Below are 57,671 nucleotides of genomic sequence, written 5' to 3'. Positions count from 1 at the left end.
CCATGCATCGCCTTGGGTATGCACCGGCCACGGTAGGCGTGGTGGAGTTCCGGCGGTTGCCGGACCTCGACCTGTGCTGGCGTCCGCTCGTGAAGGCTCTCGCAGCGCTCCGGCCCAGCCTTCCGGTGATCTGGAACGCAGGCTCCTTCGATGTGCCTACGTGGGTACGGAACTCGCACGGCATCGAGATTGAGGGGAAGCAAACCCCAGCGAGCGACGTGCTTACGTTCGGCTGCGGCGGACCTCGGCACGAAGTCATTGAGGCACTCCGCTGGGCGCGGAAGACACTGGCAGCGGGCACTGTCGGGCCGCACCGGGTCGGTATCGCAGCCGCTTCGACCACGCCGTACGACGACATGATGGCCGCCCTGGCCGAAGAGTCCGGTCTCGATGTTCACTTCGCGCACGGTCGCCCGGCCCTGCTTACGCCAGATGGTCAGGCCGCCGCCGCCCTAGCAGACATTTTGCTCAGGGGCCTGACGCAGGAGCGCGTCCGCCGCCTCTTAGCTCGCCTGAAGGACAATCGGCGTCCTCGGAAGGACCTGCCGCAGGACTGGCACCGTGCGCTGGAGCCTGATGCCACGCTATCCACGCCGGAACGGTGGGAGCTGGCCCTCTCCGGGGAGGAGCGGAAGCCGATCCGAGACGTCATGGTGCCGCTCGTTACAATGCTGGCGGAAGGTCCTGACGCGGCCCAGGAGGCAGGGAAGCTTCTCGACGGCCCCGCAGCGGAGCTCTGGAAGCGCGCCTTGACGCGTGCAGACCCAGCGGCCCTTGATCGCGAACTGGCTTCCCTCCGCGTGACCGACGACAACGACCCGGGAAAAAGCATCCTGTGGTCGCCTGCCTCCACGCTGGCAGCGATTCCGCGCCCTCATGGCTGGCTTATGGGCCTGAATGCGCGGTCCTGGCCTCGCGGTTCCTACGAGGATCCGCTGCTGCCGGACCACATCCTCGGTGACCTGCGCCCCCAGGAGACGTCGATCACCCAGGCGGACCGCGCAAGCTTCGACGCAATTGGGGGATCCGGTGCCGCCGTCGTAGCAAGGTCCTTCAGTAGGCGGGGCCCGGACGGCCGCAAGCTTGGGCGGAGCCCGCTCATTTCCAGCGTGACCGTGCAGCACCTACGCCGGACTCGCATCCCTGATCACGCCATGAGTTCGCCGGACCGCATGCTCGCCCGCCCTGACGACTTCAGGGCAACTCCCGAGGCGCAAGCTGCCCAGGGTTGCTGGGACGACTGGCGGAACGAGAATGCAATCACAGCGCATGACGGACGCCTCTCCGTCGCAGACCACCCCGCCGTCGTCAGGGCGCTAGGCCGGGTGCAGTCCGCCACCTCCCTGACCACCCTGATCCGCAATCCTATCGGGTTCACCTGGCGGTATGCCCTCGGTATGCGTGCCCCGCAGCCTGACGAAGAGCCGCTCGGGCTCGACGCACGCGCCTTCGGCGACCTCGTCCATGGCGTGCTCGAGGAGGCCGTCCTCAGGCTCGAACAGGGATCGGGGCTCGGTTCGGCCACCGAGGCAGAGATCCTGACGGCCATCTCGGCATCGGCCGACGATGTCGCGAAGCGCTGGCAAACTGCGCATCCGGTTCCGCCATCGAGGGTCTGGGGGCACCAGCTGGAGCAGGCCCGTGAGACGGCAAGCGCGGCGCTCCTTTTCCAGCTGCCCGCACTTCCTGGCCAGCGGGTCTTCGTTGAAGTGCCCTTCGGTAGTGGACAGGACCCGGACCGCCCTGCGCCGCGAGGGAGGACGCTCGCAGTGTCTCGCCCTCTGCCGTGGGCACCCAACGCGAGCGTGCCGGTGCCTGGGACAACGCTACTGGTCGGTGGCCGCATCGATCGCCTGGACCTCTCCGGCACCGGCGACCAGGCACGGGTCATCGACTACAAGACGGGCAGGCGGAGGCCTGATGTACAGCTGAACGGTGGGCGCGAGCTGCAGCGCTGTCTTTATGCCTACGCCGTGGGGGCACTCGTAAGCGGCCCGCCAACGGTGGAGTCGGGACTGCTGCACAGCAGAGGCGACGCTGGCTTCGACACGCTCGCAGCACCAGACGAAGCGCTGCCGAAGCTTGCAGGCGTCCTGGCCGCCGCGGTGTCTGGCATGCGAGCAGGCTTGTGCCTGCCGGGTGTAGCGGCCGGGACGTCGGGGACGGCCGCAGAGAAATACGAGCGCGATGACCTCGCCTTCGCGCACCCCGCGGCCCCTGGCACAACGCTGATGCGGAAGAAGGTCGCAGCGACTGCCGAGCTCGATCATGCGATCGTCACCTTCTGGGCAGAGCCGTGATGACCGTCGTCAACGCCCCGTCGTTCGCCGCGCCCGACGCACAAGCGCGTCACATCGCATTGACCGACTTGGCCCGATGCCTGCTCCTCCAGGCGGGGGCTGGGTCGGGTAAGACCTCCGTCCTCGCGGGCCGCGTCGTACGCATGCTCGCCTCGGGCGAGGCACCGTCCAGCATAGCAGCCATCTCGTTCACCGAGCTCTCTGCCGCAGAGCTCCGCGAGCGGATCTCTGAATACGCGAGTCAAGTGCTGGCCGGAAACATCCCTCGCCCGATCGAGCAAGCGTTCCCAACCGGGTTGTCGCCGGAGGAGCGGGCGAACCTGCAGCGCGCCTGTGAGCAGCTCGACGAGCTGGCTTGCACGACTATCCACGGGTTCTGCCGACTCCTGCTAACGCCCTACCCGGTAGAGGCAGGGATCGATCCCGGTGCCGAGATGCTCGATCAAGCACAGGCAGACCTGCTCTTCGATGGCGTCCGAGATCGATGGCTGCGGGACCGCCTATCTGGTCCGCCCGATCCCTCAGATATCTTCGTGGACGTCTGGCTCAGGCGCCCGGACGAGGTGGCCACTCTTCTCGACGAGCTGGTGAAGCTCATGCTGCGCCACCGCGGCTCGACGGTGGCCTCATGTCCGACGCCATTCGGCGCCTCTCAGGTGGATATCCTGCGGAGCGCGCTTACCAGCCTGCAGTCCTTTCGAGCCACAGTTCTCCCCGTCTGGGCGCCTGGTGAACTGCAGAGCGCCATCTGCGCGCTTATCGCCGAACTGGCCGCGTTGCCATCCTCCAACGCAACGGAGGCGGAGCTGCTGGCATGGGGACTCGATCTTTTTCCGCCCGAGCTCTGCGCCACCAGGACCGGGTTCAAGGCTGACTCGACCCTCAAGAATAGCAGGGCGGCCTGGGAGGCTGCACGCAAGGCGGCTGGAGAGACAAAGGCGGAGGGAGAGCGGATGGTGGGGCTCGTCTCGGCTGCGCTGAGTCCAGTTCGAGCTGCATATGAGACGATTCCGCTGTCGGCAGCGGAGCGAATGCTTCACCTGCTTGCCGGTGACGCGACCGCCCTGGTGGAGAGATACTCCGCTGAGAAGCGCAGCTCGGCCGCGCTAGACTTCGGCGACCTGCTGCAGAAGGCGCGAGAGCTTCTGACGAACCACGACGATGTGCGCGGGGCCGTAGGCAGGCGATACAGCCGCGTGCTTGTTGACGAGTTCCAGGACACCGATTTCGAGCAGGTGGAGGTGTTCTGGCGGCTCTGCGGTGACCCGCCCTCCGGGAATCAGTCCGCTCCGTGGCAGGACTGGGCCCTGCGTCCGGGCGCGCTGTTCGTTGTTGGCGATCCACAGCAGGCCATCTACCGGTTCCGGGGCGCCGATCTGGACGTGTTCAAGCAGGTTCGCGAAATCATCCGGGCTGCAGACCCACAGGCTGTGGTTTCCATCACCTGGAACTTCCGATCCCGTCCAGACATCCTCGCCTGGGTAAACGGGCGGTTCGAGGCGCCGTTAGGCGCGCCTGACCAGTGCGGATTTCAGGCGCTTGACCCGGCGCAGACGTCGTCGCTTTCCACGCCCGGCGTGGCGGCTATCGACTTCTCAGACGGCGAAGGTGCGAGCGGCGCTCGCGATGGAGAGGCCGCCGCGGTTGCGGACTTCGTCGCAAACGCAATCGGGTCGCTGGATATCGGCGGCAATGACGGACAGCCGACGCGAAAGTGCCGTGCTGGCGATATTGCCCTGCTTGTGCCGACGGGCACAGACATCTGGCGATACGAGCGGGCGCTTGAGGGAGCAGGCATTCCAGTCGCGGCGCAGGCGGGGAAGGGCTTCTTTAGGCGGCAGGAGGTACAGGATCTCATCGCGCTGACCAGGACCATTGCCGACGATCGCGACCGGCTTGCACTCGGGGCTTTGCTGCGCGGTCCCCTGGTGGGCCTGACGGACGAGCAATTGCTCGACGCCGTGGCAAGCCTTCCGCCAGGGCCGGACGGCCAATCTCCGATGCTATCGCTTCGCATGGAACTGCCAGCCACAGCTGACCCAGTACTCCGGGGGCGACTGCAGATCCTCGTCGATCTCGCCAAGAGAAAGAGCAAGATGACGCCGCATCTGCTGCTCTGCCAAGCCGTCGAGGAGATGGGGGTTCGTGCAGTTCTGCGTCAGCGCGGTGGACGCGTGGCAGAACGGGCTCTCGCGAACGTCGACCTCTATCTCGAGATGAGCCGAGCCTACGAGGTCCGTGGCATCAAGGCCTTCTCTGACGCCATGCGCCAGGCCTGGGAGGATGGTGAGAAGGAGCTCGACGGCCGTCCCGATGCGGACGAGAACGCTGTGACGCTCATCACCATGCACTCGGCGAAGGGCCTCGAGTGGCCAGTCGTGATCCCGGTCAACGGGGGCACGCTGCTCAAGACCGACATCTCAATGGCTTACGACGGACAGACGCGCACTATCCATGCCTCGGTATTTTCCTTGAAGACCCCGGCATGCCAAGCCGCCTTCGATAGTGAAAAGGAGCAAGTTCGGTTCGAACGCCAGCGCCTTTGGTATGTGGCGACGACCCGGGCGCGTGACCTCCTGCTGATGCCCCGGACGTCCGGCGCAGGATCCACCAGGGACTGGTGGTCCCTCATCGACTTCCAGCTTGGCTCGCTGCCCGAGCTAACGGGCGTTGGACCGGGCGTGCTGCCTACGTCCCCGGAGCCCCCAAACGGCCAGGACCTCGCGACATGGCGCGACGAAGCCGCCCGTATCAGGGCAAGCATCCCGCGCTTCGAGCGGACAACACCGCACTTGCCCTCCGAGGACGGCGAGGCTTTGCCGCAGCCCGTGGTCGTACTGGATCCAGACTTCCCGACAGCAGCGACCGAGGTGCGGGGCGGCCTGCGACGCGGCCTCGTGATGCACAAGCTCATGGAGGAGGTGCTTACCGGGGAGACGGCCGACAACGAGTCAGCCCTGGCGGCCCGTTGTATCGAACTGAATTCCCAGTTGCCGGAAAGCCTGGGGCCGTCGGCGGATCCCGACGATACGGCCCGCCTTATTGTGGCGACGCTGAACCTGCCGGAGATCCAAGGCGTGCGATCTCGCCTTGTCCCTGAATGGCCCGTTGCCTCAGTTGCCCCGATCGACGGCTACGAGAACATCATCATGGGTGTCGCGGATGCCGTCGTTCCAGAGGAAGAGGGACCTCCTTCCCTGGTAGTGGACTGGAAGAGCGACCTCGATCCCAGCGAAGACGTCGTCGCAGGCTATGTCGGTCAACTGCGTACGTATCTGCGCTCCACCGGCGCCCATGCCGGGCTGTTGGTCTTCATGTCCAAGGGAGCGGTCGTCCCTGTCGAAGGCGTGCCTCCATCGAAGACGGTAGCAGCGGCGTAAGACAAGAAGGCGTTCAGACGTGAGCCGAAGCTAATTCGTTCCGGGCATTCGAGAGCGCGTTCAGGTCAAGGTCCTTAGTGGCGTTAACTGTCGCGCTTGTTCATCTGCGGCCGCGGGAGCGGGAGTTCGTGTTGGGCGTCGTGGCTGCGTGTCGCGTTGCCGAATGCAGCCCATCCTTGCTCGGGGCACCAAAGATTTGGCGCTCGTGTTCCCCAGGCGGCTGCCCGCAGTAGCGGCAGCGCGAAAGTTTCGACAACGGCGAGGAGATCGCTGAGGCTCGGAGGCGTGAAAACCGGGCGGCTCAACGAGAGCCAACCGCGCCATGCTCTCTCATTAGCCGGGGTAGCGAGGCCCGGGCCTATCCCTTCGCGCCATCGCGACTCAGGCTTATCCAGGACATGCCCAGCATCGCGGGTCGCAAACGTTCTCTCAACGGCCTCCAGGAGCGCCCGGCCATCAAGCCTCCGGCGAGATACGAGCACCCAAACGTCGTAGAAATCTTTCAAGCGCGTGTTGTCTCGACCAAACTCGAGCATCGGCGCCAGCTTCTCCGCGAGCACCGTTTCGACGGGGTAGGAAAGCACCGGGAAGCTCTGATGGGAGTGGAGAATGGGGTGCATCCACCTCCGCTCGGGTCCGGGCGTCACCGGGTGTCCGTAGACCAAGTCGGCTACCGCCATCTGGCGGCTGCTGCCAACCGAGGCCGGGACTTTCAATCTCCGCTCCACCGTGCCCACGCCGTGTAGCGGCACGCAGGTAGCGGCGCCCCAGTCGAAGACCACTCCATCGTCCCTGAGCTCTGAGGCCTGATCTGCCCCGATTGCCGCATCGAGGACGCGATCAGCGTCGTCAGAAGACAGCAGAAGCAGGTCGAGATCCTTCGATGCTCGAATAAGGTCTCCCTCGATCAGGCGGAAAATGTGGGCGCCCTTGAGCACGAGCCGGTCCGCCAGGTCTGAAGCGGCGAAGCGCGCCAGGAGGCGCTCGGACAGGAGGCGGCTGATAAGTAGCTCTGTTGGCAGTCGACGCTGTCGGGCGAGGTCACGCAGTTGGTTCAGCGCTGTCTCGCCGCGGTCGGTCATGACTGCCTGCCGAGTACTGCTAGGGCCCGCGCAATGGGCGTTACAGTGCGTCTTGCCCCAAGTGCCTCTGCCATGTCGGCGACTTCACGCATCGGAGTGCCGGAGCGCAGCAGGTCTCCCAGGGCGCTTAGCCCGGCCTCCTCCCCCACGGCTTCCGGCATCCTGAGCATGTCGACCACGGTGCGAAGAGGCCCGGTAAGGCGCACGGTGACACCGCTGATCACCCGCTCCTCGACCCCTAGGGTCAAGGCCTTGGGGTCACGCCACCGAACGTAACGAACAGGCGGCCACTCGAGAGGCGGCCCCCAACGCCCGCGGTCAATGGCAAGCCAGAGAGACGACGGGACTGCTGTGCCAAGGCGATGGACACCTGCCGCTGTAGCAAGACAGACGACTGCATGGGGCACCCTGACGATTGCCTCGGCCAGCTCGTGCCCCTCGGGTAGCGGCGCTCCTGCCAAGCGGTACGTGCCGCGGGATACAGCCTCGACGCAGCCAGCCGCGACGGCGCGGCGCACCGCCGCCGCCGTGATGCCCTCCCTCGCAAGCGCAGTCATGCGCCACACGGAGCCATCCCCCAACATCTCCACCAGGCGCGCCCGCTGTGAGCGCCCCTGACGGTCAGGAGCTTGCGACAAAAGCATCACCATGTCGAGTCTTGGTTATGGTCTTGTATCACCAACCGGCGGACCGTGCCAAGGAATTCCTCGGCCGAAAATTCGATCGCAGGTACAAGGAAAAGCAATTTCTTCTGCGACGCGAAAACCTCACCGCCAAAGGGATTTCATGAGGGTACATCTCCTTCGCGCCGACTGGTCGGCCTGGGACGAGAGATGCCAAGGGCAAGAGGTGGAGCGTGCCTCAGAGCGCGGTCGCCGGGTGACCAGGCGGGGCTAGCCGCGTTCCGCTAGGCGTATCTGACCCCGGGCGACATAGCCGGGATGGCGGGTATCAGCAGCGGCCGCTGGGCCGCTGATCGGCTGGGCGTCCTGGCGTGCATTCGTCGGCGGCGCCGGTTTGCTACCCGGGGATTGCCCGCACGCTGCTCCGCGCGCGCCGACATCACACCGGAGCTGCTGGAGCAGCAGCGCAGTCCTGCCCAGCGAGTCGAGCGCGAGGTGGCCTTGGACATGGCGGAGTGCATCGGCAAGCAGGCGGGTCGCCTGCTGGATCGGACGCTGCGTCGCGACTGGAACGGCCTTTCCGCTCTCTGGCGAACTGCGTCTGCCGCCTCAACCCGCCTATGATGCAGCGGCTGGACGCGGCCCGGGATGCCTGGCTGGCGCTTTCGGGCCAGTCGTATTTCCTCCTGGTGCCGCGGCGGGTCGCCGGGGATCGGATCGCTTCGCACCGCAACGGTCGGGGCGCCCTGTATGCGCCGCTCGACGGCGACGGGCGGCCGGGCGACTTCGAGCGCTCGGCCATGCCACCCGACGGCGCGCCCGGTGCCCTGACCGCTGCCCGGGCGACCTGCCATGGACCTCGGCGAGGGTGAACGGGTCGGGGCGCTTCGTCATCCTCCGGGACGCCGACGGGCGACTGCACGAGGTGTCCGGCTCGGTGGTGTGGGCGATCTGCCAGGAGGACGGGGCGTCAACGATGCTGCTTCCGAGCGGCCGGATGATTAGGATGGAGAGGGAAATGCGGACAGTGCTGGGGTGGTTGGGGTGGGGCAGGCTTTTTTAATAAGAAAGCCAGCGGCTTGCAGCGTTCGCACGCTCGCCAAAGGCGCTTGCCTGTCGATCACGGCTACCGAGGGCGAGGGCGGTTCTCCCGGCGCGGTGAGTCTAAATGACCTTGTCAAGCGCCAGCATGTGTGCATATATATGCACAGCTAATGCGGAGCTACCATTGCCAACCCCGGAAACCAATCGCTCTGCAATCGTTCGGAGGCTCGAGTCGGAAGGCTGGGTGAACGAAGGCGGCAAGAACTATGACAAGTACACCAAGCCGGGAATGACAGATCCCATTCTATTGCCGCGGCATCGGACGTTGAGCATCGGAGTGGCGCGAAGCGTGGCCAAGGCGGCGGGATGGAAGTGAAGCAGTCCAACTTATCACCAGGAGTTCCAGACATGCGTTACATCGCTTTGGTTGACGGCTCCGAGGGTGCTTACGGCGTTGTGTTTCCCGACCTCCCCGGCTGTGTCGCCATGGGCGGGACTCTCGATGAGGCCATGGTTGTCGCCTCCGAGGCTCTTGGAGATTGGATCAACACTGTCGAAGCGAACGGAGGTAGCGTTCCCGCAGCTCGTACGGGCGAACAGATCCGCGCCGACGCTGAGGTGATGGAGGCTCTAATGGAGGGTGCCTTTTTTATAGCAGTGTCGGCAGTTCGCACGACTGGAAAGCCTGTCCGTGCGAACCTCTCCTTGGACGGTGGTGTGGTGACCGCGATTGATGCGGCAGCCCAGCGCAGAGGCGTTACCCGGTCTGCGATGGTGGAGATTCTAGCACGGCAGCAGCTGCCGGAACTCGCTTGAAGCGTGCGCCGCCTCACGCCGGTGCGTCTATCTCGGCGGCGTTTGAGAAGTGCCGTGAGCATAGAAGCCTTATGCCGCTGCGCGGCCGTGGGACCGCTCGACCGCGATACGTTCGTTGAACCACCCCGTTGACGCCGACGGGGGCCTGCATGCCGTCTCGGCATCGGCAGTGTCGGCGATCTGCGAGGAGGACGGAGCGTTCGTGCTGCTGCGGCCGGAAGGCCAGATGATCAGGGTGGAGAAGGATCTGGGGCCGGTGCTGGCGTGGTTGGGGTGTCTCCCAGGTTAGATCCATCGGCGGCAATGGCAGGCACGCCGCGCTCGGCCGTCTGCGACGGGATCGCGTGCTGCGATGGCTCGCCTTCGACCCCGTCTCCGAGGCTTGCCCTCAACGGATCCCCGGGGTTCGCCACTTCCGGTGCCGATTGGTCAAGCCAGAGAAGGCAATGGACCACCTCTTGCTCGATCACCTCCGCAACTATGGAGGGCGGAATGGGAGGCATCTTCACTCCGGCCAGGCTGGTCGTTCGGAGAAGCCATGTCCGACGGGCTTGGCCGAAACGCTGGCGGGCTAGCCTGTTTCTGAGGTTCACCATCCAGTCGCTGAACAGAGGAAGTGGATTGGGATGGCGGGCCACGAAGGCCGCGAGCAGCTGCGACAGGACCGTGCGGAAGCGGTAGTCTCCGCCGGTTTCCAGCCACGCCGTTTCAAGGAACTCCGCGACGACCCCGGTCTGCGAGGTACGGTCGTTGTTCGGAGCGGCGAGTAGCGCAAGATAGCGAGAGACGCGCCCGATCGGCATCCATGACTGGCGGCGCAACTCGTGCAGCAATTCCATCGGGCCGATGCTGGTGAACAGGTGGCCCGCGTCGACCAGCCTGCCGACCGCGGCCGAGTATCTTTCCGGGCTGATCCGGCCTGTCAGAAGCCCCCAGCGGAGAAGCGCTTGAACCCAGACGCCCTTCACCTCCGATGCGATCTCGCCAAGACGGCGAAGGGGCATGTCCTCGCAGAGTAGGACGCCCTCAGAGCCGATGGCGGCCAGCACGCTGTCGAGCGCGGCCCTTGGCAGCGCTGTGTAGATGCCGGAGGCATCCGGGCGCACCGTGGTGTGGCTTTCGGCGGGCACGATTTCGCATGTCCGGGCGAACGCGAGTGCCTGCTGCGCCCAGGACGCGCGCATCCGAAGAGCGTCGGGCCCCACCTCCACCATGGTCGGGTGGTCGCCTTCCCAGCCGAGGGAGCCGCGGTGTCCCGTCTCGGCCTCGCGCTCGCGTTCGAGGGCCACCTCCAGCAGGTAGTCGAGCGTGGTCTGGGTGACCGAAAGGCGCTGTCCCTGGAAGCAGTCCCGAAGCGTCTCGGCGATGCCCAGCGTGGTCGCCGCGTAAATCGACAGGGGATCGAGAACGCAGGTTTTCGCCACGATCAGGCGCCGCATAGCCTCGGCCCGCTCCGGCTCCGACCCCACGGCGGCCAGGACGGTAGGATCCTTGCGCCAGCGATAGTCGTCCCAGACGTCGAGGGCGGAGCACCCGCATGCGAGAGCGAGGTGTGCCATTGATATCCGGCCAGCCTTGTAGGCCGCCTCGATCTCGCGAAGTCGTTCGGCCCGCTCGCGGGCCATTCGGAACACCGCGTCGAACCTGTTCTGGTCCGTGTCGTCGCCGATCTCCACCGTGCCAAAGCCCGCAGCCTCGGGGAAACGCTCCCGGAAATGCTCAAGCACATCGAAGTGGGCGTGCAGGTACTTGCTCCGGATGGACTCGATCCGATAGCGGACATCGCCGTGCGGGTAGCTTGCGATGGTGACCTCGTCCCCGACGCGCAGACCGGTAAGTCTTGACGCCAAGGCATCGGACGGCGGCACCTCGTTGCGCTCGATCCGCGGGCCCAGTTCCGTCTCGATGACCCGGACGATGCGGGCAGGACCGTCGCACTCGGCCAGCACCACCGCAGTGTCCGGACCCGCCGTTTCTGGCTCGAGTTTGGCTGTCTTTGTGGCCCGCCCCATGAGGAACAGCCCGAATGCGTACGAGAGATGGATCTGCGGGTCATCGAAGCCCTGCCGCAGGGCGCGATATCCCAGGGTCAGGCACTTCAGATCAGCAAGGTGGCGGTCAATCAGCCTCGCCAAGACAATCAGGTCATCGGCGTCACCCGTGATTGCGCTGGGCACGGATCGCAGCCAATCCAGCGCCTTGCTCATGGCCGCGGTGCGCTCGCAGAGTCCGAACCAGACAATGCGCGCACGGAGGTCGTCGGGAGTCTTCTCCAGATATGCCTGAAGCAGTCGGCGGGCCTTCGTCAAAAGGCCGACCATGTCATAGATCTTGACCCCGAAATCCACGTACCGACGCAGGTTGTGCAGTGACGGGGACAGGCTCTCGAAGAGCTCACGAGCCTCCCGCCGACTGTCTGCCTCTATGAGGCATTCGAGCCTAGTCCTCAGGGCGTGGGTGTCGCGATCTGGAACCGTGAACGGTGCCAGGATTTCAGCCGCTCGTGCGGGCTGCCCGGTCGCGCGGAAGACCTCCGCAGCAGCGAAGATGTCCCTTGCACTGGTCGCTCGCGTCAGCCCCCGCTCGGCGTCGAGCCGAAGGCGCTCTGCCAAGTCTGCTGGCAAATCACGGAAGCGAAGCGCGGCCGATCTGACCGGCATTGCGTCGGGGAAGGCATCGAGCGCAGCAACCACGGTCTCGCTGCCTGCTCCAAGTGCGATTTCCGCCTCGAGAGCGACACCCGCAGCGGCGTCTCGATCTTCGCCCGGCGGGAGCTCGGACGCGAGCCTCGATGCCGCTTCCCGAGCCTCGACATACCGCCGCATCCCGAGCAGGAGGTGAAGGCGAATGACGTCGAAGCTTTCCTCGCGCTTGTCTTCGGGGACACTTTCGAGGTGGCTCAGTGCGTCAGCCAACTTCCCTCTGCCGGAAAGGATCATGCTGAGGCGGTTATGAATCTCGGCATTGTCCGGGGTCAGGCGCAGCGCCTCGTGGAGCACGTCCCGGGCAGCATCCTCGTCGCCCTGGACCATCAGGGCTCCCGAGAGGTTCAGCGCCAGTTCCGGCATCCGCGCGCCGTAGTCGTTCGTCGCCACCGTGTTCCAGGCTTGCCGGGCAAGGTCCAGGCCCCGCCGGAAGCGCCCGGCGAGGTCGTGAGGGACCGCCTTGGTCACAGCGATCTCTCGGATGGCGAGAACCGGACGAAGCAATTCCGACGCGAGCGAACCCTGACTGCGCCAGTCGTCCGGATCGCGTGCGTAGGCGTTCTCGGCGAGCCGGAGTGCCTCGTCCCAGTCATTCCTGTCGCGGGCTGCATCAACAAGCGCGAGCAGCACCTGCGGCTTTTCTCGGAGAGCCTCCGGTATGGTCGAGAGCAGGTCTGGCAGGGGAAGGTCATCCGGCGCCGCATGGACGAGGGTCACTGCCGCGTTTTCAAGTGTTGGATCGGCGCTCAGCGCGTCCTTGGCATGTGCGAAGGCCGCTTCGTTCGAATCCTCCAGCATCTCCGCGAAGGCGAAAGCCGCAATCGACCAGGGCCTCCCGGGATCAGCGGCGCTGGCTTCCCGCAGATGTTGGACAGCCAGTGGTCTGGAGCCCAAAGCAAGATGGACAAACCCGAGCGCGTTGAGGATCCGATGCCGTGATCTTGGTGACGCCGTCCCCCACTCGGCTTGCCGTATCGAGTTCAGCAGGACGAGGGCCGCACGTGCATTGCCCTCATTCCCGAGTTCGGCGGCGTCCTTGATCCTGGTCCGGAGTGATTCCTCGGCTGGGTCTCCACCCTGATCAGTTCCCGGTCGGGGGAGGGCAGCGACAGCGATGCTCTGCACCTTCTGGATGGCAAGCATCATCTCGGCGTGGCGTTCCTCGTGGCGTTCCTCGCCGCGTGCGTCCGAGACATCGATCCTGTTGAGGATCTTCGCAGTGCTTACTTGCCCGAGTTGCCTTTCGGCCACTTCGGGGTGCTTCTGCAGGAGGAGTTGGAGTGTGTCCCACGCGATTACGTGGACACGGAATATGCCGATGGTCTTGTGCGCGTCGTCTATGTCGCGGGCGACCTGCTGAATCTTGATGTCCGGCGGGGCTGAGGTGGCGAGGATGAACACGTCCAGCAGCGGCCTGAACGTCTTCGCCTTCTCGACCTCGTCCCTGAGTTCCTTTTCGGTCAGTTCTGCCCCAAGCCCACCGTCCTTCCCCTTGCACTGGACGCCGGTGAAGCGCCCCTTCTTGTCGTGACCGTAGATGTCCACACCTGCCTGCGGCTGCCCGGTGCGGCCGTGCCGCACGGCCTGCGGGTCGCCCCAGATCTCCTGGTAGAGGTCGTGGCAGAGCTTCTCGAAGTCCTGCCAGTTCGCTGGCGGTGCCAACTGCTGGTTCTGGATAGACATTCCAACACACCCAGTTCCGCGGCCGCCGGGCGATCCAATGGCCTCGACGCCTTCTGCTCTACGCCGCGATGCTTACCGGTCCGACTTATGGGGCTTGGAATGCCGCCATCCTGACCAATCGGCATGATGCGGCCCCACATTGCTCGTAGCCAAGCGAATCGAAGCTGGTCCAGCAGTTAGAAGAGCCGCGCCCAACAGAGCCAGTTGGGTAGGCGCAACTTCCCGGCGCGGAACCCTGCTTCGTTGGACTCGCGACCCCGGGACGCGAGATGATTGCCGAGCACCTGTCCCCGATCCTGGAACCACAGCGGGCGAAGCTCCAAAGTCCGTCCTGTCGGCGATCTGGATGTCATCGTGAAGGCGTCATTTGCGTGGCCTTCAATTGGCCCGGGATGGTTCCACCCGCTGCGGCAATCCGCAGGCCGCTTCACAAAAGTCCGCGATAAGCGCCATATGAACGGCCTTGTGTGAAAACTAATCCCTGCCGCGACAATGTTTGGCGCGGCCACACGGAACGAGATCGATGGCTGATAAGCGACGCACAGATCAGCAGAGCGCTGCCGAGAGGGAACGCAACCCGCATGCGAAGCGGGTCACGCCGGGTGAGTTCGAACGCCTTGTGCGTGAGCACTACGGCACCAAAACGCTGGTGTTTGATAAGCCATTTGCCGAGAAGGTCCTCGAGTTCAACACGGCCAATCGCAAGATCAATCGGCGGAAGCTTGAAACGCTCGCTCGGCAAATGCGCTCGGGTGATTTCGAGAATACCGGCGAACCCATAATCATCTCGGCTGAGGGCATCCTCAACAACGGCCAGCATCGGCTCTTCGCCGTGGTTGAGTCTGACGCCGTCGTCGATATGGATGTCCGCTTCGGCATTCCGCGGCGGGTGTTCAGTAAGACGGACACCGGTGCGAGCCGCACTGCCGGCGATGTCCTCACCATCAAGGGGGCGTCCTACGGGAGCCAGGTCGCATCAGCGGTCCGGCTGCTGATCCTTTACAAGCGTGGCCTGCCTGATTCGATCCGCGAATTCGTGTCCAACGACGAAGTGGCAAGGGCCTTCGATCGCCTGAAGGACATCGGCGACGCCATCGCCATGGTCCAAGGCTATAGCTTCCCGAAATCCGTCCGCAGCACCCCCCTGTACGCGACTGCGTATCTCGCCTCCCGCTCGCCGGGGCGCGCGCGCCTGCAGGAGTGGCTCTATACGCTCGCAACAGGCCTGGAGGCGTCGCGCGACAACCCCGCCTACCAACTCAGGGAGCGGCTGATGCGCGGTGTGGAGGCCCCAATCGGGACCCGTGAAGGCCTCCTGGAGCGGTTCGCCCTGATGATCAAGTCGTGGAACCTTTGGCAGGCTGAAGAGACCGTCTCCATGCGCGACTTCCGATGGCACGCTACCGGCAAGAGCGCCGAGCCGTTTCCGAAACTCGAAGGTGCTCGCCTACCTGACCTCGCTTGAATTGCGAAAGCGGGCCGAAGGTGGCGCGGCCGACCCAAGTTCCGGCATTGCATTTTCCTTCCGAATCCGGCATAGAAGTTCACATGCGCCCGATTGGAACCCTCCGCCTGATATGACGACGTGCCGAAAGGTACGCGTGGCGTCGAGGGTCGGCCGCATGACCCCACCAACCTGAAATAAGAGTACGCTCCGAGGTATCCAGGTCGCCTCGGGACGATAGCGCGCGCCTTCGGCTCTTTTGGCCGGAGGCGCGCGACGTCGCAACGCGTCCGCCAACCTGCCCAGGGGTCTGTTGGTGGCTCAGATGACGATGTGGGAATCGATGGCCGCAATTCGCACCACCTCGCTCCTTGCTCGCCAGCTGCAGAAAATGCGGAAGGCAAGGGGGCTATCTCTCGTGGCTCTCGCCGAACTCGGCGGCTGCAGCGGCAACGCCGCTCGCCAGGCCGAGGCAGGCAGAGGCTCCAGTTCAGCATACATCCGGCTTGCAGAGGCGGTGGCGATAAAGCTGGACGCTCGCTCACTCCCGCCAGGTGGCGATATCGGCTCGCGTATTGGCGCTCAGCGCCAACGGCGGGGGATGTCCGTGGACGAACTGGCGCGCATTGCCAAGGTGAATGTCGACACCGTTCGCAAGGTCGAGAGAGGTAACCTCGGCCAGCTGAACGAGCTCGAAGCGGTCGGCCGTGCTCTCCACGCGCGACTGACGCTTTTGCCAGTTGACGCGCGCCCGACCTTTTACGGCTCGGCAGCGACGTCGTCGGCGAAGGATGATTGGCCGACGCCGCCCGAGTTTCTGGACCGGCTGACGCTAGCTCTGGGACGTTCGTTCGACCTAGACCCGTGCTCGCCAGGCGCAGAGTACTCTCGCGTGCCTGCCTCGCGCCATTACACCAAGGTGGATGACGGTCTGGCTCAGCCTTGGACGGGAAGCGCCTTTATGAACCCGCCTTACGGCTCGAGCATGGACCTCTGGGTGCGGAAGGCTCGCGAAGAAGTCGCATCTAGCAACGCGCTGGTCGTCGTTGGTCTCATCCCTGCGCGCGTCGACACGCGTTGGTGGCACGATGACGTGGCCGGGCATGCCGACACCTGGTTCTTGCGTGGCCGCCTGCGCTTCGGGGACGGCGACGGAACGGCGCCCTTTCCGAGCGCCATCGCTGTCTGGGGCGCCAGCGAAGAGGAAGTGTTGGCAATCTCGGAGGAGTGGCCCGACGCGTTCTGCGTATTGGCCACCCATCGCGTCGCCCGCACGAGGCTGGCCCGTCTGCTCGGACCCAGCCTAGCACATCGGAGCGCAAGCGCCGCCTGAGTGAAGTTCGCTTGCGATGCGCGATGCGCCGGTGCGCCGATACGCAGGAGTCGGCGCACCGGCGCACCAAGGCCCCTGCGGATTCACCATTAAAAACAGCAGGTTATCAGATTTATTCGTTGACTCTCCGCGCCGAACTGCTGTCATGTTGCCGTATGTTGCGGTCCTCGATGAACATCGCGTTCTCGACGCCTCGGTGGGAGATCCCTCGGGGACGAGCGCCGCAGCTGTGCTCTGCCACCACGCGGCGAATAGGCACCTTCGCCGACGAGGTCTGATCGGCGCGTAGGCGCTGCCTGCTCCGATCATGCCGTCGGCGAGCCGTCCAGAACGGCGATCCGCGCATATCCAGGCAGAGAGCAACCACATGACGATCCCGTTCGGCCGCAAGGGCCGTAACCTTGAGCATGCCAGCGAGACGGTCCGGCAGTTACGAAGGCTCGCCGACGACCTAGTGCGCATTCAGTCGGGGGAGGGGCCCAGTGCGGCCGAACTCGCCGATGCTCCGCTTCTGGTGAACTGGGCGATTGCCCGCCGCGACATGCTGTGTCTCAGCGGTGACGTCCTTGGGCACCCGCTTATGTCGGGGCCGGGCGTTACGACCTCTCGGCTCTGGCTGATCCGACCCTCGGAAGGGTGGGCGCGCACCGAGAGCCGGTACTACCGACTTGGTGCTCATGTAAACCGAGGCGTGGTCTCGCCCCTCCGGCGGCTGCATTGCGGGGCAGCGTCATGAGGCAAGCCAAGACCCCCCACGGGAAGCCGCGGGCGCAAGTCCGCGGTGCCGAAGACCTGATGGCTGTCTCCGACCGCTATCTTCTGAAGCGCGCGAAGCTGGGCAGAGTGGCACCATGCCCGCTACCGTTCGTCGCCCGGGCGATGGTCTCCCAGGCGCTGGCGAAACAGCCGGACCTCGCGCGGGCGGCGACGAGGCCGTCAGCGGCGATCGTCGTCGAAGTTCCCCATGAGGAGTGGGTGAACGAGGTTGCCGAAGCGTGGCGCGAGCTCGTCCTCGCTACGGAAGAGGTGCCGAACGACGGCGATGACGAAAGCCTGTCGACTGCGCGGTGGGTCGAGTTTCGGTGTCTGGAGAGCTCAACAGCGTATCCCTCGCGCGTCCGGGGTCCAGACGGTCGGAACAGGGTTGCCGCAGCGCTCGCTCGAGGCCAGGCGGTGTACGGCTTCAGCCCTGACCCTTCGCGACTTCCCCAGGACCTGTGCCGTGTCGCGGATCGAACAGTGTGGATCTCGCCGTTGAGTGGGGAACGTCTGCGCCAGGCTGTTTCGGCATACTGCAAGAAGGAGGCGAAGTTCCAGCCCACCGACGAGCAGGCGGGCCTCGTAATGCCAGGCGATCTGCTGCTATCCGTCCGTCCGGAGCCGGATCCGGATGAGATGCTGCGCAGAACCGTCGACCTGGCCAGCGCGCGCAGGGGCAAGCCGGTCGACGCGCCTCGTCTTGGCGATTTGCATGGCATGGACGCAGCCGTCGAGTGGGGGCACTCCCTCGCTCGCGACCTGAGCGACTACCGATCCGGCCAGCTTTCGTGGTCGGCAATCGACCGCGGCGCGCTGATCTGCGGGCCGACGGGCACGGGGAAGACAACGTTCGCACGTGCGCTTGCCCAGGAGTGCTCAGTCCCATTGGTCGTCGGGTCGGTCGCAGCGTGGCAGGCAAGCGGAACTGGCCACCTCGGAGATATGCTGCGGGCGATGCGGGACACCTTCTCGGAGGCCAGGAAGCTAGCACCCTGCATCTTGTTTGTTGACGAGATGGACAGCCTGGGTAACCGGACACGCTACGAAGATCGGAACCGCGACTACGGCGTCCAGGTCATCAACTCCTTCCTTGAATTGGTAGACGGCATTGAGAACCGGGAAGGTGTCGTCCTGATCGGGGCAACCAATCACCCAGAAGCGCTTGATAAAGCCATTCTGCGGCCCGGGAGGCTCGACCGGAGCATCACGATTGACTTGCCGGACGCGAAGGCCCTCGAGGGCATCATGCGGCACCATCTAGCTGCGGATCTACGCGATGCAGATCTGTCGGACCTGGCTAGGCGGGCGACCGGGCACTCCGGCGCCCATGTGGAGCAGTGGATCCGATCGGCGCGCCGAACTGCAAGGCACCAGGGCAGGCCGCTCGAGCATCGGGACTTGGACAAAGAAGTTCCAAACCGCGCGGTAGCGACTACGCCGGAAACGCTATGGCGCGTTGCGATTCACGAAGCTGGCCACGCTCTCGCCATCTCCGTCCTGCGTCCGGGCGCCCTGCGATCGGTGACAATCACCCCGAATGCGCCGAACGGGTCCTTCGGAAGCGTTGAGTGGATCAGTTACGGTCCGGGCGACGTCGACCGCAACATGACGCGTGAGACCCTCGTAACCCGGCTTGCCGAAAGGCTAGCCGGGCGAGCGGCGGAGGCTGTCGTCCTGGGGCAGGCGTCGTCCGGCGCAGGTGGGACGGTCGCCAGCGATCTCGCGCAAGCAACCTGGCTCGCAGTGATGGGCGTGTCTGCTTTCAGTCTGGACGCAGACGGGCAGGCCGCGCCATCGCTTTGGATGGGTCCCATCCCGCCGGAGGACGTGCCATCTCTCCTGGCCGCCCAACCTGAGCTGGCGGCCCGCGCCAATGCACTCCTGGCTGAGGGTCACCAGGTGGCTGTGGACGTTGTGAACCGTGGTCAAGGGCAAATTGAACGGATTGCCGCGCTCTTGCTGGAACGGAGCTCGGTCTCGGGACAGGACGTCGAAGCGCTACTCGGTGAGAGGGGCGCCGCGAGATCAAGGACTAGCCGGAAGCGGCCGCCATCTGCCCGCCGACCGACGAACCAGAGCGTGACTAGGCGTCTGCTCGCGGCCTACCGACGCTAGGCGTGGTCGGGCCCACGCAAGGTCGACCGCGGCCGAGCGGCAGGGACGACACGAGCGATGTGTTTGGCCCAGCACGACCACCACCGATCCGTTGCGATCTTGAACTCTTATCGCGGTTGAGGTATGGAAGTAGGCATGCAGATGCTTGGATCCTGGCGCCTCATATGACCTCTGCGCCGTAAGGCGAGGTAGAGGCGCCGAGGCATGAGCATCGGCAAACCCTCCAAGTAGCAGAGTATGCGCCGCGGCATCCGCCGCGGCGCCTTCTGCTCGTGTGTTCCGCGTCGCGGGCGGCGGCGTATTGCCACAAGGTGCGTCCATGGCTCTCCCAACCAGTGCAGATATCACCCACGGAGCTGATAGCGGCATGGAAGCAGGCCCCGATTCCCCTTCTGTCCCGCATTCCGTTCCGCAGCGCGCGGGCTGCACTCGCGCGGCCCCGCACGTTCGCGGGCACCGCGTCGCGTGACGGCGCACAAGATGAAGCTCACCCAGCGCATATCCCAGAAGCGCCTGCCGGTGACGGCAGGCCGCCGCGGTCGTTGTGCAACACGAGGCACTGCCCGCCCGAGGCGGCGTGCCAGGACTGGGATGAACGTGACATGCAATGGTTCGACGTGGACCGTAATGGGCTGACCCGCCTGCTTGAGCGCAAGGGCAAGGAGTTCGTTCTTCACGAGCTGATTCAGAATGCCTGGGACCAGGACGTCACACGAGTGGACGTGACGCTGACAAAGAAACCCGGCGCCCGGGTTGCCGAGCTTGTTGTCGAGGATGACGATGCGAAAGGCTTCGCCAACCTGGCACATTCTTGGACCCTGTTTGCCGAAAGCACGAAGAAGGGTGCGGCCGAAAAGCGAGGGCGCTTCAACTTAGGCGAAAAGCTGGTCCTGGCGCTCTGCGAAGAAGCGGAGATCGTGACAACGACCGGAGGAGTCCGCTTCGACGCGGCAGGCCGTCACGCCGTTCGTAAGCGCCGGGAGCGCGGCTCGCGCTTCACGGGTCGCCTACGCCTTACGAATGCTGAGCTCGATGCCTGCTGTGAGGCCATGGGTCGTCTACTCCCGCCACTCGGCGTGGTGACTACCTTCAACGGTATGCCGTTGCAGGAGCGCGAGGCTGCAGCCACCTTCGAAGCTTCGCTGCGTACAGAGGTCGCCGACGCCGAAGGCAACCTCCGTGGGACGAGCCGAACCACGACGGTCCGGGTCATCAGGCCATTCCCGGGTGAAACTGGATGCCTGTACGAATTGGGCATCCCGGTGGTCGAAACCAGCGACTCCTTCCACGTCGACGTCCAGCAGAAAGTCCCGCTCGGCTTCGACCGCGAGCACGTGCCGCCAGCATACCTTCGACACCTTCGAGGCCTGGTACTGAACGCCACACACGGCTTGCTCGAGGCCGAAGAAGCGCGCGGCACCTGGGTGCGCGAAGCGATGGGAACGAAAGTGGTGGCGCCGGAGGCCGTTAGGACGGTGGTCGGCCACCGCTTCGGCCCGAACGCCGTCGTCTACGACCCGTCAGATGCCGAGGCGAACAAGCTGGCGGTCGTGAAGGGCTATCGCGTCGTCCACGGCGGCCAACTCTCATTGGAAGAATGGGAGAACGTCCGCGCAGCCGGGGCACTTCTTCCCGCTGGACAGGTAACGCCCAGCCCAAAGCCCTTTCACGCGGACGGGTCGCCTTTAATCCTGCTGAACCCCTCGGAGTGGAGCGGCGCAATCCGAGCTACGGTGGCGTTGTACAAACGCCTTGCGAAGGTGCTGGTCGGCCACCCCATTAGGGTCGAAATCGCGAATGAGCCGCGCATCTTCTGGGCCGCTTGCTACGGTCCAGAAGGCACACTGTTCCTGAACAAAGGGCGGCTCGGCGCGGCATTCTTTGCCAAGGGGCCGTCGGAGCCCGTGCTGGACCTGCTCATCCATGAGCTCGGCCACGAGTACTGCGGTGACCACCTGAGCGACAGGTACTACCGGGCTCTGACCAGGCTGGGTGCCCGCCTTGCCGTCGCCGTGGCTGCGGACCCGGAGCTCCTGGCGTACGATGCGAACGCCCCTTCGCAGTACTGAGGTTCATTGGTGAGAGGGGGGGGACCCCGCCGACAAGGAATATGCCGGGCGGGTTTGCAGGAGACACCGCGGCTGATGGCGAACTCTCGCTTCAGGTTGGCGCGGTCCCTGCGCGGCGCGGCGACATTGGGGCATCTTGTCGAGTGTCGGTGTAGAGCGGCCGAAGCGCGTTAGTGAGCGATAACACTTGTCGCCACGAGCTTCGGCCGCTCATCGTCTCTAGACGCCCATGGCGGGGCCTGACACACGCCAGTTCAGAGATCCAATGGTAGTTCAGGCAACTCCGAGCACTCTATGGTGGCACCGACGCGCCTAGCTCGTTACGATATCCGTCATGTCGGGCGGCATCATCTTCTATGGCGATCCCCATGGTGAATGGCGCCCTTTGCTCCGGGCCTGCCGGGAAGAGCGACCCGAAGCCGTTGTCATCCTCGGTGACTGTGATCTGGACCGGCCACTCAGCCAGGAAGTCGCGCCCATCGCCGAAGCGGGCATTCCGGTTCGCTGGATCCACGGAAACCATGACATCGATCGGCCGGAGTGGCACGACAACCTCTGGGGCGATCGGCCGGGCTGGAACCTGCATGCCACCGCGGCAACATTTGGTGGCCGCGTCGTGGTTGGACTGGGTGGTGTGTTCAACAAGATGGTGTGGGACGTCAGAGCCCAAGATGCTCAACTGAGCTTCCTTACCCGTAGGGATATGCTGAAGGCGACGCCGCCATCACAGCGATGGCGCGGTGGGCTGCCTCTTCGCGCGCGGGATGCGATCTTTCTGGAAGACATCGAGAAACTCCAGCAGTTCCATGCAGATATCCTTGTGACCCACGAAGCTCCCTCTTCGCACCGGCATGGCTATTCCGACATCGACGAGGCAGCGAAGGCGTGCCGAGCGAAACTCGTCGTCCATGGCCATCACCACGAGAACTACGAAGGGGTGATTCCTGACACGGATGTGCAGGTGCGCGGGCTGGCACGCGCCACTGTCTTCCGGTTGCGGTAAGCAAGCCACCATACTCCTTGGCGCGCGGTGGTTCGCGCCTCAATTAGCCGCCAGTCATCGCATCAACCTAGCTGCCGCGGCCCTGATCCCATCGTCGGACAGACTGGCTGCCTTGGTCTCGGCGAAGGTAGCGAAGGTGACCATAAGACCATCGCGCTGTTCCGGTGGGCTTCGACGGGAACGCAGTCGTTCCAGGACGTGCCGTCGCGTGTCTTCGCTGCGCTGACGGTCGGGGAGAACGACACGGACCTCCGCTTCAGCCGCCATAGGCATCCACGGCTGGGGGGCGTGGCGGGCAAGGAGAGCCGGGAGACATCGGCCAGTACCTAAGTAGCGCTGGCGGCCTTGGCGCAGTCGTTGACCTGAATGCCCACCGGGGGTTCGGACCCTGGCGGGTCCTTTTTTGTACTGCGGGAGGTCTGACGAGGACGTTGGACAGCTTGCGTTAGCATCCAGGCGCTTCTTGGCAATTGACCTACAACCCAGACCTTTTTTGCGTGAGCGACAGGGCAGGCATGTCTTATTTCGAGCGTCGTTCCCTCCTATCCGCATCACTCGCTTTGACTGCGCTCGCGGGCTGCGGTGGATCTCAGGTATCCAGCGTTCCCGTCGTCAGCGGACCTGCGCATCCGGTGCGGGCAATCGCCATAATGCCCGGCGGTGGATTGCTGGCCGATGCAGTAGCGGTGGAGATCAGCAATCGAGGGTACACCGTCATTGACGGATCCGATACGTCACGGCTGATGGCTCGGCTGAACCTGAACGAGGTAGAGATTGCCCGGCCTGAGGGCCTTGCGAGGCTCCGCGAACAGGGCATTGACGCCGTGCTGACGGTCAGGGCCGCTGGTGGGTATGATCAGCAGCCTCAGAGCGCGTCTGCGCGTGTGAACAGCACACAGTCTGGTCGAGTCATTTCGGGCGTCACATGGCAAAACGGTTGGGGTGGGCGCGCCGGGTCAATCGCCGACCGCACCATGAGAAAGGGACTTGGCGAGGCAGCCCGGGAGATCGCCGCAGCCCTTGCGCTGAACCTCTTTCACGGCTGACCTGCGACGGAAGAACCACCATCAGGTACAGCGCCGACCTTTGGTCACTACCCGTGCGCATATTCTGTCGTAGGTAGTTGAAGGCGAAATAAAGCGACTGCAAAGTGGATGGGTGGACGCTGTTTGGAACAGGAGCGGTGCGTGGCCTCACGGTTGTTCATTTTCGAGGAAGATGGGACGCTTCGGCGCATTCCTCAGCGGGTCGCAAACCTACTTCCGACAGGTGCGGCAACGCTGCCAGAGTACGCGGGAAAGCGGCTCCGTTACGTCGACGTCTCCTTGGAGAGCGAAGGGCGCCGTCCTCTGTCCATCAACTTCATTCAATGCGCCTACTTCGAGTTCGATGAGCGAGGAAGCGCTGCGGCAGCGCTGGCCCGCGGTGCAGGACGCTTTATGGACACAGCCTACGATCTGGCGAAAGAGAAGGAGCAATCGGGAACTGTCGTGTCAGTGACCGCGAGGCTCGCGCGACAAGCAGTGATACGCGAAGAGCGGTGGACACCCACGGAAGACGAACTCGCACAGATACGCGCGGCTATCTGGCCAAAAGGGCGATAGGGCAGTCTCTGCGCCGCTTTGGCAGAACGCCCGTCCTGCGTGCTATGCATCGACGTCACTAACTTACGCAGCGTCGGCCTAGGCGCGGCACTTGGCGGCAACTCAATGCTGTTCCGCTGATGCAAGGGTGGTACACTACCTCTGGCTCACAACAGCTCGGTCCGGCCTAACCAGCCGGGCCGCACGGCCGGGGGTGGTACCTCCGGAGATCGTGGAGGTGAAACAGCTAGGCGGAAAGCCAGTCACTTGACCTTTCGCGGGAGGGGTGGCCGACGGCCGACCGACCCCACGCCGGGTGCCACCAGCACGCTGCGGATCGGCAGGGAAAACAGGGACGATGGCCCTGTCGTGGGAAACGACCCACCCGACGACCTTCCGACTGGGCGGTGGGGCATTCAACCGGGTGGGGCGGCGGACCGGGCGAGCCCACCGTCTCTCCGGCAGGCAGGATGAAGGCGGACAGGCCAGTAAGGGACCCTTTGGCCGTTGTGAGCCGCTGGCCAGTTGTTGGAGTGCGGCGTCATGCTCTGGAAGGAATCCTCGATCAGGGAGCTGGCCGCGAAGGAGGCGGCGACGTTTGCTGCGAGCGACGAAGGTCGTGCTGCGTTGCGCAAGCACCTTGCACCGCTGCTGCGCGACCCAGCCTCGATCGCGGTTATGCGGGCCGTCCTCGTGGAGTTGCTCGCCGAGGATGAGGCGAAGCCGATGGCTGAACGCGTCACCAGTGAGGTCCGAGCCGCCGTCGGGCAGTTGGAGGCACGGGCCGAGAGGGCCACAGCAGAGTTCGAGGATATCATCCAGAAGCTGGAAGCCCAGGTAGATAGGGCGCTCAATGCCGAGCGGGCCAAGATCGCCGAGCAGAAGGCGGATATGCTTGAGAAGGCCAAGGAGGAGCTGCGCCTCGCGATCATCGCTCAGAAGTCGCTCGCGACCCGTCAGGTAAATCAGCACGCAGAGCAGCAGGAGGCGGTGGTCCGGGAACTCGTCGCAAGGATGGACCGGCGCCTTTCGGAGGCCGCTGCCGAAGCCGAGGAGCGGCTGTCCAGGAGGCGGGCGACCCTGCTCGCCGAGTTGCAAGTGCGGTTGGACCAGCTACTGGCGGAGAAGATGGAGAAGCTCGCACTCGCAGCGGTGAAACGGCAGGTACGGGAGCAGCCGGTCGTCGGGCCGGAGTTCAGCAACCGCGAGCTTGCCCGCCTGAACGGCATCTCGATCCGCGAGGTGAAGCGAAGGAGGCGCTTGCCCGGCGTGCGCGACGCGGGTCACGGCTAACCCTGAGCGCCGCGGCCAGCGATCCAGCGCCTCCACCGAGGTTGTGGGTTTCCTGTGCCCACCTGCGACTATCCCGGCTGGCTAGGAGCCGACTTTCGCAGCGCTTGTTGGATATGCGTGGTGCACCTGGACGCGCAAGGCGCGCTCTCGAGGCGCTAGGCCTCGTCCTCGCGGAGGACGCGGAGCCAGGCGAAAGTCTGCTCTTAGTGGCCTGATCGATGTCGATGGTTCTGTCTCGACTGCCAGCCACCGGGAACCATCTTCGTGGATCGCACGACTAGCGGAAGCTATTTGATGCTTCCGGTCGAGCTATGCTGCCCTATAGACTGACTTGGTGTCCGGCCAAGCAGACCCGATAGCCTGGTACGATGCAAACGCAGCTAGGCTTGCAGCCGATTATGCTCTCATCGAGCCATCCAAAGCCCTGGCTTGGCTGCGTCCTCTGCTACCCGATGCCCACGGCTTGGTCCTCGATGTGGGCGCGGGCACTGGCAGGGACGCTGCTTGGCTTGCCTCGTTGGGTCACGACGTCTTCGCCGTAGAGCCCGCGGCGGGGATGCGAAAGCAGGCTCTTCAGCTGCATCCGCAAGGCCGGGTCAGATGGCTGGACGACAGCTTGCCCGCCCTGGCGTCGGTCGGCCGCCTCAATCTCGCCTTCGACTTCATCTTGTTGAACGCTGCTTGGCAACACGTCGCGCCCGCCGAAAGGCGGCGCGCATTCCGCAAGTTGGGGGGGCTGCTTCGGCCGGGTGGTGTGCTCGCGATGACGCTGAGAAACGGCCCGTCGGAGCCGGAAAGAGCGATGCACGCAGTTCCGCTGGCCGAGGTGGAGGCGCTGGCCCGCGATCACGGCATGGTTGTGGTACTGACAGAGCCGGTACCGGATCCGTTGGAACGTCGCGATGTGACGTGGGTGAATGTGGCGCTCAAGCTGCCCGACGACGGAACCGGCGCACTTCCGCTGCTACGCCATGTCATTCTGAACGACCAGAAGACATCCACGTACAAGCTAGGACTCCTGCGCGCTCTGGCCCGGATCGCCGACGGGACGGCGGGTATCGCCGAAGAGGTCGATGACGAGCGAGTCCACCTTCCCCTAGGCCTCGTTGCGTTGACCTGGCTGCGACTCTACTTGCTCCTCGTAGCGGCCGATCTACCGCAGATGCCGACGAACCGCGGAGCTCAGCGTCTGGGCTTCGCGGGCGACGGCTTTCGCGCGCTGCTGGGCGGCGCTGTCCCGCGGTTAGACCTTCGCCTGGGGGTCCGGCTCTCTGGAGATTCAGCACTTGCGGTGCACGCAGCCCTTCGTGAGGCGGCGGCTACGATCACGCGGATGCCTGCACACTACATGACGTACCCGAATGGCGGGCCCATCTTGCCCGTCTCCCGGTTGGCTCCGAGGCTCCGCGGTTCCGAAGTGGCGCTCGATGCAGGATACCTTTGGTCGTTCGGAAGGCTCGAGGTGCCCGGGGCGATGTGGTCTGCACTCGGCCGCTTCTCGGCGTGGGTTGAGCCAGCAGTGACTGCCGAATGGGTTCGCCTCATGCAAAGGTACGCGGCAAGCCAGCGGCGGCGCTTGGACGAGGCCGCTGTCGCGGCAGCGATGACGTGGTCAGACCCCGCCCGCGACGTCGCTCTACCTCGTCAGATAGCAACTGGACTACTTGCATCCGGACGGCCGCTCCTGTGTGCCTGGAGCGGCAAGAAGTTGAATGCAGAGCGCCTGGACATCGATCATTGCATGCCTTGGTCGGCATGGCCCTGCTCCGACCTGTGGAATCTGCTCCCGGCGGACCGTCGGGTGAACCAGCACCTCAAGAGGGATCGCCTGCCAGCCAAGGAGCTGCTCCTCTCCTGTAAGGATCGGCTGCTTGAGTGGTGGCAGGCCGCCTACTTTATGGAGCCTGTAGCGCCTTTGGGCGCCAGGTTTGAAGAGGAGGCGAGAGCGAGCCTGCCAGGTCTGGGCCTAAGTAGAGCGCAGGCCCGGCTGGACGAGGTGTTTGAAGCGGTGCGGCTTCAGCGGCTTCGACTTAGGCGCGACCAGCAGGTGCCAGAGTGGGCGGGGGTTGCCTGAGCCGTAGTCAATTGGTCGACTAACCTGAGCCCCACTTGACCGGCGTGGTGGCCTCAACCCGCTACTGGCGGCGCACCCGGCCACGCTGACGGATCAGAAACGATTTTGGCGAGCAGGAACCGATTCACCTCGGCGCGGGACGGCAGCTTGCTGTATTGGCTAGCGCTAGTCGTGAGAATACGCTTGACGTGTCTCTATGGGGAGCCATCGATTGTCTGTGCATGGCGGCGAAGAGATGAGCGATCTGAATTCGAGCTATGAAGCGCCGCGTTGGGTTCGCGACCTCGTCCGCTTCCTGCACCTCAAGCCGCAGTTCGTGCTGTCTGGTAACGTTCGGGATTACCAATTGACTCGAGCGGCGGGCGGTCAGGTGACTGCGATGCCCCTCGTGAGCGTGCTGGCTAAAGAACTCATCGACGACGGTTACACGGCCGTGCTCTCCTACGACCCTGTAAATGGCTTTCAGGCAGTACCCGGCCCGGGGCAAGACCTCAGCGTGGCGGCGGCGGCGCTAACATCGGTTGGGCTGACGCCAGGCGCTAACGGCAAGGCTGCTGCAAGCCTGGATCTCTTCGCGGAAACGCTTGAGCGCCTGGTCACCGCTCCTGGCGGACCCGTGGCCCTGGTCGCCGATTTCGCATCCCGACTCCTGTCCCGAGCGGATCACTTGTCCCCTGCGGAGCATGCGGCCTTCACGCGAGCTCTCGTGCTGTCCCACCAGGCTGCAGCGAAGCCGGTCGGCGAGCCAGCGCGCCGCTTCTGGAACACGGTCGTCTGGATTGCCGAGAAAGAAGGAGACCTGCCCGACTGGTTCCTAGTTGGGAACCCTAAGGTCCGGCACATTCCGGTCGCCAAGCCCGACAGCCGCACCCGGCGCACGCTCGCTCCCTCGCTGCTGCGTCGGCTTGATGGCTTTCGTACTGCCACCGAACAGGATGCAAAGTCTGCTCTCGACGCCTTCGTCGACCAGACGGAGGGCCTCCTCCTCCTAGACATGATGGCCATCGTCGACCTCGGCCGAAGCGAGGGTGTCCCATTCAGTTCGGTGGGGGACGCGGTGAGGCGCTACAAGGTCGGCGTGACTGAGGACCCCTGGTCTCGAATTCCGCTCGAGAAAGTCCGAGGCGGAGATGAATTCCTGCGCTCAAGGGTCAGAGGTCAGGACCATGCCGTCACCCACATCCTGGATATCGTCAAGCGCGCCGTAACCGGTGTCGGCGCGCCGCGGCGCGGCAACCGGCCGAGGGGTGTTGCCTTCCTTGCTGGACCAACAGGCGTCGGAAAGACGGAGCTGGCCAAGACACTCACGCGCCTGCTGTTCGGAGACGAGGGCGCTTACATTCGCTTCGACATGTCCGAGTTCTCGGCTGAGCATTCTGATCAACGCCTGATCGGTGCGCCTCCGGGATACGTCGGCTACGACGTTGGTGGCGAGCTAACAAACGCGATCCGCGAGAAGCCGTTCTCGGTCGTCCTGTTCGACGAGATCGAGAAAGCTCACCCGCGCATACTCGATAAGTTCCTCCAGATCCTCGACGATGGGGTTCTCACTTCAGGACGAGGCGACCGAGTCTATTTCTCGGAGTCGTTCATCATCTTCACGTCGAACCTCGGCATATTCCGGTCCGAGGTCGATGGCTCGCGGGTTGCCAACGTCACCCCAGACGACCCGTTCGAGCATGTTCGGACGCAAGTCCGCAGCGAGATTGAGCGTCACTTCAAGCTGACGCTGAACCGGCCAGAGATTCTTAACCGCATCGGCGACAACGTCCTCGTTTTCGACTTCATTCGTCGGGACGTAGCGAACGACATCTTCGACATGATGGTAGCCGACGTTCTCCGCGACGCGGTGCCCTCTCGTGACGTCACGGTATCCATCGCTCAGGACGCCCTGGAAGCACTCAGGGAGCTTTGCCTTGCCGATCTCTCAAACGGCGGTCGCGGAATTCGGAATAAGGTCGAAACTCATCTTATCAACCCGCTGGCCAGGGCGCTGTTTGACCTGGGCTCGCTGTCCGATGTGACGGTTCGAATCGAGCGTGTTTTCTCGCGCCCTGACGGGGTGACGGCCTTGGAGCTGGCCCGAGCTTGACCCCGATATCCCTTTCCAGAATGCATTTTCCCGTTACGACGCTTGGTCCTGGCCAGCGTCTTGGAATTTGGTTCCAGGGGTGCAGCATTCGCTGCCCGGGCTGCGTGTCCGTGGACACATGGGCGAGCATCCCGCCGAAGACGACCGTCGAGCTGCTGCTTGGGCAAGCAAGGGACGCGCTCGCGATAGCTGACGGCGTAACCGTCTCAGGAGGTGAGCCGTTCGACCAGCCGGATGCGCTGGAACAGCTGCTCATTGGCATCCGTACGAGGTCCCCAGCGGATATCCTTGTTTTCTCCGGCTACTCCCTCGAACGCCTCGCCCCTCAACTGCTACGCTTGGATGGACTGATAGACTGCCTTGTCGCTGACCCGTTCGACGGCCGTGCACCGCAATCCAGGTTGCTCCGCGGCAGCGATAACCAGCGGCTAGCAATGCTGACGCCCCTCGGTCATCAGCGGTTCGCAGCATTCGACCGGGCGCTGGACCCGTCAGACAGAGTGCTGGACGTCGTCTTCGATGATGAAACCGGCCAGGTATTCCTAGTGGGCATTCCTCGGCCGGGGGACATGCGAAAGCTAGCCAGCATACTCTCCGAGACATCCCTTGTCGCAGTCACCACCGAGGCCAAGGTCCCCACTGCATGAGTGCTCCGGTTGCGGAACTGACCAAACGTTGCCCTGGGTGCGGGACCGAACGTCCCGATTCGGAGCTGTACTGCGAGCACGTGTTAGCGAATGGCGACGAGTGCGGTTACGATCTCACCGACGTTCTCGCCACTGCTTCTGTCCCGGTCGCAGAGCCGACATCACCTCCAGTAGACCAACCCGCGATTGGTCCGCGGTGTGCCAACGGACACGCCATGGAGCCAGGCGATCAGCTCTGCCTCGTCTGCGGCGCCGAGCTCCAATCATCAGATCAGCCTCCCTCCACCGACGGGGCGCCTGAACCAGAGCCGATTTCCGCGACCGTCATTGAGGGCTGGAGGGTCACGGAGCGCCTCCCGTTGCCGGAGATGTCTCCCTGGGAGCGCTTCATCGTCGAGCCGGAGGCGGGAGGCAGCCGCGCGCTTCTCACCCTCTACCACGCGGATTGCGAGCCCGATCCGGCAGTGTACGGCGCGCTGAGGCGAATGCCGCGACAACATATCCCCGAATTGTTGGCGACCGGGAGGCACGGGGGGCAGGCCTTCGATGTTGTAGAGTTCGTGTCGGGCGGCTCGCTTGCTGACGCCAATCTGTCTGGAGCGCTAAGCGCCGAAGCCGTCCGCTCCCTCGTCGCCGAACTGGGCGAAGCGCTTGCCGAGTTTGCCGAGGCAGGCCTTCGGCATCGGGATATTCGACCCAAGACGGTCCTACTTCGGCAACTCGATCCGCTCGATGTAGTCGTCACCGGTTTCGGATCTGCACGACTCTCCGATTACGACCTTGAGTCGGTGGCTCCTCTGAAGTCGAGCCGATACTCTGCACCTGAGTCTGTGATCGGTGCTGTCAGCGCAGCTTCCGACTGGTGGTCGCTGGGCATGATTGTCTTGGAGTGCGCCACGCGCGGCGCGTGCTTCGACGGCGTCAACGATCAGGCATTCCTGCTGCACGTAGTGACCCGAGGCATGGAACTGCCGAACGACCTTGATCCTGAGGTTCGGGTTCTCCTCAGAGGCCTGCTAGCCCGAGATCCGCTTATCCGTTGGTCTTGGCCGCAGGTACGGGCATGGTTGGCCGGAGAGCCGGTTGAGGCGCCTCCTGAAGCCGCAAGCGGTCCGGCGCAGACGGGCTCACCCATCGTGTTGGCAGGCCGCGAGCACCGCAACCCCGCAGCATTCGCGCTAGCAGCCGCCGAAGCGGCGAATTGGACCGAGGCCCGCAACCTGGTCCTGCGCGGCGTGCTGGCTCACTGGTTATCGGAGAACGGGGCTGACCCGCAGATTACTGCAGAAGTACGACGGATTACCTCTGATGATGACCTGCAGGAGGATCACCGACTCTCGCTGGCCCTAATGGCCCTGAACCCCGACCTGCCCCTCGTGGTCGCGGGCGAGATAGTGACGCCTGCTTGGCTGCTGGCCCACGCGGATGACGGCTACGGTCTGGTGACAGGACCTGTCGCACGGCACCTTGAGCGAATGGGGCGCGAGGGATGGCTAGTGCGGCTCCGTGTCAGAGCGGAAGCCGTTCGAGAACGCGCGCGACTTCTTGAGATTGACCTTGATGAAGCGAGACTCCGGGTCGCGCTGCTGGCCACCTCCAGGGCGAACCTTGAAGCGGAGCGTGACCGACTTCGCGCGCTGTTCCCCGACACTGAGCATAATGGGCTGGCCTCCATTATGGAGCGCGGGCGCCTCTCGGACGAGGAGCTTATCATCCTTGTCACCGCCTCGCTTAGCCAGTTCGTCCCTCTTGCACAGCTCGTCGATGCGGCAGCCGAGCTAGCCGCACGCACTGGGGTCTCAGTCCAGCGCGAGGACTTGCCGCAGCTCCTGTCGCGCCCGCGGCGAGAGGTCTTTGCTGCCGTCGATGAGCGCACCGCCAACTTCGCACGCTGCGGCGTAGAGCGAGTCGATGAATGGGCGGACAGCTTTCGGATCGAGCGTCGTATGCCGCTACCGCGGGCAGCGCTCGTCCTCGCGGTGGCCAAGGAACGCTGGCGCGAACCGCCCAAGCAGCAGTACGTCGCAAACCTCCTGGAGCATTTTGAGAAGCGTGTCGCTGGTTCGGTGGCACGTGGCCCGTTAGTCCGATTCACGATTGGCAAGACCACACCCCGAGTGGACATCATGGAACTCGGCACGCCGGGGCGAACCGGCGAGGCATTAGTAAGCCACGTGATCGAGCGTACCGACGTGCAACTGACTTTGGATCCGTCAGGCTACATGTCTGACGAGCAGGTGGCCTCTCGGCTACGTAAACTGGTCAACCAGGCGTCGACGTTCCGCCGGGACACCGGCATCGATGGTCGCTTTCTCGGCTTCCCATTTTTCGTCACTCGCGACGGGCGGTCAGGTAGTGGCGCGGGCACGCCACGAGTTGCTCCAGTGCTCTTGTGGCCGGTAACGCTGGAGATGCCGCCCGGCTGGGGGCAGGGAGCTCAGATCGCGTTCGATCGTGAGCGGGAGGAGGTGCGCCTCAATCCTGCACTCGAGGGGATCGTCGGCTCCGCCAATTTTCCTCGATGGAAGGCTGCGCGCGACGAGCTGTTGGCAAAGGGCTCGCTCCGCGTCTCAGATGTCATGGACGTGCTCTCGCACCTCGCACCGCCGCGCGGGCGCTCGATAGTCCGACTGCCCGGAAAGGACACAAAGGTCGACCCCGGCGTGTCCGAATTTCTACCCGCCGCAGCGCTCTTCAACGCCGAGTTCACGGGGCAGGTCGTGGCGGAAGATCTTCGTCAAATCCGCGGTAAGCCGCTCTCCGGCACGGTTCTCGAGGTCGCGCTGCGCTTGGGCGAACCCGTGAGGCCCCCGGCCGGACAACCATCCGCTGAGCGGGACCGGTATCTGACGGTTGAAAGCGATCCGTCCCAGGACGACGCGGTCGAGAGATCACGCAACGCACCAGGCCTGGTTGTCGAGGGACCGCCGGGGACGGGCAAGAGCCAGACGATCGTCAACATCGTCGCGAATGCCATTGGTCACGGCGAGACGGTGCTCGTTGTATGCCAGAAGCAAGCAGCATTGCAGGTCGTAAAAAAGCGCCTGGAAGCCGAAGGCCTTGGCGAGCGCCTCTTCGCGCTGCGCGACATCAACAAGGACCGGACCGAAGTGGTGACCAAGCTTCGCAGCCAGGTCGAGGCGGTGCTGTCTCCAGCGGCAGCGCGAGCAACCACGTCTCGTAGGCAGCGAGAAGATCGCGCAGCGCGAATCGAGACGTTGGAGCGCGAGCTAGACCTGCATCACGAGGCTCTTCAGCATATCGATGACGCTAGTGGCCTGTCTTATCGCGCCACCCTATCCGAGCTCGTTGGACTGGAAGCTGCTGGTCCCGTAGTGCAGGCACCACGGCTGCGGCAAATCGTTGGTCGCCTGAGTGGTGGCGAGCTGTCAGCGCTGGAGGAGGCCTGCGGCCCGCTATCGCGCATATGGCTGACCTCAGGCTACGAGCAAAGTCCGTTGGCTGCTCTGCGCTTATTCGCCGCAGATGAGGGGACTGCCGACCTGATTAGAGCCGACCTGGCCGCGTTCCGTAAGGCCGAGCAGCGTCGCGTCGACCTTGCGAAGCGTGCTGAGCCAGGATTCGAGACCGAAGAGCCAGAAGTCATCCGGGCCTGGCTTGCACGTGAAGCGGCGATCCTGGACGGGCTGGACGATAACTCGCGCCAGCGTCTTGCGCGATGGCTTGACCTCTTTCGGACCGACGGCGGCACTGCTGCAACTGGAGATGAGCTGCTGACGAAGCTCCAGGGCATCGTGGGTTCCCTGGGGGCACTTAATGCCAAATCTCATGATCCGGCGGTGTTCGGCATGCTGGCGGCCAAGCTTGATGTAGATCTTGGCCAAATCATTGTTGATCTCGCGGCCTGGGCCAAAAGGCCCGGCTTCTTCGGCAAGCTGAGCCCGGCTCGGTGGCGCATGCGGGGGCGCGTGCGGGCTCTGGCTGTGGAATTGCGGGTGGAAGCACAAGACGAGCCCCTAGCCCGACTTCGCGCAGCGGCAGAGCTTGAGCAGCGACTCAGACCGCTCCGTTCACAGGTGGCCAGCATCCGGGAGGCCCTGCGTTCAGACGGTCTTCCGGACAAGCTCGATCTGGAAGGACTGCGCGCGTCTGCTCAGCAGCTGCTTGATGATGTGCTCAGGGCGCGGGACGCAGCTCGCGCCGTTCTGGCTTGCCCTGCGACCGAGTTGGCGGCGGCTGCGGCCAAGCTTCCGACGCGTGAGGCCCTCGCAGCATTCCGCGAAAGGCTCGAAGCCGCATGCGCGAGGTACGATGCGCGCCAAACAAGCCTGGCACTGCTTGATCCTCTGGCAGAATGGGTGGAGGGCGCGTACCTCGAAGCTTGGCGACTTCGCGCGAAGAGCGGTGAAGACACCTCGCCGATCGCGGACAGGATTACGGTAGCCCTCGCTAGGCTGCGCCCGTATCAGCAATTCCGCGCACGCGCAGCGTCATTGCCCGACACAGCACTGAAGCTGTTCGCCGAGCTGCGCAGTGTCGGTGCGGCTCTGTGGAAGGTGCTTCCGTCAGAACTCGATGGTGTGGTCCGGCGCACCATTCGTCGCGAGGCACTTCTGGCGGTCAAGGCTCGGCTCGAGTCAGCTCGCCCGGAGCTCCTCTTCGAGCGCGTGGAGCTTGAGGCGAAAGTTGCAAGCCTCGCCCGACTTGACGCCGAGATGCGTGAATTGAACAAGGCCGTCCTTTCCAGCGACCTCGACCGCGGGCGGCTGGCTTCAGCTACCGCCTGGGAAGACCTGACCCGCTTGAGAGGGCCGCGGGTGCGGCGTCTCAGAGAGATCATGGATGCGGGTCCGGATCTCGGTCTGATGCACCTGCGCCCTGTCTGGCTTATGAACCCGGACGTGGCCAGCCGTGTACTGCCTCTCAGGCCGGGCCTCTTCGACCTGGTGGTCTACGACGAAGCGTCGCAGATGCCCGTCGAGCATGCTGTACCGACGCTATTCCGTGCCAAGCGCGCCGTGATTTCGGGTGATGAGAAGCAGATGCCGCCGAGCAGCTTCTTCTCCTCGTCGGTAGGCTCTGACGAGGAGGAGGCGCTGGATGCTGACGAACTCGATGAAGGGGCAACCGACGCCGAGCGCATCGCCCTTGAGGAGGGCTGGAACAGGCGGGAGGTCAAGGACTGCCCGGACCTCCTTCAGCTCGGTCGGGCGGCACTGCCCGTTGCCACGCTCCAGATCCATTACCGTTCGAAATACCGGGAACTGATTGGGTTCTCCAACGCGGCCTTCTACGGCGGCACTCTCAGCATACCGGCGCGGCATCCGGCAGACGAGATTAGACGCGCGCTCCCTATCGAGGTGATCAGGGTTGACGGTGTTTACGTCAACCAGACCAACCCAGAGGAGGCCGAGCGGATTGTGAGTCTGCTCGAATACTACTGGTCCCGGCCCTCCGATGAGTGTCCGACGATTGGCGTTGTCACGTTCAATCGAAAGCAGGCTGACCTGATCGAGGACGCCGTCGAACGTCGGGCGGTCGAAGACGAAGAGTTCGCCGTTGCGCTTCGGCGGGAACGCGATCGTTTGCAAGATGGAGAAGACATGGGCTTCTTCGTCAAGAATGTGGAAAATGTGCAGGGCGATGAGCGCGACGTTGTAATTTTCTCGACTACCTTCGGGCGGGATTCGAGAGGCACGTTCCGGCGGAACTTCGGTGTGCTAGGAGCAGTGGGTGGCGAGCGCAGACTGAATGTCGCGGTCACGCGCGCCCGCGAGAAGGTTGTGCTAGTCACTTCGATGCCGACGCGGGATGTGTCAGATTGGCTTTCGTCCGGGCACACCCCGTCCAAGCCGCGTGATTATCTTCAGGCATACCTTGATCATGCCGAGCGGGTTCACGCGTGTGATGAGCATGCGATCCGGAATTCCGCAAGCCGGTTGGGGGCCAAGCAACCGCCGAAAACGTCCAGGACGCTAGAGGGTGACCACGACGGGCTGGCCGACGCCGTCGCTGCCTACATAAGCGAGCTAGGCCACGATCCGAAATCCGCGCACGAGGCGGGCGATGCGTTCAGCATTGACTTCGCAGTCGTAGATCCGCGTACAGGCCTCTTCGGGATCGGTATCGAGTGCGACGCCCCCGCGCACTCCCTGCTAGCTAGGGCCCGGGCGCGCGAAATCTGGCGCCGGGGTGTCCTCGGCAGAGCGATACCTGTCGTGCACCGTATTTCCTCCCGAGATTGGTACCATAGTCCCGATGAGGAGCGCGCCCGTCTGCGCAGCGCGCTGAAACAGGCGCTGGGTTAAGGAGCCACAGATGAGCGGGCCGAAAGTCGTGCGCATCGTCACTGTGGAGGAAGTTCAGGCGATCTGCCGCCGCCTGATGCTGCAGGTCGACAGCGGTGGAGAAGAACTTCGGCGCGCCGCCAAACGACTGGAGTTGCTGGACGGAGGCCTGGACGCTTCGATAGAGCGTCGCTCGGCACAACTGCGAGAGATGTACGCTGCTGGGCGCTGGATGGAGCTCCAGAAGCTCGCAATGGACACGCTTGCATTCTACCCGGCTGAGCGCGAGCGGCTACGCGCTGCGGCAGCGGCTGCCGCCGAAGCGGCGAGGTCTCGCCGCAGAAGGCTTGCTGATAGCGCTCGTACAGTGGCCGAGGCGCTGCGCTCAGCAGGTCAACCAGTTCCCCCAGACCTCAACGAGGTCGTAAGGAGTTCAGCGACTGCGCCTGACGGTGCGCTCGCAGAGTTGGAAAGGCGCGTTGGCGCAGCGCTGTCCGCAGTTCCGGCACCTGGCGATTCGCGGGCTGGCGTTTCGGCGGAAGCACGACAGCTGGCAGAGCGCCTTGCTGGAGGCGAGACTACGATCACGCTCGCCCAGTGGGCAGCGGCCCGCATTCCGGCGCCTACTGCCGCCGAGCAACGACTTGATAGGCTTGTGGCCGAGCTGGAAACGTTGGACGCGGACGAGGCGCGCGGCTTTGCGGCAAGGTTGGCTGTCGCTGCGGAAGAAGGCTCGACCTCACGCCGTGCACTGCTCACCGACTCACTGGTTTTGGACTTGTCCGCGCGTGTGACCGCGCTCCGGCGCGCCGAGGCTGCAAGAGCGTCACTTCAAGAAGCAAGAGCCTCCTTGTTGGCGTCGCAGAGCGAGGCGGCAGCGACCTTGCGCGCGCGCATTGAGCGCGAGCTTGACGCAGGTTCGATGCGATCAGCTGAAGCGCTTGTGGTGGAAGCGAAGTCCCTGCTCGAAACCGAGGAGAAGGCCGCCGCTGCCGCCGCTAGACGCCGGGCGGTGCTCGGGGCGCTTTCGACGCTTGGCTACGAAGTTCGCGAAACCATGGAGCAGACGTGGTTGCGCGATGGACGCGTAGTGCTGCGAAAGCCTGGCACCACGGACTACGGCGTGGAGGTCGGTGCCCCTGCGGATCTCAACCGACTACAGGTCAGGCTGGTCGGATCCGATCGGCCCGGCCAGCCCCGAACAGCTAAGCGGGATGCAGACCAGGAAGCCACGTGGTGCGGCGACTTCGACAAGCTGAAGGAGATGCTGGCGGCCGGAGGCGGTGAGTTCCTCGTGGAAAGGGCGGTCGAAGCGGGAGCGCAGGCGGTCAAGACGGTCTCACTCCCTGCGGCCCAGGCTAATCAGTTGATGGATGCTAAGCTGCAGCCGCAGGTCCGGCGCCTCACTTAGGACCAATGTCGGGAGAAGCTGCTGGTGATTCCATTGGTCGCACACGAAGCTACCGGCGCGTGTCTTGTTCTCCGAAACTCCGCAGTTTCTGCTTACGGACATGAATGTTCCAACTCGGCGACTGCGACGTCGTTGCGGCGCCTACCTACGCCTGTGCGCGAATGACCAATGTTGGTTCGTCCTCAGTGGTGAGCACCAGAACCACTTGGTCGGGATGCCGCCATTCGACCGTCCGGAAGAGCGCCACGAAGTCGCTGACCTCCACATGGTTCACGCCCGCGGCCTAGCACGCGACCTGCGGATGCTTCCATCCGCCGAAGAGATGGTCGAGCCGGGTAAGCTGGCCGAGGTCAGCGTCCCGAAGCCAGGCCTGGAGAGTGGCAATGGCCGGAGACGGCACGTCCACAGAGTGACCGATCCCGCCCGCATCGGTGTCGCCCTGCAAGGCAGGTCAATCCGGAACATCTCCGATGCCGAGTTCGGGGCGATCGCCCGTGCCGGGCTTCACGCCACTCTGGACCCAGCGAACGCCATTGCGCGCCACCTGGACGCCAACGAGGTCGATGCCGACACCGCGGCTGCCCTGCAGGCACCACCTGAGGAGCAAGAGAGGCGCATCGCCCAATTGCTTGTGAATCGGAAGATACGCGACGCTGCATTCCGAGGGGCGGTGTGCGCCGCCTATGACAACCGCTGTGCAGTGACGGGGCTCCGCATCGTCAACGGCGGCGGCCGCGCCGAGGTGCAGGCCGCTCACATCAAGGCAGTGGCCGAAGGCGGCCCCGATGTCGTCCAGAATGGGATTGCATTGTCCGCAACGGTGCACTGGCTTTTCGACCGTCACCTGATCTCGTTGACGGACAACTACGGGCTACTGGTGTCGCATAACAAAGTGCCCAGCGAGCTACGGACGCTGTTCACCCGCCAGCTTGACCGAATCTATCTGCCTGCCGACCGAGCGCTCTGGCCTCACCTAGACTATGTCAGGCGCCACCGTGAGGCTTTTGCGGCGAGCTGAGGCGAATGGTGCCTGCCCACCAAGGCGACCGGCTGATCTCGCCGCTTAGGTGATCTGGCAAACGAGCCTGCCCCGGGAAACGAAGGCTAGCAGTACCCTAACGGCATAGTCCTGGGGGCGCCGGGACCACCGCTTTGAATCCGCGCCGGACGCGACTTCCTCGGTTTTGTTCCCATGTTTTCGTCCCCAGTTCCCATTGCGCAGGCGTTGAGGGCGGAACTCGGCCAGTTGCATGATGTCGCATCCGAACTTCAGCCAGGTTGCCATGCCAGCCGACCATCGACGCACCGACCTCGTCCTTTCCGCCCACGGCCGCCGCCGCGCAGCCAGCCGTGGGTTCACCCGTGATGTATTGTGCGTCCTGGCGGAGATCGCTGACCGCGAGGTGCCTGTGGGCCGCGGCTGCTTCGCGCTCTCCGCTTCCGCCACAGCCTTGGCCTCGGCACGCGCGGAGGGCGAGGGCTCAGCACAGCTTGACCGAGTGCGGGGGCGCGTCCTCGTGGTCAGTGCGGACGGCGCCGTCGTGACGGCTCTCGTCGCATATCGCTCCCGAGGACGCCGGTACTGGCGCCAGTATCGGCCGCGGCGCGGAGGTAACAGGCAACCAGCGTCCGGACGGAACCGCTAGGCATGGCCGATATCCATCGTCTCCCTACCCGCTCCCGCCAGCCAGACGCTGACGCGGAGGCGAGGAGCCTGCGAGCGCAGACGGTAAGGCGGCTGATCGAAGCCAGGCCTGGGAGCCTCCCCGGCGCGCGGGACTACGCCGACTATGCTGGCAGGGAGCTATTCCGGATCCTGAAGGAAGGCGGCAGCGACTTCCGGCGTCGAGTCTGCGAGGTTGCCTTCGGAACCCGAGCCCGGGTACCCACGAAGCGCCTCTGGGGCGTGCTCGTCGACCCGGAGAAGCCGCGCGATAGAGTTCCCATTACCGCGGCCAAGCGTCGGCGGCTCACCGTCTACCTCCGCCTCGCCGAAGCCGTTGCGGCGGTCTCCGGCCAGGCCGAAGCGGAGCTCATTCTTCGGGTGTTCCCCGACGTCGCACCGGATGACAATTTGGCTCTACTGCCCCGGACGGCAGGGGTCGCAGAGGAGCTCAGGAACGAGCTCTGGGACAGCTGGCTTCAGGCGAACGAGGTGATTGTCCAGGACTGCGACCTGCGGCGATCGCTCGCGGTTGCGATGGAGTATCCGCGCGGCCCGGCGGGGCCATTCCCTCGATTCCGACTCGACTTGAACCAGATCCTCGGCCGTGACGAGGCGCCTGGCGGCAAGGAAGCGCCTAATCGGGCGAACTACGCTTTGACTCGGTCGCCGTGGGATTTTGTGTTCGGCGTGGCGCCGCGGCGGTTCCTCGGCGAGTGCCACTGTCCAGTATTCCGCGGTGTGGTAGCACCGCTGACGCACGACGGCGCCGTTGGGGAGACTATCGCCGAGTTGGCCGTCTGGCTTCGGGTTTGGGTCCGCTTCTGGTGGGCTATTCTTCCGATCGGCCCGAACGGAGATGCACGCGGCTGCTTCCTCGCGTCTCTGTCGACCGAGCGATCGCCGTCTGCCATTCCGGTCGGTGAACTTGATGCTGACGGCCCGGACGAAGAGCACACGAGCGAGGTTTCCTGGGCGGCCCTCCTCGCCGCGGACGGGGGTCGCAGCGACTTCCACTGGACGAACCGGGACCTATGGCGGGCACGCAACGCAGCCGGACTGGTTCTCTCTTGGGACATGGCCGAGAGGTACTCTGTGTCGACATCGAGCTTCAAAGGCCCGTACCGGTGCACCGCCCGGCTTGATCCTGGGTCACGCCGCATCATTCGTGGGATTTTCGGCTGTGATCCTGAGGCACTTCCAGCGGATCCGGTCCGGATCCTGCCGCCCTCGGCGCATTGGCGAGACGTCATCCTTGGCCTCCCTGACGGGGCGCTGTCGGATTGGGTTGGCCCCGATCCAGATGAACCAGGCATACGTGAGCCCCTTCCACCAAGCCTGCCTGACAACGCCAGTGAGGAGGATGAGCAAGCGGCTGAGGATGCCTACAGCGAAGCACTGTCGACTTGGCGCGACGAAGAAATGGATTACCAGCTACGCTGGCTAATCACGCACCGTCACGGCCCGGCTCCCGCTCGCGCTTTCGCGCGTATTGCCGAAGGTACAGGCTCAAGTCCCACTATCGGGAGCAAACTTGAGGACAGCCTGCTCGACCTTCCTGAAGACGAGCGCCCGGACATGGCGCTGCGACGCATGGCCGAGCGACTTAGCAATTACGCGGCCGAGGTTACGGGACGTGCTGCTTTTGCGCGGCGCGCTAAGCTAGCGTCGCTCGGACGCAAGACCGTCGACAGAGAATAGGCGTTGGTGCACACGCCCACCAAGGCGACCTGGGCGATCCGAGGCTACTTTGTTGGAAACGTGGCCCTCAGCTCGGCTTCAAGAACCAATATCGGTTGAGGAGGTAATCAGCCCACGATCGGTCTTCCCCGCTCGCCTCGGAGAGAACCGCTTGAAAGACCGCTTCGGTGGAGCGGTCCACGAAGTCGTCCGGGTTGACCAGGACCGTCCGGAAGACCTTGAAGGCGTCGTCACCGTACCCGCGCAGGGCGTGAGCCGTCACCTTGTGCAGGGCGCGGTTCGCGGACGGCGAGATATGCAGAACTCGTACGCGCTCGGCACCGTCCTCACGCGCAGCTTGCATCCGGAATGCCAGCATCTGCTGGCGCATGAACTGGTAGAATGGCTCCCAGAAGAAATCGTGGACGGCGAGACCACAATCTGCGCGGATCGGACCGGCGGGCGCGAACGCGATGTTCTTGTAGCGGCTCACACGCACCTCGTTCCCGCTCGGCGGGATCGGCGCCCCGTAGCTCTCCGTGTACTTCCACTCGATAAGGACGGTCTCGACGCGACCTGCGTGGCGGAACCTCACCACCGCATCCGCGCTAGTGGCGTTCGCTCCACGCGTCCGCACTCCTGACCGCCCGGCCTCGTTCAGGTAATCCTCGCGACCGATCCACTCGAACGCGACGAACCATGGAGTGCCATCTGGGCCATGCTCGACCTCCAGCATCGTCGGCGCTGCCAGTCCGAGTGCGTCGCCGATAACCTTCGCGAGGATTTTCGGCCGTGTTGCGAGCGGCATCAGGAAGTTCAGGCAACTCACCTGCGAGGAAAGCGCGTGGTTGGCATGCCTATGCCACGTGATGCCGCGGGCAGCGAAGTAGGCGGCGGCTTCGCGCCGGATGGAGGGCGCGAGATTGAGTTCGCGATGTTCGGGGAACAGCCGGTAGCCGGATCCTGAGTAACCGACAGCCCCGGGCGGCAGTTGCTCAGCGAAGAAAGCGGTCTGCGCAATACGCTCGTCGGTGATGAACCCCCTCATGGCATGAATATAGCTGGGGCCGGACCGCCTCGTAAACGAACACTGGGGTTGTCCGCGTCTGGCGCCGCGGTGTGTTGCTGTGGTCCTAGAACCACAGACGATGGCTCCTATATTTGCAACGACCGCGTACGTGGCGCCGTGGCACTCACCTACGCAGGCACTGATGCGGATGGCCGACAAAATGACGGGCTTAGTCTATGTGGCAAGGAACTCTCGTCTACGGGGTCTCCTAAAGATCGGGATGACCAAGCGAGACGACGCTCAGACCCGTGCCAGCGACTATGGCGTTCAGCTACCAGGCAGCACATCGATCGTTTTTTCAATGAAAGCGGAGAACCCGCTTGCTGCGGAGCGATGTGTGCATGCCGCACTGGATGCGCGCGGTCTGCGAGACAACGGAGAATGGTTCCGTTGTTCTCTTGAACAGGCAGTGGCGGTCATTGAGGCGGCCGTTACCGGAAGACGAGCTCCTGGACACGCGCTGGACGAAGCAGCGACCGGTCGTGGGGGTTATGGCGCGAAGAAGCGAAGAGTTTGGAGCTCCTACGAACTTGCGGCCTCTACGCGATATTCTTATGGCGGCCGAGAACAATCGCGACCATTTACCGAGGAAGAGCGTCGCGCAATCGATGCGCAGCGAGGGGGAAATGCAGACGATCCTCCTGGCGATCCAGTGCTTCGCGCTATGGAGAACAGGCGCAAATTGCACGCTCGATAGCGCTCGAGGCAAGCATTGGCATAGACGACGACGACGATGCGCGCTGGGCGGCGACCGGTCGAGCGGGCCGATCTAGCCAGGTGTCGGCACTTCGCTGTCGCTCAACCGTCGTAGACGGTGCTGAGCTACGCCCTGCGGCACTGGCCGCGACGGGTGCTTTAGGGCGCAGCTGCGGCGGCTCTATAGTTTGTCGAAGACCGACCCCATTCGAGGACTGAAGAGGCGATCATAGGTCTTTAGCAGGAAGTGGTCAGTCATCCCCGCGACATAATCGCAGATTGCCCTCGGGTCGCTGTCCGCTGCGGCAAAGTCGGCATAGGCATCGGCGGGCAGGAAGCTTTCGGGCTCAGACGCTAGAGCTTCGAAGACTGCGACGACCATCTGCTGGCCCTTGAACTCTAGGTGCTGGACGTTGGCTGACCTGATGACCAGGGCGTTCACCACGTTACGAAGATCTTGCAAAAACGCCTTGGGACCGTCTGGGAGCTCCACTCGAAAACGGAGCAGCGGGTGCTCGAAGTCGGCGTCCTCGCGCAACACTACGCTGTTGATGAGGTAGCCCACCGTGCGGCTAATGAGCTGCTTTCTCCGGCCACTTGGACCGAACAGGCCATCGACGAGGACGTCGAACGCGGGCTTCTCCTGCTTCCTGGCGTCCCGCACCATCCCGGGGCTCTCCAGGAAGCATGCACAATTCTCCGGCTTCACATGGCTGATGAAGTCTCTGGCCGTGATTAGACCAAGGGCGATGGCGTCCTCCAGGTCGTGGACGCCGTAGGCAATGTCGTCCGCAACATCCATGATGGTGCAGTCGAACGATTTATAGCGCGGCTTCGCGTGCTTGCCCTCTCGCTCTTCGATGCTCGTGAACCGGTCGCGATCTGCTTGGCCGAATGGCTCCAGTACCCAGTCCACCACGTCCGCCTCGGTGTCGAGGTGGCACTTTGGCGGTTTGCAAGCCTCGCGATCGATGATGCGGATTGCCGTGGTGTCTTTGCGGAGGTCCGGCGTCACCTTGGGATTTACGAGCCTGCTGTATGGAACGGGATACTTCAGCACCCCGAGCAGGCAACGCCGGGTGAGGTTCGAGCCGTTGGCCTTCGAGAAGTCCTCCAGGCGCGCCAGGATCCGCAGCGTCTGCCCGTTGCCTTCGAAGCCGCCATGGTCCCGCATGCAGTAGTTCAGGGCCACCTCTCCGCCGTGGCCGAACGGCGGATGCCCCAGGTCGTGGGTGAAGCCGATGGCCTGGATGAGGCTGGCGGGCGGGAGATACTGTTTGGCGTCCTCCGCCAAACACAGCTTCTCGAGACGCATCCGGATGCCGTTCGCAACCTGCGCCACCTCCAGGGAGTGCGTCAGCCTCGTCCGGTAGAAGTCGCTGTCCCCGAGATTCAGGATCTGCGTCTTGCCTTGCAAGCGCCTGAAGGACCCGGAGTGAATGATGCGCGCGTAGTCCACGTCGTAGGGGGTCCGCGCGTCATCCTCGCTCTGCGTCCAGGGCTCCCGCCGCGCTTCCCATTCGCTGTTCATCCGGCCTGCTCTTTCTGTTTCCGCCTCGGGCTCAATCCGATGGTGTCCCGCTGAATCAGTCGCTGGATACCAGAGGCGGAGCAACCTGACAGGGCTGGCACCAGGGGCTTCCGAACGCTTCAGGTGTTGTCCGCGGGCGGGGTGTAGACGCTGCAGGCGTAAAAGGGATTCCCCTTTGCATGCTCGCGTGATTCCTTCGGAGTGCCGAGGGAGGACGAACCGATGCCGCAGGAGATCTGGCTCAGCGGGGTAGACGGCGACATCGCCCTGCGCCTGCCCGACCCGGACGAGGAAGCGCTGCCGGGCGTCCCGTGGGGGCGGGCGGATGAATTGATGACGCCCGCCTACTGGAAAGGGCAGTGCTGGCAGGCCGAGCGGCTGGGCTGGCACGGTACCTTTCGGCTCGGTGCCGACCTGCGGGAGGAGGTAGCCGCCTGCATGCTCGGCGGCTGGGGAATGCCCGCTGAGCTGGGCTTAGCCGCCTTCCGGCGCCTGCGCGACCGCGGGCTGCTGCGCGGCCCCACGTCCGCTCACGTCCTGGAGGCCGCCCTCTCGGAGCCGCTGGTCATTGGTAACACGCGGCGGCGTTACCGCTTCCCAAGGCAACGGGCCGCTCATCTGTCGGGCTGCCTGTCAGCGCTAGAGATGCTTCGGGAGCCAGAGGGCGACCGCGAGGTGCGCGACGCGCTGATCGTGCTCCCGGGCGTGGGCTGGAAGACCGCGTCCTGGGTCGTCCGGAACCACCGCGCGTCGAGCGCGGTCGCAATCATCGACGTGCACGTGGTCCGTGCCGGGGTCGTAGCGGGTGTGTTCGACCCAGCGTGGACGCCCGAGCGGAACTACCGCGAACTCGAGCAGGCGTTCCTGGACCTGGCCGACGCGATGGGCGTCCGGGCGGCGCTGCTGGACGCGGTCATCTGGGAGCAGATGCGGCGGTTCGGCAACCTCGCCATCGAGGCCGCCATTTGCGTCGCCGCAGCCCGGGCGATCGCGCCAGCAGTCGCCTTGGCAGCGCGGCGGCGTCACGGCCGAACCCGGGGAGCTATCGGTCGACGCGCTGCCTGAGGCTGGAAGCGGTGTTCCCGACACGCGGGGTCGCCAGCACGCCAGACGTCGTCTGATCGACATTCCGAACCGGGCGGAACGCGGAAGAAAGCGCCACTGACCGATGTTCCGCGCTCTGTCCGGCAGGATACCGCCTCCCCCTCGTATTGGCACCGGTAAAGCGGCGCAGGTCGACCGGCATTGGGCACTCCCATTCTGGGGTGCCTCCGGTTGTCGCCACAAAGGTCAGGTCCACAGCCGGTATGGTTTGGCGTATCGTGCCACCGAGGCTCCGGCCGTGGGGTGCTAACCCACTCTCTCGGACGTGCCCATTCTCAGTCGTCGGTATCGCGCCGCACCCAGATGCCGGGCTGATTGCCTCGGTTATCGAGCGTGTAGACGCGACCGGTCTTCGTCGAGAACAGCACGATCCGTCCTCTCCGCGAGTCCAGGCTCCGCGCTGCGGCTGCCTTGATGTCGGCGAATTTGGCGCCAGGCCGCCGGTCAAGGCGCAAGGTGGTCTTTGGGGTCTCGCGGGCGACGTATGCCACTTTGCTAAGTTCGCGCCGCGGGCGCCCGTAATCCCCTCCACGTGGGCAGTCGTAGGTAAGGAAGAACACCCCGTTTGGCATGCTGCTCTCCTGTCATGAACGGATCGGGACGGGCCGACTGACGTCGGTGATTAAGCGGCTTTCTTGCTTGACGGCCTCGGCAATCTGCTCGGCGGTGAAGCTGCGGAGCAGAGCACGGACGGATGCGCGGAGCGCAACCTCGGGGGAACTCGACATGTCCTCGGCCAGGTCGAGCTGCTCGCGGATGCCGGTGGCGAGGTGGTCCACCTCGATCTCGAAGTACTCGGCTTCCGTCTCATCCTGCTGAGAAGGGAGTCCGGGCAGCTGCCGAAGCGTGCCGATGAGGGTGTTCCCCGACGCGTTACCACCGTCCGGCCGATAGAGCCTCAAGCGCTGCTGGCGCGCCGCGATGTCCGTGATCAGGACGGCCCGAAGGGCGTCTAGCGCTTCCGATAGACGGTCGCCGTCAGCTGACGCCGGTGGGAGCGGATGTCTGTGGATGACGGTGTCTCCGCGAACCCGACGGCCGTCTTTCTCACGCTCCAGCACTAGGGCCGTGCCGTTCGGCATGCCATTGCGGTCGAGCCAGCGTCTGGCTGTCGTGTCCCACCTGACGTGCAGTTCTCGTTTGCGTTTCGAAGCCACAGGAAGGCTACGCCTCATAGACCCGGGGTGGTATATATACTACCCCGGGTCTAATAGCAAGCCAGAGTTCCAACTCTGCCCACGTATTGGTCAGCGTCCACCAAGGGCTAGCAGCGCCCCGGCGCGGCTTTGGAGCCGCACCGGGTGACGCGGCGACTGTCGAGCAAGCCTCATGAGACCGCTTTCGGTTGAGCTCGCCCGGCCGCCTCCGCCGAGCGAGTCTCTCGGCCTGACAGCCCGACGACCAACGACCCCGCAGCCACCACCCGATCGCTCCCCGGGAACAGCCCGTCGGCCACCTCCTGGCCGAGCAGCCCCGTGGGGCAGGCCACAAGGCCCAGGCTACCAGCCGCAAGCTGCAGGCTGGCCAGCAGCGCACCGGCATCCCGCCACAGCAGGCTGTCCGGCCTGTGGTAGAAGGCGGCGGTCCTGGCGCGGTCGGCTAGCAGCACCAGCGCCGTCCCGCGCGCCCGCGGCAGTAGCTGGGGCAGCCGCGTCAAGAGCCGAGCGGCTGGGCCCGGACGGCGTTCCGACAGGACCTGCACACGGGCACTGAGCGGATCCACGCGCAGCAGGACCGGCGTGCGGCGGCCGCCCGCGACCACGACTACCTCCACCGGGTGCAGGGCGCCCGCCGAGGGAGGTACTCGACGCGTGCGGCCGAGCGGGTCGGCGACCCGGACGGCACGTGCGACGGTCACCCAGCCGACGAGTGCGAGGACGGACCTGAGCGGCGCAGGCGTCATCTCCCGGACGGAGCGCCGCGCCAGCATGGCGTTGCGCAACAGCACTGGCCCCGGGGTCGACAGGGGACACGCACCCATTGCCCGGCGCACCGGCCAGTCGAGGGGCTCGACGGCGGCCGGGGTCGCGCGGGGAAATGGGTCCCTAGTAGGGCGGCTCACCGAGTTCCTGTAGCGTCTCGTAGTGCTTATGGCAGCCTCGGCAGAGACCGCAGGCCGCGTCGGCGACGTGGCACGAGTGGGCCCAGGCGAGAAGTTCCCGGGGGACACCCGACTTTCGGATGAGCTCGGGCCCCGTCATCTCGATGGCTGGCGCCTGCAGCCGCAGGCCGCCCTCCTGGAGCCGGAGCAGCGCGTCCATCGTGCCGACGAACTCGGGCCTGCCGTCTGCGTGCGCCCCATCGGTCGATAGGCAACCTATGAGCAGGCGCTGGACGCCGAGCGGGATGACGCGCATCGCCGCCAGCGTGACCAGCATCTGGTTCCTGTAGGGCCACCACTCCGGGACGGGCGCCTCGGGCAAAGGCGGTCCGCCAGCCATGTCGCCGCTGCCGAGCTCCCGGAGATCGGCGCGGACAACCAGGTGACGGATGCCCAGCTCCTCGCAAACGGTACCCGCGGCCCGCACCTCGGCGGCCGCCGGGCGCTGCCCGTAGTCCACGGTCACCGCGAACTCGGGCCGTAGCCACCAGGCCAGCGCGACGGAGTCCATGCCGCCGGAGAGCAGGAGGGCGGCCGTCATGCGCGCCAGTGCAGGTGATGGAGTGCCGTCACCAGATCGGAGTGGATGCGACATTCCGTCCCGACGAGCATTTTCAGGTCCTCCTCGCCCACCGCCTGGGAGAGGCAGTAGACTGGCTTCCCCAGCGCGCGCGCGAACCCGGCCTCGAAGATGGTTCCGCTGTCGAGGCCATCGACAAGGGCGAAGACGACATCGCACTCGCGTAGGGCCTGGATGTCCTTTGGCGCCACGTCCTGCGCGGGCCCGCGCCCGACGTCGTGGACAGGCGAGAAAACGTCCATGCCCATTTCACGGAGGCACCGTCGCACGTCGTCCACCAGCCAGCGCTGGGCGATGCTGAAGAAAGGGCCTGCGAGATAGACGCGCATCTTGTGGCCGAGCGCCTCGGGCCGATGCTCGGGCTTGCTCCGCAGGGCCGGGTTGATGGGCAGAGCCGAGCTCTCGACGTAGTCCGCAGTCGCCCTGGACGCGAGCCCCGCCGCGTCTTCCGGCGCCAGCCCCTGAACACCCCACCACTCGGCAAACGCCGCGGCGAATACGTCGCCGGATCCAACCGGCCAGACGTGCCGGGTTTGGTAGGCGGGAACGGTTACTTCGCCGCCCGACGTCACCACAATGGCCCCTCGCGAGCCCGACTTCACCACGACGACCTCGGCGGCCTCGATCTGCATCAGCTTGCGGGCGGCCGCGATGGGTTCCTGCTCGCCGCCGAGGGCGCAAACCTCTCCACGATTCGCGACGATGGCGAGGCGACTTGCCTTACTACCGTTCGCGCGGAAGCGCTCGGGAATGTAGGCTGACTGCGGATCGTAAACGCAGGTCCCGGCGTCCACCAGGGCCGTTCCCTCCAGCATTCCGAACCGCAGTACGACGTCGCCTGCCACCTCGATTGGCGCCTCACGGTTAATCACAATCGGGTCGGGGACGACGCGCGGGATCGACAACCCATGCACATAGTCGAATAGGATGGGGTGCGCGGCCCGAATGGGCTGGAAGCCGATATCATCGGCCTGCGCCTCCGCCTCGAACTCGGTGGCGACCTCGGGCGCGGCGTAGCCGATTAGACGCACCGGGTGACCGAAGCCCGCGACGGCAATGGCGGCCCGGCCAGCGGAGCCCATGGTCCGCTTCCACTCCGGCCAAACGCACCGCTCTCTGTAGATGCCGCCGACGACGAGCAGACCGGTCATGCCGGGCGCACTGCCACGGATACTAGGCCGCCGCGGACGGCCAGCACTTCCGCTTCGTAGCTACGGCCCTGGCGGATGCACTGTACCAGTTGGGAAACCATGGCAGAAGTGATGCTCCCCGCGACGTTGCCGGAATGATCGCGGACTTCAACCACGCGGGGCGGTCCTGGATTCAAGTGTACACCGAGCACGTCTCCGACGTTGAGCGTGCGGACTACTACCGGATTGGGGGAGTTAAGGTTGGTGACGTCGCGAATGTCGCACGGGTCCTCCGGGTTTCGGCCTCCACCGCCCCCGCCAGTCGTGGGCCGCCAATCGCCACCACCACCGCCACCACCGCCCGACATCCCGCACCTCCTTGCAAAATCCGTTTACAGCGCATCGCCCGGGCTTCGCCGTCCATAAGCTCTCGATGACTCGGGAATTGGGAATCGCCCGAAGCCGTTTCCAGACAGGCCAAGAATGGTCCAGCGAAGGATCCCGCTTCAGGAGCGCGCTGGTAGAAGCAAGGCAGCCCGAGTACGAGTTGGGGCTGCACGCCAATTCGAGCGCTCGCCACTGCTCGTCGAACGAGGTTCATCTCGACGCAAGGCACGGCCCAAATCTCGCACTCGTTGCTGGGTGAACCTAACAGGCAGTTGCTGCTAGCCCTTCCAGGCAGCTGGACAACTAGCGTATCTGACAATAGCGCGGGTGCTGGGTCGGCGCTGGCCGGACGCCCAGCGCCGCTTCGGTTACCTCTCGGAGATCCCGTTGTGCTTCTGGATTACGAAAGGTTCTGGACTGCCCGCGGGGCCGCATATCGAGAAGGTAAACCTTGCCGCTGCGGTCATTGAGATCGCTTCCGAGCCTTTGCAAGAACGCAATCCGATTGCGATTGTCGGCACAAAGGTTTTCAATACGACTGTACACCACAACGTTGATGCCGCTGTTGACCATCGTGGCAACATTCGAGAAGAAGCGACTGTTGCATGCGTTCGTAGCAGCGCCGGTAAGGGTGCATTGAACGACTGGACCATTAGGTGTGTCGGCCTCAGGTCCCTCAAATGAGGAGAAGTGAATGATGATGAGCGCGGGACGCGCTTGCAAAACGTAAGCTAAACCGTCCCACTCGCTCCCGGTCGTTTCTCTTAATAAATTTAACCCTGAAGGCACGCCGGGAACCTGAATCGCACGTAGAATGGGTCGTATGTCCTCCGCGTTCGAACCGGATGTAGCCCGTAGCTCCGGCCGGTAAGCATTTCGCACTGAATCCATCAGCAGAACCGTCGGGCCTTGCTCGGGCGCAACCCTCGAAAGAACCTCAAGGAAGCGCGTGCTCATGCACTCGCGTACACCCTCTGCGTACCTCAGTGCGTCCTGTCCGGTCAGCCCGCTGGCAACACCTGAGGCCTGCCGGTATCCAAAGCCGAATAGGCCCATAATCTTGCCGACACGATCTCGCAGGACGAATTCGCCATTACCACGCACGTCAATCGAGTACTGAGATGATTCTTTGCACATCCTCTCGAGGTGAGAGATCGTGTCCGATATCGGGTCCGCGCGGCTAACTTGTACGCAGAGCAGCAGCACTACCGAAAGTGCCGTCGTGGTGATGAATGTTCGCACTGCGTCCTCCAAAGAGTTGTCTTAGACCGGAGTGGCGACGTCCGACGAGGTTCCAGGAACGACCTGAGGTAGGAAGCGGGACTTTGCCCGTGTGCGACCTGCCTAGGCCGCGGTTCTTGCGGCGTCCCACAATGTCAGTCGAGCGACGCCCAATCCACGCTCCGCATAGAACCGCTCGAGCCTCTGGCGCGTCTTCGGCTTTCGGCCCCGATCGAGAGAGAGCCCGAGGTAGCGTGCTGCGTTCGTGCCCATGAACTCACGGCGCTGGCTTGGAGAAAGCGCGAGGTTGCGTGTGAAGGTGTCTCGCATGGCTTGATAATAGTCGCGGGTTCCGAGGCTCTTCGAGAGCATTACCCAGTCAGTGCCATACATGAGCCGGTTGCGGGCGAGGGGATTGCCGGGACGGGCTAGCAGCGCAACGAGGAGTTCGGCGATGCGCCGATCCTTTTCAGCATCTGTCTCCGTACGGTGCATGATTGCATCGTAGTCTGCCACGTCAGCATATACGTTAGGGTACCGATCCAGGAGCAGCCCGATAGCTAGACCGGGCCAGGTCGATGGAGTGGGCTCCGCAGTGAGATGCCAGAGACCGCCCAGGTGTCCCAGATTTAGCCTGAGGTTCTTCCATCTACCCCCATCGAAGTCGAGCACCGTCTGCCAATGCTCCGGTGACCCGCGCTGGCCTGCCTCCGGTGTAGGGTTCTGGCTGAGTGACGTATGGGTAAGGATGGGAACGTCCTCTTCGATGCACCAATCGTAGAGGTCGGCCAGGGCCCGATCGAGTTTCGTGCCGTCCGGATCGATGGCGCGCAGCTGCGGCGGATAGTGTTCGGACCACTGCGCGGCGTTGCCATAAGGGAGGAATCCGAGGACTGGATACACCTTAACGCCGACAAACCCCTTGCGAGTGATCGCGTATTTCACGATGTCCAGGGGAGTCATGCCGCGCGGACGAACTGAAGGCGAAAGATCGGCGTCTCGCACCTGTCTCCACGGGCAGAAGGGAACGAAGGGGTGTACTCCGTAGGCGCGGTCGCTTTTGGCAGCGATCTCGGACATGACGTCCACTTGGTCCGGCAGAGGGCTGATCCCGTGCATGTCCAAGGGTCCATCGGTAAGCCACATGGTGAAGTCGATGACGGCGGGCGTGAAAAGACGGACCTCTGCGCCTTGGTTCCCTGCAGGCAACGCCGCAAGACGGCGCATTAGCTCTGCCCGCGGCAAGCCAAGAAGCGCCGCCAGGCGGAGCACACCCACCACGGCCTCTGGGCCGCTCAGGATCTGCTCAGTCAGACGCCGCACATCCCGCTGGAAGGAGCGCCTGTCCGTAGAGACAATCGAGCGATCCCCCGTGAGGACCTGCAAGAGCAGCTCCTTTTCCTGAGGTGCCGGGGCGGTCGCAGGCGGGGCATCGAAGCGAGAGCCAGGCACAGAGAAAAGGCTCAGTTCAACAGAACCGCTGCTACCTCCGAATAGGTATCCCGGAAGCGCCCGCAGCAGTGAGTCGCGGAGAACTTCATCGTCTGATCGGGCATCCGCCTGAGGAGCGGAAAGTGTTCGGGCGCGCCCGACGTCGGCGTACTCGGCCGCTGCTGTTGGGGCCGGTCCTTGCATCATGTGGGCGAGCAGAAGAGTAAGGGCGTTGGACGTCTCGCCGAGCACCGGTGCGTGCTCAATCGCCTCAGGAACGTAGATATGCTGGAGAAACCCGGAGATTGGAAGGTCACGTGAATTGAATACGTGACAGTGGACGTCAATCGCTGCAATAGCGGCAGCTTCTGAGCCGTTCGCCCCCCTCTCTTCGGTCGGGGGCGCATTGGAGGCACAGGCGGTGAGCGCCTGTAGTAGGCCGAGCACGAAGCCGGATCGTAAGACACCGCGCCGCTCTATACCGACGTCGAAGCGGCGCACTTCGTCCAACTCGCTAGCCATGGCTCACACTGTCTGCCCCGAACACGTTATGATATCCGGACAAAAGTAGCCAAGGGCAAAATCTTTGTAGCCGATTTGGTGCTAATTCCAGCAAAGTACGGTGCAAGCTGCCGACGCCCGATGGAGCTTAATTTCTGAAAGCCAACGGCGAAGCGCCACATGCTGCGCGACCATTGGGGCAGCGCATTGTCCTTGGTGTGTCAGTAACGCCGCTGGCCCAGCACGCGTCCATGTTCGGCGCGAATCAGGGTTTGCCAAAAAAGGACAGTTGCATCGTAATTGCCACTGTGCATCATATCCAAGCCGGATACGAAATGGACGACCTTGTTGGGGGGCGCAGTAATAGATGCGTGCGGTCCTAACCCGGCGTGCCGCGCTATGCGGTACGGTTGCGACTTTGGTCGGCGCCCACGTGACTGGTGCGCAGGATCTGTCGCGCGCGGTGGTGTCAAGCAGCGGCGCTGCGGACACCGCCGTCAGACGATGGTTTCTCGGTATCGGGAACGGCGAATACGGTGACCAGCGGCTGGACAAACTGCCAAAGTCGCCCGTCGACGCACAGGACATGGGCGCGGCATTCGGCGACTTGCGATTCAACGTTGATATTCAGACTGATTTGAAGGGGCACGACTTCACCAGTGCTGTCATCGACCTATCGGATCGTGTGCGCCAAGATGATGTCGTCGTATTCTATTTTTCGGGGCACGGCTTTCAGCACGACAACGACGATTACCTCGTTCCCGTAGACAGCCGATTTGACAATGCCGCCCGCTTGGAGCGGGACAATGTCATGGTTCGGTGGATCATGGAGACAATCGGCGCAAAGCAGCCCGCCACAGTATTGATGGTGCTGGATGCATGCCGCGCGACCGCCATAATCTCTCGCAACGGCGATACAAAGGGGTCCAGTCAGCAGCGCGGATTGTATGGGACGAACGCGCCACCGGCGACGCTCATCGCTTACGCGACGAAGCGGGGAGACGTCGCATGGACTGGCAACAGCAACTTGCGGAACAGCATCTATACGCACCACCTCCTACGAGCCATTCCAGCAGCCGACACTGAGATCGGCGACCTGTTCCGCATCGTGCGGGCAGACGTCCTCGACGACACGGGACAGGTACAGCAGCCTTGGGAATCAACGTCGCTTCTGGGAGCGGTCTACTTGAACCCGGGAGCGAAAGCGATCGCTCTCGAAGAGGCGGTCTGGGGCAGCCTTGTGCAAGCGCCGAGCCGATCCAGCGTCCTAAAGTTCATCCGCAACTGGCCAGGTGGTAAGCATGTACCAGATGCACGAGCCTGGCTCGCGCAGAATGCGGCAGTGCCCGGTCCGGCCGTAAACTCGGGCGCCCTCGCGGAGGCGACCAGGGTTATCGAACTCGAAGGTGCGCTCTCGCGTAGCCGAATCCAGGACATCGTCTCAGGCCAGGAAGCTTCCGTTGCAGCTTTCCAGCGGGGGGGCGTCAATCCACGGACTCCGGCAAGCGTGCGAATTCTAGAGGCTCTGCCGAACCAACTCACCTCCGTCTTCGCGGACATGGACCGCCGCTCGCCCGTAGTCGCCGAGGTCGCTCCTGTGACGCCGCTTGATGTGACAGGGCTGCCTCAGGCCGGGACGACCGGCTGGGCGCGGGTCCGATTGCCGGATGGGCGGAACGGCTTCGTTGAGGGCGTTCGGGTCACGGAGCGTTCGAGGACGAATGTCGCTTCTACCACTGTGCGGTTTCCGCGCGAGGGCATTGAGGTGCCCGTCGAGGGAGTAGTCCTGGTCCGCCCTCTCTTGGAGCAGACGAGGCGATCGCCCAGCCAGCAGGTTCGCATCGTCGCCCCCCCTGCTCCCGGCGGCAATCTTCGGGTCGAACGACAACTGGCGTTCGCCCGAGCACTCTCACTGCAGAAGCTCGCTCTCGACGCTGGAATGCCCCAGACGAGGATTCAGGTCGATCTCCCGGAGGAGCCAGGCTCCGCTTCCGAAATCACTCTGAGCATCGAGGAGATCACGCGACGATGACGTACGTTTCACCGAGCCACAGCAGTGCGCGATCCGTTCGCCAACGCCCTTCGCAAACGTTTTGCGCCGCTCTGTTTGCCGCAGGCCTCCTACTGATCGCTCCACTCGCGAAGGCGCAGCAGGCCCAGGAACGTTTGCGCAGCGAGCAGGTCGACGCACTTGAGGCGCTGCGCCGCTTTACCGATGTGCCGCTCCTGCCAGCACGCGGATCAGAGCCTTTCTGGAACTCTCTTCGCGCCACACGCGACCTGCCTCCCGTCGTTAACGGACAGATCCGGCCTGCTGGACAGGGCAGTGGAAAGATTATCGGGGGCGAGGTTGCTCCCTCAGGTGCTAACCCATGGCAGGTGGCACTGCTTGTTGCAAGCGAGACGAGAAATGTCCCGTTCTGCGGCGGCAGCCTCATCGCGCAAACATGGGTTCTTACTGCTGCGCACTGCGTCGATCGAGATACCACGACGGCCGATGTCGAGGTTCTCGCGGGCACCGATAATATCAGGTCCGGCGGACAGCGCCTCCGCGTTAGCCGGATCGTGCGTCATGCGTCATACGTATCCGCTCCGCTCGGCAATGACGTGGCCCTCCTGCTGCTTGAGCGCGCCGCTCCCGGGACGCCTATTCAACTGGTCAGTACCGCGAACGAGGCAGCACTTCTCCAGGAGGGGCAGAACGAAGACGCTTCAACCCAGCTGCGCACTACCGGATGGGGCGCAACGGCAGAGGGTGGAGACACGGTCTGGAACCTACGCACTGTGACGGTGCCGTTCGTCTCGCTCGCCACTTGTAACGACAACAGGAGCTACAGAGGACGGATTTCCCCCGGCATGCTTTGCGCAGGATCGAACAGGGGCGGTAGGGACTCCTGTCAGGGCGATAGCGGCGGACCGCTGACCATTGCGGTCGGATCTGAACGCCGACTGGTCGGTGTCGTGAGCTGGGGTGAAGGATGCGGCCGCGCCTGGAAATACGGCATCTATACACAGGTGACCTCGTTCGAACGCTGGATCGCGGAAAACATGCGATGAGCGGTCTCCTCCATCCCACACGACCCGACTCTCGCACGGCGCCAACTGTAGCTTCTGTAGCGCGTCCAAAGCTGCGTACGGTTCGCGATGCCTGGGCGACGGTGGCGGTTTGCGGTCTACTTGCCGCGTGTAGCACGACCCTGGAGGTCAATCAGTTACCAGCGGCGCTCGGCGATCCGACGCGTCCCAGGACGGGTTGGGAGTACAGTCTTCCATTCGTCCAATATGAGATCGTGTTGATTCATCGCCTCAGCGATTGCTCGACCGGGCCGCAAATCGACACGACCGTTAGTGCTACCCCTCGGTTCCGGCCCGATCCCGCACAACGGTACGTCATCGACCACACAAGCCTGTCGAATGCCTTCAAAACGTCCAACCTCTCGATCGAGTGGCACCCGAACGGAATGCTGAGTTCTGTCGGCGCGGCGTCGGACGACCGGACCGAGGCCGTTCTCGTCAACACGGCTACCGCAGCCCTGCAGATCGGAATCACTATCGCCCGGGCTGCCGGGGGGGTGCCGTCGCCGCCACTAGGCAGGTCGATGCGACGGACGGACCGCGGAACTGACGATGAACTGGGTACGTGCACTAGCGAGGCCATAAGGGGTCTTCGAGAAGTAGAACGTTCGGATGCGGCCCTCAACGCCGCTGCTGTGCGGCTGGAAGAAGCGACTAGCCGTTGGACGGCTGTCCGAGATGCCGCCGCACTCGTTGGGGCCAGGGCCGACGGGTCAACTCAGCGAGCGTTGATCGCTGCGGCACGAGCCCTCGCCGACGCGAGAATTGCCCAGGAGCGAGCGAGTGCGGCGCATGTGTTCGCTCTGGAAAAGGTCACCAATTCTTCAAGGCCCTTCCTCTGGCCGCCGAACGGTGGGGTGTTTAGCGGAACGATCCAGAATGTGGCCCCTCCCGCGGATGTTCTCATTCAGTGGGGATCAAAGCTGTCGTCTGAAGCTTTTGATGTCGATCTTACGCTCCTTCGGGACACGGATAACCAGGCGTCTAATCCGGCCACCGACCAGGCGACTTCCTCGCCAGACCTCGGGATACGCTATCGCTCGCCGGTCAATGGTATTCTTGAGGCGAATGTTGCCGGTCGGCGGCGACGCCAATCTGCTGGCCCGGTGCCCCAGATGGGGCAGCTCATGGTGTTGCCTTTCACGAACAGGGCGTTTCAGCAGAACGCGCTTTCTGCGAAGTTTTCTGAAGACGGAACCCTACTGGAAGCAAGCTACGGAGAGCTTGCAAGCCGGGCGGAGCGCGCCAGCTCAACCGCCGCACGCATAGCCGCGATGGGACCGGGTGCCGTCCAGGATGCCGCTAGTGCCCGCAACTTCGGCCTGGAGCAACGCGCTGCTCGGCTCCGCGCCCAGCGCGACGTACTTTTGGCGACACAGGAGCTCCAGACGGCGCAAAGGGCCCTGGCGACGTCACCCGACGACGCCAATGAGCGCAGGCGCAGACTCCTCGACGCCGATACGACGCTCAAGAACGCCGAACGTGCCAACATAGAAGCGGAACTCGCTCTGAGGGAGGCGACGGCCCGTTTGGCAGCGACACCGGCCGTCGGCGCCAGTCCCTAACGTATCGCGACAGTCAGGACGAACGACGCTGCGGTCATCTAATTAGTCCGCGTTACAACCCCGCATCAATCGAACCGGCACCCCTTCCGGCCAGAACAAGAATCCCGCGGAGGGGCTGGCCGCTGCCCGCCGAAGAGGCGTCGGTAGTGACGACCTAGCGCACTGTCAACGCAGTGGCTCGCGCCGCCTGATGCGCACTATGACCGCTGCAGCTGAAAAAGGTTCGAAATCGC

The 57,671-nt window shown here is 64.2% G+C and carries 35 protein-coding genes (1 of these 35 cut by a window edge); 24 read left to right on the top strand and 11 right to left on the bottom strand.

The window, feature by feature from the left end:
• Both ACLF3M_RS11110 and ACLF3M_RS11105 read left to right on the top strand, forming a co-directional pair.
• Positions 1-2,300 carry the 3' portion of a PD-(D/E)XK nuclease family protein gene (locus ACLF3M_RS11110; protein WP_430656983.1) on the top strand. It extends 415 nt beyond the left edge of the window, so only the last 2,300 of its 2,715 coding nucleotides appear in the window; its start codon lies off the left edge, out of view; its stop codon occupies positions 2,298-2,300.
• A complete protein-coding gene (locus ACLF3M_RS11105) occupies positions 2,300-5,680 on the top strand; it encodes a UvrD-helicase domain-containing protein (RefSeq protein ID WP_430656982.1) in 3,381 nt (1,126 codons plus the stop codon). The genes ACLF3M_RS11110 and ACLF3M_RS11105 overlap by 1 nt, the downstream gene beginning before the upstream one ends.
• 83 nt (positions 5,681-5,763) lie before the next feature.
• Here ACLF3M_RS11105 and ACLF3M_RS11100 read toward each other — a convergent pair whose 3' ends face one another.
• Positions 5,764-6,762 carry a nucleotidyl transferase AbiEii/AbiGii toxin family protein gene (locus ACLF3M_RS11100; protein ID WP_430656981.1) on the bottom strand — a complete coding sequence of 333 codons (999 nt, stop codon included), beginning with the start codon at positions 6,760-6,762 and terminating at the stop codon, positions 5,764-5,766.
• A gap of 1,246 nt (positions 6,763-8,008) precedes the next feature.
• Between ACLF3M_RS11100 and ACLF3M_RS11095 the strand changes: the two genes are divergently transcribed.
• Together ACLF3M_RS11095 and ACLF3M_RS11090 are read left to right on the top strand one after the other, a co-directional pair.
• Positions 8,009-8,257: a hypothetical protein gene (locus ACLF3M_RS11095; RefSeq protein WP_430656980.1), complete on the top strand. Its 249-nt coding sequence runs from the start codon at positions 8,009-8,011 to the stop codon at positions 8,255-8,257.
• 580 nt (positions 8,258-8,837) lie between these two features.
• Positions 8,838-9,245, top strand: a complete 408-nt coding sequence (locus tag ACLF3M_RS11090; protein ID WP_430656979.1) for a type II toxin-antitoxin system HicB family antitoxin — start codon at positions 8,838-8,840, stop codon at positions 9,243-9,245.
• Positions 9,246-9,475: 230 nt separating this feature from the next.
• Here the strand turns inward: ACLF3M_RS11090 and ACLF3M_RS11085 are convergent, their stop codons facing one another.
• Entirely contained in the window at positions 9,476-13,633 is a 4,158-nt protein-coding gene (locus ACLF3M_RS11085) for a PIN domain-containing protein (RefSeq protein WP_430656978.1), read from the bottom strand.
• Between the two features lie 523 nt (positions 13,634-14,156).
• Between ACLF3M_RS11085 and ACLF3M_RS11080 the strand changes: the two genes are divergently transcribed.
• From ACLF3M_RS11080 to ACLF3M_RS11010, 15 genes are all read left to right on the top strand, one after another.
• Positions 14,157-15,098: a hypothetical protein gene (locus ACLF3M_RS11080; protein ID WP_430656977.1), complete on the top strand. Its 942-nt coding sequence runs from the start codon at positions 14,157-14,159 to the stop codon at positions 15,096-15,098.
• A 304-nt stretch (positions 15,099-15,402) separates the two neighbouring features.
• A complete protein-coding gene (locus tag ACLF3M_RS11075; RefSeq protein WP_430656976.1) occupies positions 15,403-16,410 on the top strand; it encodes a DNA N-6-adenine-methyltransferase in 1,008 nt (335 codons plus the stop codon).
• A gap of 307 nt (positions 16,411-16,717) precedes the next feature.
• Positions 16,718-17,146: a DUF6634 family protein gene (locus tag ACLF3M_RS11070; RefSeq protein ID WP_430656975.1), complete on the top strand. Its 429-nt coding sequence runs from the start codon at positions 16,718-16,720 to the stop codon at positions 17,144-17,146.
• A gap of 59 nt (positions 17,147-17,205) precedes the next feature.
• Positions 17,206-19,284 carry an AAA family ATPase gene (locus ACLF3M_RS11065; RefSeq protein ID WP_430656974.1) on the top strand — a complete coding sequence of 693 codons (2,079 nt, stop codon included), beginning with the start codon at positions 17,206-17,208 and terminating at the stop codon, positions 19,282-19,284.
• A 602-nt stretch (positions 19,285-19,886) separates the two neighbouring features.
• Positions 19,887-21,353 (top strand): ATP-binding protein, encoded by a 1,467-nt coding sequence (locus ACLF3M_RS11060; protein WP_430656973.1) that lies wholly within the window; start codon positions 19,887-19,889, stop codon positions 21,351-21,353.
• A 334-nt stretch (positions 21,354-21,687) separates the two neighbouring features.
• Positions 21,688-22,356, top strand: coding sequence for a metallophosphoesterase family protein (locus tag ACLF3M_RS11055; protein ID WP_430656972.1), 669 nt, complete (start codon positions 21,688-21,690; stop codon positions 22,354-22,356).
• Positions 22,357-22,853: 497 nt separating this feature from the next.
• Positions 22,854-23,402: a hypothetical protein gene (locus ACLF3M_RS11050; protein WP_430656971.1), complete on the top strand. Its 549-nt coding sequence runs from the start codon at positions 22,854-22,856 to the stop codon at positions 23,400-23,402.
• Positions 23,403-24,482: 1,080 nt separating this feature from the next.
• Positions 24,483-25,232 (top strand): hypothetical protein, encoded by a 750-nt coding sequence (locus tag ACLF3M_RS11045; RefSeq protein WP_430656970.1) that lies wholly within the window; start codon positions 24,483-24,485, stop codon positions 25,230-25,232.
• Positions 25,233-25,566: 334 nt separating this feature from the next.
• Complete coding sequence (locus tag ACLF3M_RS11040) at positions 25,567-27,306, top strand: methyltransferase domain-containing protein (RefSeq protein WP_430656969.1); 1,740 nt, start codon at positions 25,567-25,569, stop codon at positions 27,304-27,306.
• Positions 27,307-27,541: 235 nt separating this feature from the next.
• Positions 27,542-29,398: an AAA family ATPase gene (locus tag ACLF3M_RS11035; protein ID WP_430656968.1), complete on the top strand. Its 1,857-nt coding sequence runs from the start codon at positions 27,542-27,544 to the stop codon at positions 29,396-29,398.
• Positions 29,399-29,418: 20 nt separating this feature from the next.
• Positions 29,419-30,045 carry a 4Fe-4S single cluster domain-containing protein gene (locus ACLF3M_RS11030; RefSeq protein WP_430656991.1) on the top strand — a complete coding sequence of 209 codons (627 nt, stop codon included), beginning with the start codon at positions 29,419-29,421 and terminating at the stop codon, positions 30,043-30,045.
• A gap of 368 nt (positions 30,046-30,413) precedes the next feature.
• On the top strand, positions 30,414-36,314 hold the full coding sequence (locus tag ACLF3M_RS11025; RefSeq protein WP_430656990.1) for an AAA domain-containing protein: 5,901 nt from the start codon (positions 30,414-30,416) through the stop codon (positions 36,312-36,314).
• A 10-nt stretch (positions 36,315-36,324) separates the two neighbouring features.
• Positions 36,325-37,704 (top strand): hypothetical protein, encoded by a 1,380-nt coding sequence (locus ACLF3M_RS11020; protein WP_430656967.1) that lies wholly within the window; start codon positions 36,325-36,327, stop codon positions 37,702-37,704.
• Positions 37,705-37,918: 214 nt separating this feature from the next.
• Positions 37,919-38,722: an HNH endonuclease gene (locus ACLF3M_RS11015; RefSeq protein ID WP_430656966.1), complete on the top strand. Its 804-nt coding sequence runs from the start codon at positions 37,919-37,921 to the stop codon at positions 38,720-38,722.
• Positions 38,723-39,352: 630 nt separating this feature from the next.
• Positions 39,353-41,068, top strand: coding sequence for a hypothetical protein (locus ACLF3M_RS11010; protein ID WP_430656965.1), 1,716 nt, complete (start codon positions 39,353-39,355; stop codon positions 41,066-41,068).
• 67 nt (positions 41,069-41,135) lie between these two features.
• Here the strand turns inward: ACLF3M_RS11010 and ACLF3M_RS11005 are convergent, their stop codons facing one another.
• Complete coding sequence (locus ACLF3M_RS11005; RefSeq protein ID WP_430656964.1) at positions 41,136-42,095, bottom strand: PGN_0703 family putative restriction endonuclease; 960 nt, start codon at positions 42,093-42,095, stop codon at positions 41,136-41,138.
• A gap of 100 nt (positions 42,096-42,195) precedes the next feature.
• Here ACLF3M_RS11005 and ACLF3M_RS11000 point away from each other — a divergent pair, with 100 nt between their 5' ends.
• Complete coding sequence (locus tag ACLF3M_RS11000; RefSeq protein WP_430656963.1) at positions 42,196-42,813, top strand: GIY-YIG nuclease family protein; 618 nt, start codon at positions 42,196-42,198, stop codon at positions 42,811-42,813.
• Between the two features lie 180 nt (positions 42,814-42,993).
• Here ACLF3M_RS11000 and ACLF3M_RS10995 read toward each other — a convergent pair whose 3' ends face one another.
• Positions 42,994-44,343, bottom strand: a complete 1,350-nt coding sequence (locus ACLF3M_RS10995; protein WP_430656962.1) for an anti-phage deoxyguanosine triphosphatase — start codon at positions 44,341-44,343, stop codon at positions 42,994-42,996.
• Positions 44,344-44,565: 222 nt separating this feature from the next.
• On the opposite strand from ACLF3M_RS10995, the gene ACLF3M_RS10990 reads away from it, so the two are divergent.
• Complete coding sequence (locus ACLF3M_RS10990) at positions 44,566-45,408, top strand: hypothetical protein (protein WP_430656961.1); 843 nt, start codon at positions 44,566-44,568, stop codon at positions 45,406-45,408.
• A gap of 314 nt (positions 45,409-45,722) precedes the next feature.
• On the opposite strand, the gene ACLF3M_RS10985 is transcribed toward ACLF3M_RS10990, so the two are convergent.
• The 7 genes from ACLF3M_RS10985 to ACLF3M_RS10955 all read right to left on the bottom strand — a co-directional run bounded on the left by ACLF3M_RS10985 (position 45,723) and on the right by ACLF3M_RS10955 (position 52,798).
• On the bottom strand, positions 45,723-45,938 hold the full coding sequence (locus ACLF3M_RS10985; protein WP_430656960.1) for a hypothetical protein: 216 nt from the start codon (positions 45,936-45,938) through the stop codon (positions 45,723-45,725).
• 93 nt (positions 45,939-46,031) lie between these two features.
• The gene (locus ACLF3M_RS10980) at positions 46,032-46,529 is read right to left on the bottom strand and encodes a hypothetical protein (RefSeq protein ID WP_430656959.1); all 498 of its coding nucleotides are present in this window, start codon (positions 46,527-46,529) and stop codon (positions 46,032-46,034) included.
• A gap of 245 nt (positions 46,530-46,774) precedes the next feature.
• A complete protein-coding gene (locus ACLF3M_RS10975) occupies positions 46,775-47,395 on the bottom strand; it encodes a nitroreductase family protein (protein ID WP_430656958.1) in 621 nt (206 codons plus the stop codon).
• A gap of 97 nt (positions 47,396-47,492) precedes the next feature.
• The gene (locus tag ACLF3M_RS10970) at positions 47,493-48,089 is read right to left on the bottom strand and encodes a 7-cyano-7-deazaguanine synthase (RefSeq protein WP_430656957.1); all 597 of its coding nucleotides are present in this window, start codon (positions 48,087-48,089) and stop codon (positions 47,493-47,495) included.
• The gene (locus ACLF3M_RS10965) at positions 48,086-49,279 is read right to left on the bottom strand and encodes a PfkB family carbohydrate kinase (protein ID WP_430656956.1); all 1,194 of its coding nucleotides are present in this window, start codon (positions 49,277-49,279) and stop codon (positions 48,086-48,088) included. Before ACLF3M_RS10965 ends, ACLF3M_RS10970 begins: the two co-directional genes overlap by 4 nt.
• Before the next feature lie 669 nt (positions 49,280-49,948).
• Positions 49,949-50,887: a hypothetical protein gene (locus ACLF3M_RS10960; protein WP_430656955.1), complete on the bottom strand. Its 939-nt coding sequence runs from the start codon at positions 50,885-50,887 to the stop codon at positions 49,949-49,951.
• A 102-nt stretch (positions 50,888-50,989) separates the two neighbouring features.
• Positions 50,990-52,798, bottom strand: coding sequence for an amidohydrolase family protein (locus tag ACLF3M_RS10955; protein WP_430656989.1), 1,809 nt, complete (start codon positions 52,796-52,798; stop codon positions 50,990-50,992).
• A 367-nt stretch (positions 52,799-53,165) separates the two neighbouring features.
• On the opposite strand from ACLF3M_RS10955, the gene ACLF3M_RS10950 reads away from it, so the two are divergent.
• The 3 genes from ACLF3M_RS10950 (at position 53,166) to ACLF3M_RS10940 (ending at position 57,438) form a co-directional block, all read left to right on the top strand.
• Positions 53,166-54,830, top strand: coding sequence for a caspase family protein (locus tag ACLF3M_RS10950; RefSeq protein ID WP_430656954.1), 1,665 nt, complete (start codon positions 53,166-53,168; stop codon positions 54,828-54,830).
• Positions 54,827-55,855: a S1 family peptidase gene (locus ACLF3M_RS10945; protein ID WP_430656953.1), complete on the top strand. Its 1,029-nt coding sequence runs from the start codon at positions 54,827-54,829 to the stop codon at positions 55,853-55,855. The genes ACLF3M_RS10950 and ACLF3M_RS10945 overlap by 4 nt, the downstream gene beginning before the upstream one ends.
• Before the next feature lie 746 nt (positions 55,856-56,601).
• Positions 56,602-57,438: a hypothetical protein gene (locus ACLF3M_RS10940; protein WP_430656952.1), complete on the top strand. Its 837-nt coding sequence runs from the start codon at positions 56,602-56,604 to the stop codon at positions 57,436-57,438.
• Positions 57,439-57,671: the final 233 nt, after the last annotated feature.

Origin of the sequence: Falsiroseomonas sp. HW251 (genome assembly GCF_050563545.1) — a bacterium.
In the GTDB taxonomy this organism is placed as follows: domain Bacteria; phylum Pseudomonadota; class Alphaproteobacteria; order Acetobacterales; family Acetobacteraceae; genus Falsiroseomonas.
Note: the sequence above shows the minus strand (reverse complement) of the source record. Positions and strands in the feature narration are given on the sequence as shown.

What these genes read in the sequence shown, in the direction of transcription:
- ACLF3M_RS11035 (WP_430656968.1), top strand. Translation starts at nt 27,542, where the DNA reads ATGAGCGATCTGAATTCGAGCTATGAAGCGCCGCGTTGGGTTCGCGAC.
- ACLF3M_RS11080 (WP_430656977.1), top strand. Translation starts at nt 14,157, where the DNA reads ATGGCTGATAAGCGACGCACAGATCAGCAGAGCGCTGCCGAGAGGGAA.
- ACLF3M_RS11075 (WP_430656976.1), top strand. Translation starts at nt 15,403, where the DNA reads ATGACGATGTGGGAATCGATGGCCGCAATTCGCACCACCTCGCTCCTT.
- ACLF3M_RS10995 (WP_430656962.1), bottom strand. Translation starts at nt 44,343, where the DNA reads ATGAACAGCGAATGGGAAGCGCGGCGGGAGCCCTGGACGCAGAGCGAG.
- ACLF3M_RS10965 (WP_430656956.1), bottom strand. Translation starts at nt 49,279, where the DNA reads ATGACCGGTCTGCTCGTCGTCGGCGGCATCTACAGAGAGCGGTGCGTT.
- ACLF3M_RS10980 (WP_430656959.1), bottom strand. Translation starts at nt 46,529, where the DNA reads ATGCCGAACGGCACGGCCCTAGTGCTGGAGCGTGAGAAAGACGGCCGT.
- ACLF3M_RS11090 (WP_430656979.1), top strand. Translation starts at nt 8,838, where the DNA reads ATGCGTTACATCGCTTTGGTTGACGGCTCCGAGGGTGCTTACGGCGTT.
- ACLF3M_RS10945 (WP_430656953.1), top strand. Translation starts at nt 54,827, where the DNA reads ATGACGTACGTTTCACCGAGCCACAGCAGTGCGCGATCCGTTCGCCAA.
- ACLF3M_RS11015 (WP_430656966.1), top strand. Translation starts at nt 37,919, where the DNA reads ATGCCGCCATTCGACCGTCCGGAAGAGCGCCACGAAGTCGCTGACCTC.
- ACLF3M_RS11020 (WP_430656967.1), top strand. Translation starts at nt 36,325, where the DNA reads ATGAGCGGGCCGAAAGTCGTGCGCATCGTCACTGTGGAGGAAGTTCAG.
- ACLF3M_RS11085 (WP_430656978.1), bottom strand. Translation starts at nt 13,633, where the DNA reads ATGTCTATCCAGAACCAGCAGTTGGCACCGCCAGCGAACTGGCAGGAC.
- ACLF3M_RS11065 (WP_430656974.1), top strand. Translation starts at nt 17,206, where the DNA reads ATGGCTGTCTCCGACCGCTATCTTCTGAAGCGCGCGAAGCTGGGCAGA.
- ACLF3M_RS11105 (WP_430656982.1), top strand. Translation starts at nt 2,300, where the DNA reads ATGACCGTCGTCAACGCCCCGTCGTTCGCCGCGCCCGACGCACAAGCG.
- ACLF3M_RS11005 (WP_430656964.1), bottom strand. Translation starts at nt 42,095, where the DNA reads ATGAGGGGGTTCATCACCGACGAGCGTATTGCGCAGACCGCTTTCTTC.
- ACLF3M_RS11095 (WP_430656980.1), top strand. Translation starts at nt 8,009, where the DNA reads ATGCAGCGGCTGGACGCGGCCCGGGATGCCTGGCTGGCGCTTTCGGGC.
- ACLF3M_RS11025 (WP_430656990.1), top strand. Translation starts at nt 30,414, where the DNA reads ATGTCTCCCTGGGAGCGCTTCATCGTCGAGCCGGAGGCGGGAGGCAGC.
- ACLF3M_RS10990 (WP_430656961.1), top strand. Translation starts at nt 44,566, where the DNA reads ATGCCGCAGGAGATCTGGCTCAGCGGGGTAGACGGCGACATCGCCCTG.
- ACLF3M_RS11070 (WP_430656975.1), top strand. Translation starts at nt 16,718, where the DNA reads ATGCCGTCGGCGAGCCGTCCAGAACGGCGATCCGCGCATATCCAGGCA.
- ACLF3M_RS10950 (WP_430656954.1), top strand. Translation starts at nt 53,166, where the DNA reads ATGCGTGCGGTCCTAACCCGGCGTGCCGCGCTATGCGGTACGGTTGCG.
- ACLF3M_RS10970 (WP_430656957.1), bottom strand. Translation starts at nt 48,089, where the DNA reads ATGACGGCCGCCCTCCTGCTCTCCGGCGGCATGGACTCCGTCGCGCTG.
- ACLF3M_RS11055 (WP_430656972.1), top strand. Translation starts at nt 21,688, where the DNA reads ATGTCGGGCGGCATCATCTTCTATGGCGATCCCCATGGTGAATGGCGC.
- ACLF3M_RS11100 (WP_430656981.1), bottom strand. Translation starts at nt 6,762, where the DNA reads ATGACCGACCGCGGCGAGACAGCGCTGAACCAACTGCGTGACCTCGCC.
- ACLF3M_RS11045 (WP_430656970.1), top strand. Translation starts at nt 24,483, where the DNA reads ATGCTCTGGAAGGAATCCTCGATCAGGGAGCTGGCCGCGAAGGAGGCG.
- ACLF3M_RS11010 (WP_430656965.1), top strand. Translation starts at nt 39,353, where the DNA reads ATGGCCGATATCCATCGTCTCCCTACCCGCTCCCGCCAGCCAGACGCT.
- ACLF3M_RS11060 (WP_430656973.1), top strand. Translation starts at nt 19,887, where the DNA reads ATGCAATGGTTCGACGTGGACCGTAATGGGCTGACCCGCCTGCTTGAG.
- ACLF3M_RS11030 (WP_430656991.1), top strand. Translation starts at nt 29,419, where the DNA reads ATGCATTTTCCCGTTACGACGCTTGGTCCTGGCCAGCGTCTTGGAATT.
- ACLF3M_RS11000 (WP_430656963.1), top strand. Translation starts at nt 42,196, where the DNA reads ATGGCTCCTATATTTGCAACGACCGCGTACGTGGCGCCGTGGCACTCA.